Raw genomic sequence first — 56,164 nt, 5'->3', positions numbered from 1 at the left:
GATAATAATCGTATCAATGTTGGTGCTATTGTCGAATTTCGTTCCAATACCAGAGGAGGACGTCAGGCGCTTTCTGTATTTAGCTTAAAAGACACGAATAGTGATAGAAAAGGAATCACGAGTATTGCACCGGCCATTAAAATTCAGCCGTTGAAAAACGTAGCAAACTTCTCTATTCAATCAGCAGTACACATACCTCTTATCGATGAAGAAAGTGATAGCAATGGAGTTTTCTTAGATCAAACAGCATGGATTTTCCAAAATCGTTTTTTCTACGATTATACCTTTAGTGGTGGAAAATGGCAGTTGTTTACTGAGTTGAATACGGAGTACAATTTTGGTGATGAGAAGAGTTTTGCGAACAAGACATTTTTTGTAGTTCCAGGTGCTTTTTTGAGTTACTTCCCTACGGATAAATCAACGGTATTGGTATTTGCACAGCACGCTGAGCGTTTTGGAGAGTTTACTCAAAATTATACGGCACTCGGTTTAGGAGGGAAGTACCAGATTACAAAAGTATTAAACCTCGAAGTGTTGTACAGTAATTTTGTGAGAGGTCAGGATACTGGATTAGGACAGAGTTTTAACATTGGATTACGAGCGTTGTTTTAACAGAATACCGTAACTTGTAGCTATGAAATGCAAAAAAATACTGCTTAGTGCTCTGGTGCTACTAGGCCTGGCTTGTACAAGTCGGGGGCAGAAAATTAATGGCTTGAGTTTTGTAGCGAGCCCCAATAAAATATCAAAAAAACAAATCATCCCCGTTCAAAAGGTATCAGCGAATTACGTTTCGTTGATGCCTTTTGGCTTTATTAGAAGTTTGGATGAACCACTCGTAAAATTCAATGAAAAATGGCAGTGGTTTGGCGAGACGAGTGCGGGAGTTTCTCAATATGCAGACCTGTTTAAGTCAAACGATATCCAGGTGATGCTCAAACCGCAAATTTGGGTACACGGAGGTTTGTACACAGGAAAAATAGCTATGAATGATGAGGAAAGTTGGAAGCGCTTAGAATCGAGTTATCGAGATTTTATCACGACGTTTGCTGCCCTGGCTGAAAAGGAAGGAATTCCAGTGTTGTGTATCGGAACAGAGCTAGAGCAGTTCGTTCAGAACAGACCGGAATATTGGACGGCGTTGATTGTCGATATTCGTAAAATATACAGTGGTAAACTTACCTACGCTGCCAATTGGGATGAGTTTAAACGCGTTCCATTTTGGGGGGAACTGGATTATATTGGCGTAGACGCCTATTTCCCGTTAACTCCAGCTAAGAAAGTGGATAAAGAAGCCTTTAAAGTTGCCTGGAATTCACACAAAGAAGAAATTAAAGCCGTTAGGGAAAAATATCAAAAACCTGTTGTATTTACAGAATACGGATATCGAAGTGTTCACCATACCGGAAGAGAACCGTGGGATGCAAAGCGCATTGAAGGACAGGTAGATTTGCAAGCCCAACAATTGGCTTTAGAAGCACTTTACGAGACTTTTTGGCAAGAACCTTGGTTCGCAGGAGGATTTGTATGGAAATGGTTTGCAGACCACGAAAATGTTGGCGGACCGAATAACAACCGTTTTACCCCCCAAAATAAACCCGCAGAAATAACTATTAAAAATGCATATCAACAGTAAAATTTTAGGCCTACTTTTAGTGAGTATCGGATTTTTGATGTCTTGTTCAAAAAACGACATCGCCACGGATAATTTAAAAAATTATATCAGCACAGCGCCAAGTCATCAAAAAGGTGGAGTGATAGCTTGCGCAGCGAGTAAACCCACGGCAAGTGAAGGTACTTTTATCTTTTTTTATCCGCCTCCAGGAGCGTCAAATATCCAGTATTTTGAAAGTAGTACGGCTCAGATTTCAAAGGACGATTTTGGCCAATATCAGAAGGTAGCATTACCTCAGGAGCCCGTTTTTAATGGTTATTTAAAACGATTTGTAAAGGGCAGTGCTGAAGATGCATGGTGCGTGGTCACCTTTGAAGTACTCGGAGTTGTATACAGCTCCAATCCGATTCGATTAAAAAGACAAACCAAACCAACTGAGTGGACAACGAGCGCTGTGATTGACACGAGTATCCAAGGGAAACCTAAATTTGTTTGGAATGACGGAAGTATCAAAGAAAATACCATCTACTTCCAAGTAGTAAGCAGCGCACAAAATGATCTTATAACCGGAACCTATACCAAGGATAAATGGTTTCAATACTACGATACCTCTAATGTTGTTCTCAATGTAACTCGTACTGCACCACCTGTAGCTTTAGGTAGCGGAAATTATCAGTTTACCCTGATGGGAGTTAGTGAAGACAATTGGGTAAATCTAGTCATTCAAAAAAGCTTTGTAATTAACTAATGAAAAGAATAGGCTTCTTAATCGTACTTCTCGCAATATCCCTTCAATCAATTGCGCAGGAATTAACGGTACGAAAATTGTATTTTGAAGGGCTGAAAAAAACAAAGGAATCCACCTTGCGAAAAATGTTGGATACCGAGGTGAATACACCATTAGACTCCACGCTGCTCAGCACGGATATAATTCGTTTAAAAAGGATGCCAGCGGTAGCACATGCCTATTTTACAGTAACGCCAATTAACGAGAGTGAATGCGAGGTTAAAATAGGAGTTGAAGAGAATTTTACGCTCATTCCGACCCTGAATTTATGGACTACTACCAACAGGCGACTCGCTTATAAAGTGGGGCTTTACGAATACAATTTATTAGGAAGGAACCTCCGTGTAGGTGGCTTTTATCAACACAATGGTTTTGATTCTTATGGGGTGCAGTTTGAAGCTCCTACCTTGTTTTCCAGAAATTTTGGTTTGGCTTTTTACCACCAAAGTTGGAAAAGTGAGGAACCCTTATACTTTGATCAGGCTTCCGCAAATTACAAATACGAAAATATTTCCTACGAGCTCTTAGGGCTTTTTCAAATTAATTTTAGAAATACCATAGCAGCAGGAATTAACTTATTTAAGGAGCGCTATACCTACTTAAGTGGACATACAGCAGCCCAGGTACCACAGCGATTGGATGTCAATAAGAAGTTGTTGAAATTTCGATATACGTACGATGATCTCGACTACTTTTATCACTATGTGTCTGGATTTAAAAGTCAGTTGTATTTACAATACGTAACTACGGTAAATTCCTATCAAAAAGACTTTCTCATCGCTTGGAACGACTTGTTTTATTTTAAGCGATTCGGAACGAGAGGAAATTGGGCGAATCGCCTGCGTGTTGGGTTGTCGTCAAATATAAAAAGCCCTTTTGCACCGTTTGCCCTTGATAATAATGTAAATTTGAGAGGAGTGGGAATCTTGGTGGATAGAGGTACCGGAAGTATCGTATGGAATACGGAATACCGTCATACGCTGATTGATAAAAAATGGTTTGCCTTACAAACAAATGTCTTTACTGACATCGGTTCTTGGAGACATCCAGGAGGATCTTTGAGCGACTTTGTGCAAGCAAAGAACATTCATGTCTATTCGGGAGTAGGACTCCGTTTGATCAATAAAAAGATTTTTAATGCGATTTTTAGAATTGATTACGGTTATGGGCTTACAGCCAATGCCTCCAGAGGCTTTGTATTTGGGATAGGGCAGTACTTTTAGTACACCTTTTTCCCTTTTTGCAACCATTGACTCCAGGTTTTATTAAACGTATGAACCTTTTCAGTCGGTTTCGCACGAGCGTCGAAAACGGGGTTGCCTTGGTTTTTCCATTCAAAAATGCCTCCGTATAAATTGAAAACATTGGTGTATCCGGCCTTGTACAGTTGCTCGGCAATGTCTTCTGAACGTATGCCTAAAGAGCAGTAAACAACTATCTTACTGCGTTTGTCTTTAGGAAGCATGTTCAGTGTTTTCGCAAGGTCAAAGCGGTCATAGCCAACGCACACAGCATTTTTTAAGTGGCTTACCTTAAATTCTCGAGGTTCACGACTGTCGAGTAAGATAACGTTGGTGCTGTCACGTACTAGTTCAGTAACCTGTATATAAGGGATTTGTTCCGTGTTGTATTTTTTAAGTAAGGTTTGCAGGCTGTCTTGAGCTTGGAGCTGCAAGCAACAGCAGAGGCTTATAATACATGCGATAGTACGAATCATATGAGTTTTGTTATTAATAAGCCTCAGGGTTCCTAGCTATGCTAGCTAAGCAACAGTTCCCTGACAGCTACTTCCTGCTCCGGCGGTACAGCCGTAACAATGTTGATTTATAATGATATTTCTGTCTTGTAACGCTTGTTCATTGTAGTCGGAAATATGGGTAACTTTACTGGCTACTTTGAGGTTGAGCATTTGATTAAAATCACAATCGTACAAATAGCCGTCCCAGCTTACTGAAAGCGTGTTGGTACACATTACATTGGCTACAGCCATAGGGTTGTAAGCTTCTACCAAGGCGTACATATAATCCTCGTAATTTTCCGAAGCGATTAGGTAGTCTAAAAATCGCGAAATAGGCAGGTTGGTAATCGCAAAAAGACTGTTAAAGACGATTTCAAAGTCTTCGTAGAGTGCTTTTTTAAAGTCTTTTTCCATAGACTGTTGATCTCCCGGTAAAAAAGCTCCTGATGGGTTGTAAACCAAATCTAATTTTAAACCACTTCCTTCAACACCATAGCCCACGGCATTGAGCTCTTGCAACGCTTTGATTGATTTGTCAAAAACACCATCTCCTCGCTGTTTATCAGTTTTGCCTCGTGTCCAGTGAGGCATGGAAGAAACGACGTGCACATTGTGTTTTTTGAAAAATTCAGGAAGGTCGTAGTATTTTTTATTCGCTCTGATAATGGTTAAGTTGGAGCGTACGATAAAGTCTTTAATACCAGCCTTGGCTGCCTCCTCTACAAACCATCTAAAATTGGGATTCATTTCAGGGGCTCCTCCCGTTAAATCTAAGGTATGTGCGCCCGTGGCCTTGATGACCTCCAAACATTGCTGCATGGTTTCTCGTGTCATAATCTCTTTGCGATCAGGACCTGCATCCACATGGCAGTGAGCACATACCTGATTACACATATAGCCAACATTAATTTGAAGAATTTCTAACTTCTTGGGTCGCAGTGGAAATTGATTGGTTTCCTTTATTTTTTGCGCAAATGTTGGAAGTTCATCCTTGAAAATTCCATTCGACAGAATTTCTAGTTGACGTTGTGTGTTGGCTAAATCGTTATTTCTTGCTAAAAGAGATTTTTTCATTATCGTATTTAAGAGTTTGCAAAAACCGAACACGGTGGTTCGGTTTGCGACAATTTAAGGTGTATTGGGAAAACCAATTACATATCTAACTTATTCACTTTGTTCATCATTTGTACCCCGTGAACGAGGGTTGCTCCACTTTTAATGGCAGCTCCAACGTGGATGGCCTCCATCATTTCTTCTTTTGTCACGCCTCGTTGTAAACCGTCTTTAGTATAAGCATCAATGCAATAAGGGCATTGTTCAGTATGTGCTACTGCTAAGGCTATCAAACTTTTCTCTCTCGCGGTTAAAGCTCCTTCTTCAAAAACTTTACCGTAGTATTCGAAAAATTTGTTTCCTAACTCTTCACTCCATTCGGTGATTTTGCCGAATTTTCTGAGGTCGGCAGGGTCGTAATATGTTTTTGACATGGTCGTTTTTTATAGATTTGAAATAAAAATACTACTTTCCATTTAAACTCCAATCGTATTCGAGGTAACGCACTTTCGCTTTTGGGCTAATCGGTGTATTGCTGTACTTGTTTAAAAAGTCAATTAGAGATCCTTTTTTGGTAAAATCACCTTTAAACCACTCGAAAATTTTTGACAGGTATATCTTTTTTTCTCCCAGTTGATTGCGTTTAGGATCGTTGATAAACTTTTTCATCAAAGCGCTGGTTTTCGCTTCGTAGTTGGCTTCAGTATAGGCAAAGTTTCCTAGTTGAGGACAAGAGCCCGAGGCGCAATTTACTCCTACGTGAATTTTAGGATCGTTAAATTGTTTGCGGAGAATTTCGTGTTCTATTTGGTTTAAGGTATAGGTTTTACCACCTACTTTAGCAAAAGGAATATTCCAAGCATCTTTCCCTTTTTTCTTCACAGACATGATGCTTTTTAAAGGGTAGTTGTCCAAAATCAAGGCTATTGTATAAGCGTTGTAGGCATTGACCCAAAAGGCTTTAGTTTTGGCCGCTGACCAACTCTTCTGTGCAGAGGTCTTGGCTAAGTAGTCTAAGTATGATTGCAGTGTTGCTCGATCTTTTTTAAAGGCCTTGTAATTTACATGACCACTGGTGCTTACGTGTTTTTTTAAAAGCGAATCAAAGGTCTTGGTCTGTGCCGTAGTACTTAACACAAAGCTAAAACTTAGTAATAACAATAGGTTTCTCATGGATATATTCTTTTTACAACTGATGGTTTAGACGTGGTGGAATGCAAGTCATTACACGATTCTTTAATTTAATTAAAATATTTGAGAATTCATACCATCCTGAAAAAGTATACAAAGAGGGGGGATTCGTATAAGAACTGGCTAGGCAAGTGACTGTAAATTTGTGGTATAGATTAAAAATAAACATCATGACAGCAAATAAAACAGTATTAATAACAGGAACATCTTCAGGTATCGGTAAGGCGGCTGTAAAGTTATTTCAAGCCAGTGGTTGGAATGTGGTTGCGACCATGCGTACACCAGAAAAAGAAACTGAGCTACAACAACTAGACAGGGTGTTGGTAACGGCACTTGACGTAACGAAGCAAGAGAGTATAGAGGAAGCTATAGCAAAGGGAGTTGCTAAGTTCGGAACTATTGATGTACTGATTAACAATGCAGGCTTTGGAATGATGGGGCTTATTGAAGCTTCCTCAGAAGAGCTGATGCAGCGAATTTTTGATGTGAACGTGTTTGGTGTGGTAAGAACTACCAAGGCGATACTACCACATTTTAGAGCGCGAGGAGAGGGGCTTATCGTTAATGTGTCGTCCATGGTTGGTAGAGCTTGTTTCCCTTTTCAGGCATTGTACCACGCTACTAAACACGCTCTTGAAGGCTTTACCGAAGATAGTCAGTACGAATTAAATCCGCTCGGAATACGAGTTAAATTGGTAGAGCCGGGGGGAGTTGCGACCGATTTTCTTACCAGTTTAGAGCAAACAGGAGATGGAGGTATTGCCGATTATAAAGACAGTTTAGAAAAGTACTTTTTAGCAGTGCAGGCCTATGCGGAGAAATTGAGTACCCCAGAACAGATTGCTCAAGTTGTTTTTGAGGCTGCTACTGATAATTCGGATCAGTTGAGGTACTGGGCAGGAGAAGATGCAAAACAATTACTTGCGGCGCGAAAGGCAATGAATGATCGAGATTTTTATCAGATGATTGCCGAACAATTTGGAGTTCAATAAAGACTTATTCGTTAATTTGAAGCCTATTTGCAGGAAACTGTGGGTGGGCTTTTTTAATAATAATTCAACAAGGGCCCTCTTAATTTCGGATATGGCCCTTTGGTTTTTGAGTATCTTTATACAGTTATGAGTACATTTTTAAAAATAACGTCTATTTCAGAATTGCACAATTTTTTCGGATGTGAAAAACCGTTTCACCCCTTACTTTCAGTAGTAAATTTGGCAGACATTAGCGTGCCCAGAGAAGCTTTAGGGAAAAAATTGACCACCCCGTTTTTTAGCATCTCTTTGAAAACTAAAGTCGGAGAACCTTTTAAGTACGGAAGGAAGTATTTTGATTTTTCAGAAGGGGTTTTATTGGGGATTGCTCCAAATCAAGTACTGGAGATCTCGGAAAGTTCCAAAAGAGGAGACCTAGAAGGTTGGGCCTTGTATTTTCATCCCGATTTGATTCGCGGTTATGGGTTAATGGACAGTATAATGGAGTACGGTTTTTTTTCCTATGAAACCAATGAAGCATTGCATCTCTCGGAAAAAGAAAAGGGTACTTTAAACGAGATCGTTCGGAATATTAGTGAGGAATGTCAAGCTCCTATTGACGATTTTAGTCAGGATGTGTTGGTAACGACTATCGAGTTACTGATTAATTATACCAAGCGTTTTTACGGCAGACAGTTTATCACTAGGAAAAGTGAACACACAGATATCGTAAGTCAATTTCAAGGTCTGTTAAAACGGTATTTTGATGCAGCGTTGGTAGAGGGCTTACCTCAGGTGCGTTATTTTGCGGCACAATTGCATCTATCAGATAGCTACCTCAGTGATGTATTAAAAAAAGAAACCGGGAAAAATGCTCAGGAAACGATTCACTATTTCGTGATTGACAAGGCTAAAACGTTGCTTCTAAACACTGATAAGACCATTGCGGAAATCGCTTTTGAGCTGGGTTTTGAATACCCACAATACTTTAGCCGACTGTTCAAAGGCAAGGCAGGAGTCACTCCAAAAGCGTATCGGTCGGGGTTAGGGTGATTTTAAATTGATGATTTTTAGTTGATTGTGGTTTTGAGAAGCTCAGGTAAGAGCGTGATAAAAACAAAAAAGCCTTAACAAAATTTGTTAAGGCTTTAGTACAGAAGGCGGGACTTGAACCCGCACGGGCATTACGGCCCATTGGATTTTAAGTCCAACGTGTCTACCAATTCCACCACTTCTGCGTATAAGTTGTTGACTACTTTTTAAAATAAGCCTCACCTAGGTGAGGCTTATGAGTACTGAAGGCGGGACTTGAACCCGCACGAGCATTACGGCTCATTGGATTTTAAGTCCAACGTGTCTACCAATTCCACCACTTCAGCATTAACTTTTAAAAGGATCAGAGCGAAAGACGGGATTTGAACCCGCGACCCTCACCTTGGCAAGGTGATGCTCTACCCCTGAGCTACTTTCGCGTAGTCGTTTTATATTTTAAAGAACTTGCATTACTGTGAATGCGGGTGCAAATATAGGACCTTTTTTTGAATTGCCAAGCGTTTTTTTAATTTTTTTTATTTCAGATGTAAAAATTATGGCAAATCCCTTAGAAAGAAATATCTTTGCAAAAATATTTTAGATCTAAGTGAGTACTGTTTCAACGATACAAGAAAAATCATCTTTAAAAACACTTTTTACTGACTTTAAACAACTTACTAAGGTAGGCTTGTCTGTCAGCGTTGTGTTTACTTCGATTACGGGTTATTTATTAGGGGCTACAGAGATAGACTTTACTACAATAGTACTATTGGCCATTGGTGGATATTTTATGGTAGGTGCTTCCAATGCATTTAATCAGGTGATCGAGAAAGATATAGATGCGGTAATGCAACGAACCAAAAACAGACCTTTACCTGCGGGCCGCATGTCTGTGACTACAGCGATGGTGATCGCTTCGTTTTTTACCATTGCAGGGATAGCTATTTTATATGCAATTCATCCGAAATGTGCCTTATTCGGGGCCGTTTCCATCTTTTTATATACGAGTGCCTATACGCCATTAAAAGCGGTTACACCTTTAGCAGTTTTCGTAGGGGCGATTCCAGGAGCCATACCTTTTATGTTAGGATGGGTGGCTGCAACGGGAACTTTCGGTATTGAAGCTGGTTTTTTGTTCATGATTCAGTTCTTTTGGCAGTTTCCTCATTTTTGGGCTATTGGATGGTTGCAATTTGAAGAATACAACAAAGCGGGCTTACACATGTTGCCCATGGACAAGAAAGATCGCGGTGCCATTGTACAAATCATATTTTATACCTGTGTGATGATCCTGATGTCTATCGCACCTGTATTAGAAGTTACGGGAAGTTTTTACATACATCCGATTACCGCTGTGATTATTTTAGCACTGGGAGGATTGATGTTGTACTACGCCTTTGTTCTGTACAAATCACAGCAAAATACTGATGCGAGAAAATTAATGTTGGCTAGCGTATTTTATATTACGGTAGTACCAATTATATATGTAGTAGATAAATTTTTACACTAATGAGTGAACAAACACAAAGCTTACAAGAAGAGTTAAGCGCAGCGAAAAGGAAATCGGCAAAACCGATGTTATGGGTAGCTATGATCAGTATGGTGATGTTCTTTGCAGGTCTTACCAGTGCCTATGTAGTGAGCATGAACAGAGAAGATTGGGTAACCTTTGAATTACCTCAAGCATTTTACATCAGTACTGTACTAATTGTATTTAGTAGTATAACCCTTTGGTTGTCACAAAAATTCTTAAAAAAGAATCAATTAAGCCAATCATTGACCCTATTGGTACTCACATTTATTCTCGGAATGGGATTTGTTTGGTATCAATATGTAGGATTTAATCAACTTAAGGAAGTAGGATTGTATTTTACAGGACCGGAGAGTACGGTATCAACTTCTTTCATTATAGGAATCACTTTTATGCACGTATTGCACTTGTTAGCAGGGGTTATCGTGTTATTAGTCGTTATTTATAATCATTTTAAAAAGAAGTATACAGCTGCTGATATGCTTGGATTTGAACTCGGAGCTATCTTTTGGCATTTTGTAGATGTTTTATGGATTTATCTATTTTTCTTTTTCTATTTTATTAGGTGATGAAAATTGCGTAATTTTGGCGCACTGTTTTAACAAAAATTAACTAAAGAGTATTTATGGAAGCAAATATTGCTGTAAATTCTGACAAAAAAGAAACCTGGGGCGGTGGTGGTGCAAAACCATTTGGCGCTACTTATGGTAAAATGATGATGTGGTTTTTCATATTATCTGACGCATTGACCTTTTCTGGATTCTTAGCGGCGTATGGTTTAACTCGTTTTAAATTTATTGACTCTTGGCCAATTGCCGATGAGGTATTTACGCACATCCCGTTTTTCCACGGAAACTACCCAATGATTTATGTTGCCTTTATGACCTTTATCCTTATTGTGTCGTCGGTAACTATGGTATTGGCTGTTGATGCAGGACATCAAATGAAACAAAAAAAGGTAGCGGCCTATATGTTCGTAACCATCGTATTCGGTATTATTTTCGTTGGTTCTCAGGCTTGGGAATGGAAAACGTTTATCAACGGTTCTTACGGAGCGGTTAAAACTTCAGATAATCATATCTTACAATTTGTAAAGGACGGACATCAAATCGCATTAGCTGATTTTGTGCACGGTGAGCGTATGGATGATAGAACGCAGCACACCAGAAAGAATGGACTTTGGTTCGAAAATGAGAAAACGATTTCTCAGTATTCAGTAGCACAAGTGCAACAAGCTTTCAAAAACGATCCTTCTTTGTTAATCAGGACTGAAAAAATGAATCTTGAAACGAAACAAAAAATTGTATTGTCGAGAGCGGAAAGTGAAGCGCAGTTGGCAAAGGCAATTGGAGTAGTGGAAGGAGCTAACTTAATCGAGAATGAGTACGGTAACCCAATTTTTGCCGATTTCTTCTTCTTTATTACAGGATTCCACGGATTCCACGTATTTTCAGGAATCGTATTGAATATTATCATTTTCTTTAATGTTGTTTTAGGTACTTACGAGCGCAGAGGACATTATGAAATGGTAGAGAAAGTAGGATTATATTGGCACTTTGTAGATTTAGTTTGGGTATTTGTATTTACCTTCTTCTACTTAGTATAATTATAAAATAAAAGCAAACATGGGAAGTCACGGACACGAATCAAATACAAATAGAATCTGGATAGTTTTAGCGATTCTATCAATTATTACAGCAGTGGAAGTTGTTTTTGGGATCTACAAACCTGATAGTCTACATTTAAAAGGATTTTTAGGGACGAGTTTCTTAAACTGGATATTCATTATCTTAACCATCGCAAAAGCTTACTATATCGCATGGGCCTTTATGCACCTAGAAGGTGAAAAAACCTGGTTCAGACGTTCAATAGTATGGACAGGAGTATTCCTTATCTGTTACCTAGTAACACTAGTGTTAATCGAAGGAAGTTATTTACACGATACATTAGCACCATTAGTAAAGTGGTAATCTTATAAAATTAGAAATTAGGTGGTGTTAAACCACCTTTTTTTGTCTTTAATCTTAACTGATATGAGTAAAAAACAAAAGTTTATCGTACTCTTTGCACTCTTTATAGTGCCGTTATTATTTTATATATTTTTGTCTTTAGGGATCAATAATTTTGCAAAATTACCCGTCTTGACCAACGATATCGTCGATATCTCCGCGGTTGATAAGAATTGTAAGTTCGATAGAAATATCTCTATCGTAACCTTTTTAGGAAAGGATGTGGATGCCGTTAAAGGGGAGTTCTTTAACTTGAACCAAAAAATTTACAAGCCCTTTTACGGATTTAAAGATTTTCAACTCGTCGTGGTGGCCGTAAAAGGTACCGAAGAAGAGGTGGCCAAGCTCGAGAAGAAAATTGGTGCCTTTACAAACATGATTAAATGGCGATTCGTTTTTGCAAGTGAAGCGGAAATAGAAGTTTTGTACGACAGTTTTAAAACCAACCAATCACTCGATAGTAATTTACATACTTCAAAAGCATTCATTATCGATAAGGATGTTGCTTTACGTGGTCGTAAGGACGACAAGGACGCCGCTGACGGTATTTTGTACGGATATAATATGACTTCGGTTGCGGAGCTCAATGATAAAATGAAAGACGATGTAAAAGTGGTATTGGCTGAGTACCGTTTGGCGCTCAAAAAGAACAATGCCGATAGAGAAATATAGTGATTATGAAAAAGCAAAATTATTCGTACGTAGGAATTGCCTTTATTATTTTACTCTTTGGGATCTATGCCGTGCCAAAGATTGTGAGCCACTTTAAACAGGCTGATTTGCATAAATTTAATAAAGTACCCAATTTTGAATTTATAGATCAACACGGAAAAACCATCACGCATAAGGATTATGAAGGAAAGGTGTATGTAGTAGAGTTTTTCTTTACTACCTGCCCAACCATCTGCCCGATTATGAATAAGAAGATGGTGACAATTCAAAACGAATTTATGGGAAATCCGAATTTCGGTATAGCTTCGTTTTCAATTACTCCTGAAATTGATACTCCAGAGCAGTTGACAGCTTATGCGAAACGCTATGGTATAAACCACAAAAATTGGCATTTACTGACCGGAAAGTCAGAAGATGAAGTGTATGAATTATCCAACGAAGGATTCAAGTTGTTTGCGGGAAAAGGAGAAGGGTCTCACGGAGGTTTTGAGCACTCAGGGCTTTTTGCCTTGGTGGATAAAGATGGGTATATCCGATCTCGTTACGACGAGCACGGAAATCCAATTTTGTACTACAGAGCCTTGGATGAGCACAAATTTGGAGATCAAATAAAAGAATTAAAACAGGATATTAAATTGTTGTTAAATGAGTAATGTAAAGCAGGAAAAACAATATAAGAAGTTTATTACAGTAGTATCTGTAGTAATTCCTTTGGCTGTAGCAGCCTTATTCGGTATCAAACTCGATGTGGAACCGCTGAGTTTTTTACCACCAATTTACGCGACGATCAACGGGATCACAGCGGTTTTATTAGTGGCTTCAGTGATTGCCATTAAAAAGGGAAATAGAAAGTTACACGAGCAATTAAATACATTAGCCATCGCTTGTTCCGTATTGTTCTTAGTAATGTATGTAGCCTATCACATGACATCTACCTCAACGCCTTACGGAGGAGAAGGAGCTATTCGATATGTGTATTTCTTTATTTTGGCTACGCACATACTACTGTCAATTATTATCATTCCTTTCGTATTATTCACGTTTATGCGTGCAAGGCTTGGGCAATTTCCGGCTCATAAGAAGATTGCGAAAATTACCTTCCCATTGTGGTTGTACGTCGCAGTGACGGGAGTTATTGTTTATCTAATGATCTCTCCGTATTATGTATAGAAAAACTGTATTGACACTGGTAGTTTTTATACTGCTATCCGGAAAAGCTTGGTCGCAATGTGCGATGTGTAAGGCGGTTGTTGAAGGAGGAAATGAAACGATGGCCGAAGGCGTAAATAATGGGATTACCTATTTAATGATCTTCCCTTATATACTTGTAGGAGTGTTGTTTTATTTTATTTACCGCCACCGCAAGAAAAACGCGGCTTAAAAAAAATACATAAAAAAATTGTAACATAATGCAATTTTAGTCGTCCTATTGACGTGAATATGAGTAACTACTGTTCGATATCAAACAGATAAGTGTTCGGTTTTTACCATATAATAAAAATCACAAAACTTAAAATGCTGTATTGCAGTGTTTTAAGTTTTGTTTTTACATTGGAATAGGAATTGGAGATATCCAGCAAACATAAAAATTAACGTCTTGAAAACTAAAATTGTATTACTAGCAGGGCTATTACTCAGCTTGAGTGCTACTGCTCAAAAGAAATGGACCTTAAAAGACTGTGTGGACTACGCAGTAAAGCATAACCTCACCATTAAACAAAATGAAATTAACGTGCAATTGGCAGAAAAGGACGTCGCTATTGCAAAGGGAAATTTCTTGCCTAGTCTGAACGCCTCTGCGTCACAAAATGTAAACTTCGGATCGTTTATTGGTCAAAGTGGTTCCAGAATTTCTAGAAATACTCGTGGAAATGGTTTTGGCTTGAGTTCAAGTACGGTGCTCTACAACGGAAACAGGAATAAAAATACCCTAAAACAATCGAAGTTAGGAGTGGAAGGAAGCAAGTTGGATTTAAAAACCAACATTAACAATATTTCCTTAAATGTGGTTCAGACCTATTTAAATGTACTTTTTGCAAAGGAGAATTTAAATGTGGCTATTGTACAAGCGGAAATTAGTAAAAAACAAATCGAGAGAGCGCAGGCACAATTTTCTGCAGGAGCGATTCCTAAAGGAGATCTGTTAAACGTACAATCTACGGCAGCCAATGATGCTCAGAATGTGGTGCTGCAGGAGAATACCTTAAATTTAGCCTTGTTGCAATTGGCTCAGTTATTGCAAATTTCAGCTGATGATTTCGATATCGAAGCAATTGCTGTCGATTCGCCATCTACAGCGATGCTGTACTCGAGTTCTAAGGAGGTATACCAAAGAGCTTTGTTAGATCGTCCTGAAATTGACAGAGCAAAACTCAATGTAAAGAATGCAGACCTGTCTATTGATTTGGCAAGAGGAGGTTTCTTACCGACCTTGTCATTCTCGGCAAATGCGAGTACTTCGTATCAAACAGTATTGGGAGAAAAAGATGTGATTCCAGTGCGCGATCCAAATACTGGAGTGGTAAGCCTACAGAACAATGGATTTTTTACGCAATTAGACGGAAATCTTGGATACGGAGCTGTTTTGAGCTTAAACATTCCGATTTTTAACGGGTTCCAAACAAAAAATCGCGTAGATCGTTCGGTTATCAACAAGAAAATTTCAGAGATCGCACTAGAGAATCAAAAATTACAACTGCAACAAACCATAGAAAAGGCCTATTTAGATGCAAAAGCTGCACTAAAAACTTACGAAGCGTCCAAAGCTTCTTTAGATGCCCAAAACGAGGCTTTTAAGAATGCACAGGTAAGCTATGACTACGGATCGATGACGCAGTTCGATTTCGATCAGGTTCGCAATCGATTGGTCAATGCGGAAGGAGCGATGATTCGTGCTAAATACGATTATGTTTTCAAAACGAAAGTTTTAAAATTCTATTTTGGAGAATCCATAGTAGATTAGTTTTACAGGGACTAATTTATTGTTGATCTAAAACCTTACCATGCCGTAAGGTTTTTTTTTATGCCGTATCTTTGCGACATTAACTTAAATAAATACCAGTGGCACTTATATTAAACATTGAAACAGCGACGAAAAATTGTTCGGTTAGTTTAGCTCGTGATGGTGAGGTTGTAGCTTTGAGAGAATTGAATGATGGTAACTATTCTCACGCAGAAAAATTACATCCCTTTATTAAAGAGGTGATAGCGGAAGCAGGGGTAGCTTTGAATGATTTAACAGCTGTAGCGGTGAGTAAAGGTCCGGGGTCTTATACCGGATTACGCATTGGTGTATCAGCAGCAAAGGGACTTTGTTTTTCACAAGACATCCCGTTAATTTCTATTGAGACTTTAAGGTCATTAGCGAGTAGTGTCGAGGTAACTGATGGCTTGATTGTACCGATGTTAGATGCGAGACGTATGGAGGTGTATTCAGCGGTATACGACGGTACACTGCAGCAAGTGCGTCCAATTGAAGCAGAAATTATTGATGAAAGCTCCTTCTCGAAGTGGCTGGCCTCAGAGAAATTATACTTTTTAGGCGATGGAGCGGCAAAGTGTAAAGCGCTTATTACACATGAGAACGCGGTGTTTATCGAAGCTAAGTTTCCGTCGTCGAAAGAAATGGCGCGTTTGAGTTATGAGAAGTACAAAAAAAACGACATCGAAGATGTCGCTTATTTTGAGCCTTTTTATCTAAAAGATTTTGTGGCAACGCCTGAGAAAAAGCGTTAACCTTCTTTTTGGATTTCCACAGAGTGTGGGTAAGGTATTTCGATACCAGCTTTGTCTAAAGCGAGTTTTACATTTTCAGTTGTTCCGAAATAAACATCCCAATAATCGGCAGTTTCTACCCAAGGACGTACGGCAAAATTTACAGAGCTGTCTGCCAATTCTGATACGTTTACAGTAGGAGCAGGGTCGCTCAATACTTTCGGGTTAGCCGTAAGGACGTCCATTAAAATCTCTTTGGTTTTTTTAATGTCAGCGTCGTACGATACTCCAAAGGTTAAATCGACACGCAATTGCCCTTCAGCTGTGTAATTGATGATGTTTCCGTTAGAAAGCGATCCGTTGGGTACGATGGCCAACTTATTCCCTGGAGTATTGATGTGGGTGGTGAAAATTTGAATTTCTTTGACCACACCAGTTACGCCTTGTGCCTCTATGAGATCACCTACTTTGAATGGTTTAAAAATCATGATCAAGGTTCCGCCTGCAAAATTAGCCAAAGAGCCTTGTAAAGCTAAACCTACAGCCAATCCGGCAGCACCAATAATTGCTGCAAAAGAGGTTGTAGCGACTCCTAATTTAGAGATTACAGTGACAAAAAGCAGGGCTTTTAAAGTCCAATTCAAAAGGTCTCCTAAAAACTTTTGTAAGGTAATGTCGACCTGTTGTTTCTCCATGATTTTTTTACTCGCCTTGACAAAAATTCGAATGGCAAAAAGACCGACCAACAAAATAGCAATAGCCATGGCTATTTTCGGTGCATAATCGATGACTAGATTTTTAATTTTTTCCGTGTACTGTTCCATTTTTTGATGATTAATTAAATTGATTACTGTGGGTTAGTAGTAGTAGTCATTAAATTAAGTTTACACAAAGAATGAGATTCCTGTTAAAAGTGCAGGGATAGATTGAACGATAAATATTCGAGGCTTTCCCGTAGAATACGCACCGTAGCAACCAGCTACAAATACACAGGCTGTAAAAAACAAAGCAGTTTGGTGGTTTTGGGTAATCAGAGCCCAAATAAATCCAGCTGCTAAAAAGCCGTTGTAAAGTCCTTGATTGGCAGCGAGCACCTTGGTTTCTTCAGCAAATTCCTTGCTTTTTAATCCAAAGGTTTTAATGCCTTTAGGGCGTGTCCATAAAAACATTTCTATAACGAGTATATAAATGTGTAAAACGGCTAATAAGCCGACGAATAGATATTGTGCTATGTTCATAAATCAAATGTATAAAAAATAAAGTTCTCAAGGGGCTAAGGACTAACAATCTCTGTTTTTTCTAGTATTTACAGTAGTTTCTTCAAAGTCAGGAGCTTTGCAAATAAAGGGAAAATCACCCTAATGTTAATTTAATGTTATGTAGAGGTTGTTCAAATGTAAATTTTTTGATATATTTGTAACTATAGTGTTAATGATTAAAATGTTAGATATGAAAAAATTAGTTGTTGCAGCGTGCTTTTTAGCGGTTACTGCTATGAGCGCACAAGTAGCCCCGAAATACGAAAAGGCAGGTGACTTAGTAAAAGTTACTTATTATCATAAAGACGGATCAGTAAAGGAGCAAGGATACTTTAAAAACAAAAAGTTGGAAGGAACTTGGATGACTTTCGATCAAGAAGGAAACAAAACGGCCATCGCTCACTACGAAGCTGGAAAGAAAGTAGGGAAGTGGTTTTTATGGCACAAAGATGGTTTACGCGAAGTGGATTTTAAAAATCACACCGTAGCCAGCGTACAAAACTGGAAGGAAGAAACGAAGATTGCTGTAAAGTAATCGCATAAAAAAAGCCGTATCGTAAGATGCGGCTTTTATTTTCTTCCGAAGTCTGCAGGGATTTCTCCCCAAGCCTTCGTTTCCCATTTCAAAATAGGCGTTTGAAACGAGTTGTTTTTTAACCAGGTTTCTGCGCGCTTTATCAAGTCGAGAATTTCTTTATTACTCGCATCGAATTGAATATTTGTTCTGCACTGTTTTTTTCGAATCCAACTCATCGCAATTTTTGAATCCGAATAGATAGGAATATTTTCCTTGTTTTTATTTTTTAAAAAGGCAATTCCGTGCACCAAAGCCAAAAATTCACCAATGTTATTGGTGCCGTTTTTAAACGGGCCCATTTTAAACAATTCCTGCTTGTTGTGGGTGAGGACTCCACGGTATTCCATAAGTCCCGGATTTCCAGCGCAAGCGGCATCTACAGAGATGCTTTCGAGTATCGGGCTCCCGTATTTTTTCTTTTCCGCTTCACTGAGCACTTTTTTTTGAGTATCGACACCTTTGTAGTCTGCAAAACTTTTTTGCAGGGCTTTTTCAGCTTCGGCCTTATCTGCAAAAGATTTGTACTGGGCACCTTCAAAGCCACTAATCTGTTCTTTGCATTCGGCCCAAGTGGTAAAAACACCTGTTTTTTTACCTTTCCAAACTACGTAGTATTTTTTTTTCTTACCCATTCTTTAGTATTAATGATTCTAGTACACGAGGAAAGTGTTCGTATTCCAATTCGTGTACTTTTTGAGCGATGGATTCAGGAGTATCACTTTCAGTAACGGCTGTGCTAGCCTGGAAAATGATCGCGCCTTCATCATAGTGCTCGTTGACGTAGTGGATCGTAATCCCCGTTTCCTTAGCTCCGGAGGTCTTAACTGCCTTGTGCACATTCATACCGTACATTCCTTTTCCTCCGAATTTAGGAAGCAATGCTGGGTGGATGTTGACAATTTTATTCGGGAATGCCTCGACAATAGCAGCGGGAATTTTCCATAAAAATCCTGCGAGAACTATATAATCGGCTTCTGCCAACAGGAAATTGAGCACGGTATCATCGTCTTTAAACGAAGATTTTTCAAACAAACTCGCCGGAATGTCCAAGCGTTCGCAGCGGTCAAAAACGCCCGCATTTGGGTTGTTACTCAAGACGTGCGTAACCTCGATTTGCTCCGAATTTTGAAAAAATTGGATGATATTTTCGGCATTACTACCCGAGCCAGAGGCAAAAATTACGATTCGATTCATGTTTTTTTAGCTTGTGTTGTACATGCAAAAAAAAGAATAATTATTAACAATGATGGGCTCGGAGGCAAAAGATTCAAGTATTTTTTTTATTTTAGGCGACACATTTTTCAGCAAAAATTAGAATTAAAACTTAAGATTTGTATTTTTGCCCCGATTTTAAATTTTAAAACTTATAAAATTATGTCAGACATTGCATCAAGAGTAAAAGCGATTATCGTAGACAAATTAGGTGTAGACGATAACGAAGTAACTAACGAAGCAAGCTTCACAAACGACTTAGGAGCAGATTCATTAGATACTGTTGAGTTAATTATGGAATTCGAGAAAGAATTTGATATTCAAATTCCAGATGATCAGGCTGAGAACATTGGTACTGTAGGTCAAGCGATTAGCTATATAGAAGACGCAAAAAAATAAGAATTATATGCAATTAAAGCGAGTTGTAGTAACTGGACTTGGCGCATTAACGCCTATAGGAAACAATAAAGAAGAATATTGGAACAGCTTAGTTAACGGAGTTAGCGGAGCAGCACCTATTACGTATTTCGATGCTGCCAAGTTCAAGACTCGTTTCGCATGTGAGCTAAAAAACTTTAACGTGAACGACTTCATCCACAGAAGAGAGTCACGTAGAATGGATAAATTTACGCAGTATGCAATGGTCGCTTCAGATGAGGCAATTGCAGATGCGAAATTAAACCTTGACGAGGTAAACAAATTACGCGTAGGTGTAATTTGGGGAGCAGGAATTGGTGGATTAGAAACTTTCCAAGAGGAGGTTTTGAGTCATGCGAAAGGAGATGGTACTCCTAAGTTTAACCCGTTCTTTATTCCTAAGATGATTGCAGATATTGCTCCAGGAAACATTTCTATCAAGAATGGATTTATGGGGCCTAACTACACGACAGTATCTGCGTGTGCATCATCGGCGAATGCCATGATTGATGCCTTAAATTACATTCGTTTAGGTCATTGTGATGTAGTAGTTACCGGAGGTAGTGAAGCAGCCGTAACTATTGCAGGTATGGGAGGTTTTAATGCAATGCATGCTTTATCAACGAGAAACGAGAGTCCAGAATCAGCATCGAGACCATTTGATGCGGAAAGAGATGGTTTTGTTTTAGGGGAAGGAGCAGGAGCTATTGTATTAGAAGAATACGAACATGCCAAAGCAAGAGGTGCAAAAATTTACGCAGAAGTAGTCGGTGGAGGCCTTTCTTCTGATGCGCACCACATGACGGCGCCACACCCGGAAGGAATTGGTGTAATTGCCGTGATGAAAAACTGTTTAGAAAACGCAGGTTTAAAACCAGAAGACGTGGACCACATCAATACTCACGGAACCTCTACTCCATTAGGGGATGTTGCTGAATTAAAAGCAATATCGGAAGTATTCGGTGACCACGCCAAGAATATTAACATCAACTCTACCAAATCGATGACAGGACACCTACTAGGAGCTGCCGGAGCTATTGAGGCTATCGCTTCAATTATGGCGATGGAGCACGGTGTAGTACCTCCAACGATTAACCACAGTACTGTTGATGAAAATATTAATCCAGACCTTAATTTGACTTTAAACAAAGCTCAAAAGAGAGAGATTAAAGTAGCGATGAGTAATACTTTTGGTTTTGGAGGACACAACGCGTGTGTTGCATTTAAAAAACTAGACTAAAAGGCGTATGAATTTCCTTCGTAGAATAGTTAGACCCCAAAATAAAGAGGATGAAAACTTTTACTACGAATTGAAAGAACTGCTCAATTTTAAACCTATAAAGCTTTCTCATTACAAGAAAGCTTTTACGCATAGGTCACTGAAGTTAGTAGATGCTAAAGGAAATCCTATCAATTACGAACGACTTGAATTCTTAGGCGATGCCATTCTCGGATCGGTCATCGCTTCCTATCTTTATAAAAAAGTCCCTGAAGGAGACGAAGGATATCTTACTCAAATGAGGTCGAAGGTGGTGAGTAGAGACCACCTCAACTCTTTGGGAAAAGACCTCGACCTTATCCGCTTTGTCAAAAGCAATATTACCAACAACCAGATTAGTAATAACATTCACGGAAATATTTTTGAAGCGCTCATCGGAGCCATTTATTTAGACCGCGGATACAATTACTGCCATCAGTTTATTTACGAACAAGTTATCTTACCCTATGTCGATATAGAACGCCTCGAAGGTAAAATTTCGAGCTATAAAGGCTATATTATCGAATGGTGTCAAAAAAATAAGAAGAAATACAGCTTTGACTCTTATGAAGATACCGGAAATCAAAGTAAAAAACACTTTAGCGTACGCGTCAGTATCGATGGTATTATGATCGCTAAAGGAAGGGCCACTTCTAAGAAAAAAGCAGAGGAAATTGCTGCAAAGCGCGTGTATTACGCAATGCAGGATAGAATGAAGAATTCTTAACAAACTGCGCGAAAACCTTTTCGTTAATTTCATATTGTATTTTCACTACATTCATTAACTTAGCAAAAAAACTAAGTGATTAGCAATGCCTGTTTATGAGTTGGATATGAATGAGTTTGGGAACTGTGATTGTGCCCTCATCGGAATTCATACCACCCTCAGTGATTACAAGCTGGCATATTTGCTAAATAGTACACTCGGTTTTTTGTTTACTCAAGCAAAATACTGTCTGGATATTCAATTCAATACAGATACCGTCGCTTCTTTTTCCGTATTTGAGTATTTTAACGCGGAGAGAAACTGTTTCCTGATTAGTAATGTAGATAGAAAGAAGCAGAAAACGGAAGGAATCGAATTGTTTACGGAAAAGACCGTACTGAAGTACCTAGTACCGGAGAAGAGTAAAGTAGATTATTTTGTAAAAATAGAAGGGGATTTTGAAGAGCACTTTATCGAAGAGCTCGCAACGACTATTAAACGTTTGCCTCAAATTATCACTTCTTATCAAATAGATGTCAATACGCTAAAATCAAAAGATTTTTTAATTTTTTAACCTATGCCATATAACAAGAAAACCAAAATTGTAGCCACTTTAGGTCCTGCCACGAACACTAAAGAAATTTTAACTAAGATGGCTGCAGAGGGAGTGAATGTATTTAGAATTAATTTTTCGCACGCCGATTACGATACCGTAAAAAAGCGCATCGAACAAATTAGAGAAATCAACGACGAGAACGGTTATAACGTAGCCATTTTGGCCGATTTGCAAGGCCCAAAGTTACGTGTAGGTATTATGGAAGAAGGTGTTGAAGTAAAGGCAGGAGATTCCTTTGTTTTCACTACTGAAGAGTGTATAGGAACTGCAGAAAAAGCGTTTATGACCTATCAACGTTTCCCAAAAGACGTAAAAGTTGGAGAACAAATTTTGGTAGATGACGGGAAGCTACAATTTGAAGTTATAGCGACCGATAAAGAAACTGCGGTTGAGACGAAAGTTATAGTTGGAGGGCCTTTAAAATCTAAAAAAGGAGTAAATCTCCCGAATACCAATATTTCTTTACCTGCGTTGACAGAAAAGGATAAAAAAGATGTGGTGTTTGCGTTGGAACAAGAAGTAGATTGGGTTGCGCTTTCTTTTGTGAGAACTCCTGAAGATTTGCGCATGCTACGCGATCTTATCAAGCAAAAATCTCGTTACAGAGTACCTGTAATTGCAAAAATAGAAAAGCCAGAGGCGGTAGAGAATATCGATGCGTTGATTCCTTATTGCGATGGATTAATGGTGGCACGTGGAGACCTCGGAGTGGAAGTTCCGATGCAAGACGTACCCCTAATTCAGAAGAGTTTGGTGCGCAGAGCAAAACAAGCTAGAATTCCAGTGATTATCGCCACGCAAATGATGGAAACTATGATCGATAATTCAGTGCCAACGCGTGCTGAAGTTAACGATGTGGCAAACTCTATCATGGATGGTGCGGATGCCGTAATGTTATCAGGAGAAACTTCGGTAGGGAAGCACCCAGTGCGCGTAATTAAAAAAATGTCGGAAATTATCAGTAGTGTGGAGTATTCTGATTTGATTAAAGTACCACAAGAACCACCACATATTCGCACGAATCGCTTTATTACAAAGTCGGTTTGTCATCACGCAGCCTTGATGGCTGATGATATCGGAGCCTCAGCCATTTCTACTTTGACAAATAGTGGTTATACAGCGTTCCAAATTTCTGCTTGGCGTCCAAAAGCACACGTATTGGCTTTTTCGTCTGAAAAGCGAATTTTAGGAAAATTGAATTTGTTGTGGGGAGTACGTGCCTATCACTACGACAGAGAATTGAGTACTGATGATACCATTGAAGATATCAACGAAATAGCCAAGGAAAAAGGCTATGTAAAATCAGGTGATTTTATGATCAACCTCTCATCAATGCCGGTGCAAGAAAAGGGGATGGTAAACACCTTACGCGTATCTCAAATTAAGTAGGTAATACAAATACAAGAATAAAAAAAGCTCATCGTTTTCGATGAGCTTTTTTGGGTTTATAAGGGGAGTAACTGCGTTGTAATTATGGCGTCGTTGATAACAAACGGCATGGGCATCATCTGCTCGTCACGAGGCTTTATATTAAATTTTGGATGCTGTAGCAAATCGTAGGAAATTTCGTTGATAAGGATTTCTGGTTTACGAGTACCGGCTACCTCCATTGATAGGGTGAGCTCTTTGTCACTGTTGGCCATTTGATATATTAATAATGATCCTTTACCGGCCTCAAAGGCAGCTCCCTCTTTGTAAGAGGCTCCATTGACACAAAGTTTGCTAAGAGTAAGCGGTACCTTGTTGTAAAATTCAAATTTAGCCACCTTTCTACGCGGCTGTATACTGAATTGTAAATGTCGTTTCCCGTCGATAATAGTATCGTTCAAAACCTCGATTTTAGCGGTTTTTATCCCTCTGTTTACTGTCTTTTTAACAGCGGAGTATTTTGTGTTGTACTTACTCATTCCCTCTGATCCTTCAAGAGTACCTGTTTGTAAGCCCTCGTCGAAAATTTGCGAGGTATAGGCATCGAGCGTATGGTTGTAAGTAGCCCAATGAGCGGTGCTGTCAATACCGTTTTGAACATACACCAAACTGTTCGGTTTTTTGGCATCCACTGAGAATCCACTGTTGATGCTCGTTTGGATAAAAAAGAAGATTGCTGCCATCCCCACTAGCCATTGCAAGGTGCTCTTTTTCTTACTCGGGAGCACTACAGGGAGTAGCCAGCCAAACAGTAAACTACTCAAAATTCCAGCGATAGCTAGCATTTTTAAGCCCAGTCCAACAGGAAACAATTTGATCATTGGAGCTAACATGTATACGGTGGGTATTCCCAAGACAGCTATCAGTACTTCGCGCTGGTTACGTGCATCGACACAAAATAAGCGAATAGCTAAGATCGCCATGGCCATCAGTACGGGAATAATTAAAAAAGCAGCACCAGGTAAATATTCCGCGATGGCTATATTTAAAAGTAAGCCAATAAAGATAGGGGCGATGTATAAATCATCGGTGGGTTGAAATCTGAAATAGCGATAGGTTTTTAAAAGTATCCAAAAGCTCATTAAGGTAAATGCGGTAATATATTGATAACCGTTATAAGTGAATCCGTGTAACATATCGCGGTACTGTGGAAAAATAACCAAGAGAAGCTGCCACAGACCAAAACAGAGTGCTCCAGTGGCTAGCAAAGAGATTACAAAGGGAGCGAACCCTGTGATACTGCCCTTTAGCGTGATTTTTTCACTTCGAAAACCAAAAAACAATAAAACGACAAAGCTAATCCATGCAAATAGGAGCATGGGATATATCCAAGAAAATGGATAGCTGAGCATTTTGATAATTGGGAAGTTGACAAATACCAAATCCTTATCACTGTCCAATAGTGCCAAGTCGATTTTAGAAAAGTGATCCAAACAAGACATGAGGTACTCTGCTTGGTGGAGCAGTGAACTCCTATCCATGCGGTCGTATGAATCCTGAGCGGTGTGGTAATCAAAATGATCACCGATAAAAGCAAAATTAAATCCGTTGATATTTCCCTTCTCTCTAAAAACAGTTAAGTCGGTATCGTTTGGCAGTATCTTATAAACGCTGTACATGAGTGAATTCGCTGCTGGATGGTTGGGGTTGGCACGTAAAAATTCCTCCAATAAACGCTTGTTCTTACCATTGGTTTCCATGAGCATATAACTGCTGCCCCCGCTACCTCTAGCTTCAAAATTGAGTACTAAACCGATATCCTTGGCCCAAGGATGATGGTCGACAAATGCTTGGGCTCCTAATAACCCGAGCTCTTCGGCATCTGAAAATACGAGGATGATATCGTTGAGAGGAGCTTCATTTCGTTCCATAAAGGCACGTACCCCTTCTAAAATAGTGACCACTCCAGATCCAGCGTCACTGGCCCCGAGCGAAGAGTGGGGATTTGAATCGTAATGCGATAACAATAGCAAGGCTTTTCCGGCTGTTTTTCCTTTGATTTTAGCAATGATATTCTCGGTGGTAGTACTGGCCTTCCATTTGTTGTTAATCGTTGTTTTAACCTGTATTTCTGGACGAAGTCCGAGCTTTTTTAATTCGGTAACTAAATATTCCTGAACGATTTTGTGCTCTTGGCTTCCTGTAAAGTGGGCCTTTTTAGAAATGTTCTTTAGGTGATAAAGGGCGTGGGGCATCGAAAATCCAGTTGCCTTCTCCAAATCTTTACTTGAAGTTTCACTGGGAATACTGTCGTTAATACTCCAAACGACGGTAAGTACTAGAATGATGAGGCCTAGTAGCTGGTTAGTTCTTTTCATGGGTTGGTTTTTTAGTGTTCTAAAGATACCCAAATATTCCAGTATTTTGCCTTGTTGTGTTAACTGATTAAAAATCAGTATATTTAGTGGCTAATATTCAAAAATATGGGAATAATAAACTTTCAAGGAAAGCGTTCGGGAACAACACCGAAGGAGCATACTCCAATTCTGGTTTCCGATTACATGAGTACTAAGATCATTTCATTTAAAGCCTCTCAAACCATTGAAGAAGTAATTGAGACCTTAATTCAGAACAAAATTTCAGGAGGACCTGTCGTCAATGAACAGAACGAACTTATAGGGATTATCTCGGAGGGTGACTGCATTAAACAAATTTCCGAAAGTAGGTACTACAACCTGCCAATAGACAAGAATAATACCGTCGAGAAAGCCATGAATACCGAGGTGGAAACCATTGATGCTAACATGAATATATTTGATGCGGCTAACAAGTTTCTCGATTCTAGGAGAAGGCGATTTCCCATTCTGGAAAACGGTAAACTCATTGGGCTTATCAGTCAAAAAGACGTGCTAAAAGCAGCCGTTAAGCTCAAGGGAAATACTTGGAAATAATTTATTCTTGCTTGACGAGTAAGTACACTTCATTTTCCAATTCTAAATAGCCCTGATCATACACATAAAAGTAGGTGTTGCCTGCTTTTGTGGTATAGATCGATGTCATAAATTTAAAATCAAAGCCGCGGTCAAACAATTTTCTTCTCGATACTTTAGTCTTTCCGTGACTGTTGAGTTCACAGAGAATTTTATAATTCTTCCGCAAGCGGTTGTTCGTATTTCGAATGAGATTTTTACTTTCCTTATTGACTTTGTTGTTAAAAGAATTTCGACAGTAGTCTGAGCAGAATTTTTTGTCAATCCTACCAATTACTTTTTCACGGCATTCCAAGCATTGTTTTTCTTCCATAGTGTTCAAATATAAGAATTCTACCATTGACTCCGGTATCAAAAGCAGGGCAGTACTGCGAAGGTAGTAAATACTTAGTTAATCAAAAACGATTACATTCAATTACAAACGAAAACAAACAGTTAACAACCGCTTTGGGTTTGGTCACTGCCCGATATTTGCAGTGTCCTTGAGAATAAGGGCAAAGTCTTAACTGTTAAACGATAAAAATTTATATTATGAACGCACTAAAAAACAGAGTACAGTTGATTGGAAACCTAGGAAATGATCCAGAAATAATCACATTAGACAGCGGTAAAAAGTTGGCGAAATTTTCATTGGCAACGAATGAAACTTACAAGAACGCACACGGACAAAAGGTAACGGATACCCAATGGCATTCCATTGTTGCCTGGAACCAAACTGCTACCATTATAGAACAGTACGCCCAAAAAGGAAAAGAAGTGATGATTGAGGGCAAGTTGACCTCGCGTTCCTATGAGGATAGCGATGGTGTAAAGCGCTATATCACTGAAGTCGTATGTCAAGAAATATTGTTATTAGGAAGTAAGTAGAGGGGAATTTTGCTAAGAAAAAAAGAAGCTCGGCTTCTGTCGAAAAAGAAAATTGAAAAAGGAAAAAGGAATGAGCTCAATAGTTTGGCTATTGAGCTCATTCTAATAGTGTATACCTTGTGTAAGTATTTGCTATGGGGAATTTGCTACTTGTATTTTGCGCTCTGGAAAGAACTCATTTTTATAGGATGTGCCTATTGTTTAAAACCTTTTCGTTAGCTATATAGGGCTGCCGCTTGTTTAAGTTGCTCGGCAATGCGTTGTCTAAAACGCTCAGGTTTTAAAATCTCAAGGTGATTAGCATATCCTAAAAATAGCCGTTCCAATTCAAAATTAGGAATGACGAAAATATTGAAGATACTGCCGGTCTCATCCGTATGAAGCAAACGCTGTGTACTGTGAAAAGGTTTGGTGGCTATATAAGGACTCATCTTTGCATCTGCCTTGAATTGAATTCTTATGGGTCTTCTATTGTGTACAGTGGCTCCGACAACATTTTTGAAGTAACGGTCTGGATCCAGTGCCGCATCCCGATAGGGTTCGGAGGTACAGAGTTGTATTTCTTGAATTCTGTCTAAGGCTAGCGTGATCAATCGATGCTTTTCCAAAGCAAATAAAAACCATCGATTGTTGTATTCTTTTAAAAATTGTGGATGGAGTATTCTACTGTAGGCCTCTGAGGCTTTAAATGATTGATAAACGATGGTCAATACCCGTTCTTCTTTTATGGCTTGATAACAGGTATTGATGTGGGCTAGGCCTTTTAGATGTTCGTTTTTGTCAAAGTGGATAATGGTTTTTCCCGCGTCTTCGGCACCTAGAACAGAGCCTTCAATACGGTGAATCATTCCTTGAATATCACTAAATAATGAAAAATCTTTGAATTGTTTAAGTACCGCAACCGCTTCCTTAATTAAGTGAACATCGTCTTTTTTTAAAGGGAGTTTGGTAATGCTGTAATCAGGGTCAGCGTAGCGATAGTATTTACGCTCGTATACTTCAATGGGAGCATTGTACCCCAATTTATCACTTCGCATGAGTTGTAAGTCGAGTTGAAGCGTGCGCTTGCTGACATCACTGTGTTTTCCTTCAAATTCATACAAGGCATCCGAACAAGCGACTAACAGGTCGTTGAGCGTCCACTTTTTTAGCGTGTTACGCAGGCATTGATCTATGGTTTTGTATCTTATTAAAGCATTTTTATTGACGGCCATAGGTAGTAGTTAAAAAAGGGGAGCAGGCTCCCCTTTTGGATTAGTTATTGCTTTGGCGATTCAAGGCGAGTTTAACCGCTTCGAATGCGTTTACGATTCTTCCGGTTTTACATAAATTTTTAAAAGGAACTTTCTCCGTAGTTCCAGGCCTGTTGACTTTTGATTGGATGCGTATTCCCGATCGCTTGATAATCAGAATCAGTTCTTCAGGAGTCAATTCTGGAAAGTGCGTTAAGAGCAAAGCCGCGACACCTGTTGCTACCGGAGCAGCCATACTCGTTCCGCTACGCGTGTCATAAGTACTTCCAGGAATGCACGCGTAAATATCAACCCCAGGAGCAAAAATATCGACTCCGTGATTTCCGTAGTTCGAAAATTCAGCTGCGAGATTGTCCTTGTCATGTGAGCTAGCACCAATTTCTAACCAGTTACTGGCCAAGGTTGAATCGTTGAACAGAGCTGTCGGAAAATTCGGAAAGTAATCGGTATTTTTATGATCATTACCCGCGGCGTGGATTAAAAGTACGCCTTTTTGCTGCGCGTATTGCACGGCATCGTCAATGAGTTGTTTGTTAGGGGAGTGATTTTTCCCAAAACTCATATTGATAATTTTAGCGCCGTTGTCAACGGCATAGCGAATTCCATTTGCGATGTCTTTATCTTTTTCATCGCCCATAGGAACCGATCTGATGGCCATGATTTGAACCCCTTCTGCGATGCCTTGAATCCCAAGTTGATTGTCGCGTTTGGCAGCGATAATACCAGCAACGTGGGTACCGTGTTCTGATCGTACACTCAAGTCATTGTTCCCGTAGTGCCTTTCGTGTAGGTCGTTGGGAGTATCGCCGATGAGTTTTCGACCGTCAAAGGTCAAGCTGTAGTTGTAGTCCAAACGTCGTTGCATAGCTTCCATACGCGAAGTTAAATCTTCGTAGTGTTTGATAAGTTTTTCAGAAGTTAATTGTTTAGCACTGTTCCTCGCCAAAATCTTTAAAAATCGATCCCTTTTTTCGCGTAACCCAGCTCCTTTTAGTCGAGTTCGTTTTAGTTGCTTCTCAGAAAAGATTTTTCGTCCTACAGCCTTTTGTAAAGGAGGGATTAGTTTGTGGAAGAAATCGTATTCATCCTGATTGCGACTTATGTTTTTTTGGAGTTGCTCTTTGCCTTCTTCATAAGCCTTTTTGTAGGTTAAAAAGGTAGCAAAGTCCGCGCGTTCCTCGGGAGTAATGTTGAATTTGTTCTTATTTTTGAATTGCGCCGAATACTGTTTGTAGTAACGAGTGAGCTCTAAGGTTTCGGCTTCCACACTACTGCCGTCTTTACCGCCTATAAAGTTCCATCCGTGAATATCGTCGATGTATCCGTTGCCGTCATCATCAATTCCGTTACCGGCTATCTCTTTTGTGTTGGTCCACAGTACTGGTTGTAAATCTTCATGAGTGACATCAATTCCAGAGTCGAGCACGGCTACGATAATGGGAGTAGGCTTCAGTTTGTTTTTTTCTAAGAGTTTATAAGCCTGCTGTAAGCTTATTCCGGGGTACTGATCCGTGTGCTGATCTAAAAGATGCCAGTTTTTAGGGGGTTCTTGGGCCAACGTAACGTGAGCCGCCAATAATGCAATTGCCGCTAACCGTTTAGCAGCCATGGTAACATGTGTCATAGTCAAATTTTAAGTAATTACAATTTTTGTGCTTTTCAGCAGGGTAAAGATACGTTTAGAACTTGATAAACAGTAAAACCGATTGTTTTTTTTACTGCGTAAAATCAATGCGTATAAGCATCGTAATTTTGCGCTATAAAAAAAAGGTTATGAAGATAGCAGGGAAAATGAATAGCTTATTGGTGAGGAGTGTGGCCGGTTTTGAATCGTCGAACACCTTGGAAGAAAAATTATATGAGGTGATAGCCTAGAGCTCGAGTCCTTTAGATTCAAAAAGTATGGAGTTCGCATTGCTCTCTTTAAACTTTAGGGAAGAGCAGGTACATAGTGCGTTAAAAACGATCGCAGTGAAATTTTTGAGAACTCATAAGTTTATGGGGATGTTATTGGTGGAAACGAGTAAAGAAGTGTTGAAAAGTGCCTCCCGATCAGAAATTGACTCGCTTTTGAGGCAACTGAATGGTTTTGTCAATGAGTTTTTGGAGTTGTACGGGTATGAAGAGTGCTATTCCGATAGTAGGTTTTTAGCCTATTACCGTTTAGTACAGGAGTTGGAAGCTAGCAGTTGTACAAAGATTCCAGCTCCTCTGGTAGATTCCTTTGTCAATGCCAGTAAAGCACAAGCGCGTTGGGTTTTGGAGGATCAGGACAACCTAAATGAGGGGGTTTTTATTGCAAGTGGTGAGGACTGCCAACCATCACTACTTTGGGACGAATCTGTCATCTCGTATATTTATGCGCAACGATTGGATTTTTTTACAGAACAACAAATAAAAAATAACTTGAAAAGGGAGGGAATTGTTATCGAAGAGGTAGCAGAGCATTTTGACATTGCTAATGATCGATTTATAGCTGAAGCTTCACGCCGAGTTCAATATTTTGCTGTAGTAGGAGTATTAGGGGTGTTCATCGCGGTATTGCTCTTCTGGAAACACGGAAGCACGCTCCGTACATGGTTCCTCGCTTCTGTTGGAGTAGGCTTCTTGTACTCCGCAATACTATTACATCATCGCATAAAATCAAGAAGCGATTAGCAGGCCTTTTTGGAAAGCTATGGGGAGCCAGATTGCCAATCGCGCTTGGAACTCGCCGAAACTCATGGGCTGCACTGGTTGTATGCTTTGGTGTATTTTGGCAAGTGATTTTCCTTGTTGAGAACCGAGTAAAAAGTAGTACTGCCAAGGAGTGAGGGGGGTATGTTGAATGCGATACTGAACTCTTGAAATGGCTAGGTAAGCATCCTTTTTATCCGGATAAGAAAGCGATTGGTCTTTTTCTAAAGCTTCGAGTAACTCGAGTATCGGATAGGGCTGTTTTAGAATTGCTGCGCTGTCGGGACACGAAAAATGTGTTGTGGCTAGTAAGGGGGTAAAGTAGAGTGCTTGTAATGACGGAAGCAGCATGTTCTCAGTGCCCTTTGCTAATAAAACGGTACTTTTTGTACGTTCAATAGCGGCAATTAGGGCAGGAAGTTCTAGAAAGATGGCTGGTAAACTATCGGTTGCGGGTCGTGTTTTTTGCAAGTAGGCTGCAAAGTCCTCTCCATACTCGTAAAGGCTCCAAGAAGTAGAAGGAAGTTGTATGATGTAAGCTTTGGCAAAAAGATTGAAGAGTTCGGGACCTGTGAATTTTTTGAGTAAGGGAAAGTCGGCTTCCATACATTCTAGCAATCGGAGTACGTATCCTGAGCTATATACTTCAATACGCCGCTGTGGGTCGATGTTGTTCGAGGTTTTGACAAGGGTGTCGATAGGAGCGCTTAGTGCCAATTCGAAGGCCTCTATTTTTTGTTGTAAACTACCTCTATGGATCAGTAGGTTCTTAAAGTGTTCTTGCAGTTGAGCTAATGAAGGTGCTTTCATGAAAGTGTCGATTCGTTGAATTGTAGTTGATGATTGATAGGCGTAGAAACAATTTGTGTATTGTGAGCAGGGAGGACCCTAGTGGGCAAGACGCCTTTGATAACTTCTTTGGCTTTGAAAAGTTCCTGCACCAGAACTGGGTATTCAGGAATGTTGGCATCCCATTCTAGTAAGGTAGCGACGCCTCCGGTGAGTTGCTGTGCTAGTTGATACAATTTCCAAACCTCTTCGGGTACAGGTTGGTCATGGGTGTCAATGAGTAAATCGCCTGTTGCTGTAGGGCCAGCAAGATGTATTTGTACTATGGCAGTAGCAGGTAAAGAACGGATGTATTCGTAAGGATCATAACCGTGATTATGAGCGGAAACATAGACGTTGTTGACATCTAGTAGAATACCGCATTGAGTTGCTTTTACGAGTTCAGTGAAAAATGCGGCTTCGTTGAGTGTTGACTGTTGGAACTCTAAATAGGTTGAAGGATTTTCAAGAACGAGTGGGCGTTGTAGGTAATCTTGTACCTGCAGCACGCGTTGGATTACGTGTTGTAAGCTCTCTTCTGTTAAAGGCAAAGGGAGTAAGTCGTGTGAATTATGGGTAGCTATTCCTGTCCAGCACAGGTGATCCGAGACCCATTGAGGGGGGATAAGGCTCGTTAGTGATTTTAGCTTTGCTAAGTAATCGTAATTTAGCGGATCAGTACTGCCGATGTTTAACGAAACTCCGTGCATAACAAGTGGAACTTTCTCAGCAATCTGTAAAAGTGCGTGTCGTGCATATCCGTAATTGTTCATATAGTTTTCACTGATAATTTCAAACCAGTCTACAGTGACATCATCGTGCTGTAAGAGATAGGGGAAATGTTGAGAACGAAGTCCTAAACCAAATCCGAGGTTGGGTACATTCATAATAATTAGTTTTGATCGTAAAAAGGGAGATATAGTATCTCCCTTGGTTTAGCATTTCTTAGGTTGAAGGTGGCATTGCCAATCGGATATCACTGTCATTAGGACGTGTATTCGATACAGGAGTTCCGCGTTGTTCCATGACTTTTGCATAGGCTTTCCAGGCAATTTCGTAAACAGGGTCTCCTGTTTTGTAGTGAATTTCACCAATGGGCGCTGAGCTAAACTGAGGCTCTGGACCGTAATTGTAGACTTGCATAATTTGACGGTCTCCTGCACTCGGTTCTGGGTAGAGTTGAGAGGCAGAAATAGGTACGGCACAACCACCGAGTCCCCCACATTTGTTATTGGCTGGAGCGCTCATAAGTGTTGTACTCGAATCTGTGTTGTTGGCGGGTGTACTTTGACTGCAACTACCTCCGCCTTTTGTGCTTTGTACAAACCCACAACCTCCTTGCGTTTTACAGCCATTTGATCCTTTGCAACTGTGAAAGATTCCAACATCAGCTGCTGCTTCGGGATTGTGAGGCCCCATTAGGTTCATTCCTTGGCAAGCGTGGTATAAGTGATCATTAGCAAGCGGTTTCATATTGAGTGAAAGTTGAGGTACTTTACCGGTAATTGCCCAGCATATGGCCACGCGATCACCGGAACCGAACATAGCGGGATTTGGGAACTCAGTAGTGTTCCCTTTTATTTTCCAGTATTCATTGAGTTGGGTGGTGATCCCTTTAAGCGTTCCTACTGCGGCTAGGCTCAGTGTTTCATAGGTTTCCGCTGCATTGCTATTTTTTAAATTATTCAGGGCATCGGCCACTTGCTGCGCCGTAGGAATATCGTAGGGAGAACGTTTTCCAGAGGGATTGAGCATAGCCGCTGTCCAAGCATTGAGATTGTTTTCATTTTCTTTGTGCCACTGATCCCAAGTTTGGTAGCCTGGTTTTTCAAGCAGTTCACGAACCTGCGCAAATACCTCGTAATGATCGATAGCTCTGGCTTTAGAACGGGCATAGGCCTGTCCGGAAATAGCGGTCTGTTTACCCGCGCTATTGTACCCGGGATAGTCCTTTTTAAGCGCTTCGGAATCGGGCTGGAATCGTTTTGAAACGGCATCGTAGGGGGCAAAAATTTGCCAACGATCATTGATGCTTTGCACAACGCCATTTCCTTCTCCTTGATCTGTAATAGCGTTGATCATGTTTTTAAACTGGTAGCGAATATCACTGAGTTCTTCTAATTGTGCATCGATACCAGGGTATTCTTTTTTAGGGTGGTTATCGGTTTCACGATTAAATTGATCTCGTTGTTGTGCCTGCTTTTTTTCGTTCATCAAGATTCCCAGAAGCGAACTACCATCGTCATAGGTGATTTCTAAGTAACTCCAATAACAGAGGTACATATGACCTATTGACCCAAATAGAGGAAGGTCTTTTTCGGAGTATGCTGGTTGCCACCAGTCAAAGGGAGCTTCTTCGAAATACTTTGCTTCGGCACCTCCTGGGAGGTATTTTGGGTCGATGTGCTTTGCTGCTTCCGTTTCCGTTTCTTCAATCGCTAAAAACAATTCTATTTGTTCCCGATTCATGGCGGCGAGTTGCACGCTAAGCTTACTGTAAGCACCGTTACAGTCTTTAAAATCTAAGATGTGAGGTATTTGTGTGCCTTGGTAGCAGGTCCAGCCATAATGGTCACTTTGTAATGCAGGACTGGTGAAATTGGGAGTAAAACTCAGCATTGCTGACATATTAGCGGCCAATTGTAGGTGTAGCATTTCTTCGATGAAAACACTAAAAATTAAATTAAAAGCGCGAGCGTTGTAATCGCTGTCATCGGGGTTTGCCACCGGAGCAGCACCAGGCCAATAGCGGCCTTCATAAAAGTTACTGTCTTTGGAGGTAATTTGATGCATGCCCTGAATGGAATACATAGAGCACATGTACAAAGGGATGGTAAATAATTCGACGTTTAGAGCAGCCTGAGCAATGGCTCGTATACAAGAGAGATCTGCAGCTTTATAGGCCGAAGCTCTCTTTTTTATACGTTCTTTTTGAAACTGGAAGGAACGTAGTGATGTATGCAGTTTTTTTTCAGTAATCATAAGGAATTTGTTAGGTTTTTGTTCATTGTAGTGTTGAGGTATGGCTGTGAAACTGCCGGACTTTTTCCAGTTTTTTATGTAAAATAGTACTGAATAGAGATGGGGAATGTGGATAATGAAAGAAGGGTTTCATATTCTGGGGGGATTTTAATTGCGGTAAAATTTATTGTATTCGTACCCTAAAGGAAGTGGTGTGAGCAGTGGATTTTTTGTAAATCCATAAGGGGTCTTTCGTACTTCTGGGGAGGGCCTCTATGCAATTTACTGGAATTCCACGCACGGCGCAATAAGGAAAAACCCTTGATTCTGAAAAGGGGGTTTGCCTGAGAAACTTCGTTCTGTACTCCCTCGAATAAACAAAAGTTTTCAGTATTAGGAACTTATTAGAATTTTGTGCATCTTTGCCCCATTCATTAACCAAAGAAAGAATTTATACCAATGATCATACTAAAATATACATATCAGGACGCCATCATGCGATTTGATGAAGCATATTTTAGGTAGAATTTCATCATATAAAAGTCTTAAAGCGTCCAAATTTTTAATTTGGACGCTTTTTTTTTAAGAAATTTTTGAAACCTAATTGAAGGCTTACATCAGTTATAAAAGAAGAGAGTTGCCCTTAGGTCAACACTTTAGAGTTTCTGCAGTTTGCGGGGTGGGAGCGTATATGCTATTTTTAAAGTATAACTATTTGTAAATCAATAAAATAAGTGAATTAAAATTTGCGAATTATAAAAAAACAGGTCATCTTTGCACCGCAATCATGCAACAAAACAATTTAAAAACGAAGTACCTATGTTTCAAATGAATACAACTATTGGCATCTGTAGAAAAGATCTAGGATCGATAGCTCAGATACTTCGCGATTACTTTACTCATCAATAAGATAGCTACTATGCAAAGTAATCCGAAGAACTAAGGTTTCGGATTTTTGTATAGACACTACTGAGGTATCTTACCATTTTTCGAAACAATTTTTTGTTAATGTACGAGCAGTATATACCTGCAAAGGACAAGGCATGGCTAGTAGTTTAGCAGGGTCGCATACGTCGGGGACTAGTCTAACTCGTACAGTATTGTAATATATAACAGCAGCGCTATGAACTGCTGTGGAAAAACACGCCTATACCATGGGAAAAAGATTAAAAGGGAGAGACCTCATTCAGTTGGGGTTTCCACAAAACAACACGATTAATATAGCCTTAGGGCAACTAAACAGATATAAGAAAAAGGAAAAGAAAGCGCGCATTTTGGAAGAAGCGAAGGAAGTGCTTCTTGAGCCCGAACGATTTATGGGCGATGCGATATGGGGGAAAATTGCGGAAGGTTTGATAAAGCCTATCGAATTGCAGATGCACAAGTTAAACAGTACGAGAGCGCCGTTTAGCATCTACGGAGAGAATGAAATTGATGAACAGGCGAAGTTCCAGTTGTACGATGCCTTAAAACTGCCGATAGCAAAAGCAGGAGCGCTTATGCCCGATGCCCACGTCGGATACGGATTGCCTATTGGTGGTGTGTTGGCCACAGAGAATGCAGTAATTCCGTATGGTGTTGGCTTGGATATTGGCTGTCGCATGAGCTTGAGTGTTTTTCCGATGAAGGCGAGCTATTTGAAAGGGAAACAAGGACAATTTGAACACATTTTAAAAGAGCATACCAAATTTGGGATGTACGAGACCCATCGAAAAAAAATGGATCACGAATTGTTCGATCGCCCTGAGTTTCGAGAGGTTCCCTTATTGAAAAAGTTAAAGATGAAGGCCTATAACCAATTGGGAACTTCTGGAGGTGGTAATCACTTTGTAGAGTTCGGTGTAGTGACCATTAACGATTACGATGAACGCTTTGCTTTAGAACCGGGAGAATACGTCGGTTTGCTGAGTCACAGTGGTAGTAGAGGACTCGGGGCTAATATTGCTAAGCACTATAGCTATTTGGCAACGAAACAATGTCCATTGCCCAAACATGTACAGCATTTGGCGTGGTTAGACTTGGATTCGCACGACGGACAAGAGTATTGGATGGCTATGAATTTAGCAGGAGACTACGCAACCGCTTGCCATGAAAATATCCACACCAGAATTGAGAAATTACTGGGTTGCAGAGCCGTATCACGCATTGAAAACCATCACAATTTTGCGTGGAAAGAAATGCATAAGGGGTCGGAATTGATTGTGCACAGAAAGGGAGCAACACCAGCAGGGAAAGGCGTGCTGGGGATTATTCCCGGCTCTATGACTAGCCCTGGGTATATCGTACGCGGTTTGGGAAACAGCGAAAGTTTGTACTCGGCTTCTCACGGAGCTGGCCGTAAACACTCGCGTAGGAAGTGTAAAGAAACGTTTACAAAGAGCAGTGTAAAACAGCAGGTGACGCAACACGGAGTATCGGTAATCGGTGGAAGTGTTGAAGAAGCTCCGATGGCCTATAAAAACATTAAAAAAGTAATGAACAATCAGCGGGAATTAGTGGAGGTTCTCGGAACGTTTACACCAAAGATTGTTCGAATGGATGGCTAGTTGGGCGTTCCCTTTGGGGCGGGCTATTGGTAGTCGCTCTCGCTGAGGAGCTCCACAAAACCGCTATCCCTAACGCATAAAAAAGTAAAAATTATGGAAGAAATACAGATAAATACGAGACAAAGAGCTCTTTGGCCTGCTCACTTTACACAAAAAGGCCTCGAAATTTTAAACGTTTTACAACAATGGGTCATAGTATCAGGTGGTTGGGCCTGGCATTTTATGTCAGCCGAAGATCACCCAGAATACAAACAGGCTCACGATCATAAAGACATCGACATTTTTGTCACTCCTGACAACCGAGCACTCGTTACCCAGCTTTTGTGTGCTGCAGATTTTGAAAAGGTAATGACACCCTATGACCGCCTGGTGACAGACAGTAAATACAGGCGTTATGAAAAACGAGATTGGTTGGCAGACGGTACCCAGTATACTTTGGTCATTGACTTTATTGAAATCGATGCAATACCAACGGTTCAAGTTGGTAATTGGACCTTGGTACACCCTAAAACGCTGCTAAACCTGTACCAAAGCGTACAGAGTAGCCATCAATGTTGGGCAGTGAGAAATGCGAGAGCGTTACAGGAAAATGATGAAATGATCGTTGGAAACCCGTTGTTAACACAATTGCCATAGTAATAATGGAATCAACAATAATTCAATTGACAGCCGCCCGTGGCCCTGTAGAGTGCATGTGGGTAGTTGCAAAAGTGTTAAAAGAACTCCTAAAAGAGTTAGGGACAAATGCTATCCGCTATGAGATCGTACAAAAACAAAATGGTATAGAGAACGGTACTGTGCAGTCAGTAATCCTTCGTTTAGAGGGAAATCAAGTCAAAAAAGTGGTTGCCCAATGGAAGGGAACTATTTGTTGGATTGGAAAGTCGACCTATAGAAAACACCATAAGAGGAAAAACTGGTACATCGCTTGTTTGGAACTCGAAACAACTCGTGTAGTTGCATGGAATGAACGGGAAGTGACGTTTCAAGCAACGCGTAGTTCGGGTCCTGGAGGACAACACGTAAACAAGGTAAGCTCGGCCGTTAGAGCTACCCATGGACCTACGGGAATCCAAGTGCTGGCCAGCGATAGCCGTTCCCAACACCAGAATAAGAAAATTGCACTGGAACGCCTTCGAAATAAGGTACAGTGTTACCTCAGTGAGCAACTGGAAAGTAGTTTGCAAACACAGTGGAAAAATCAAATTGATCTCCAACGAGGAAATCCGGTAAAGACCTTTACAGGAGGTGATTTTAAGTGCAAAAAAACAAACAAGTCTTTCAAACAACAGCGCGCTAAGCTGAAGAGAGATTTAAGAAATGAATTTTAATTAAAAAAGTACTCGTTGTGGTACATAAAGAGTAGTAGTATGTCAACCTTAGTAAATAATTATATCTATAAAGCATTAGATGCCTATCCTTACGATCTAGAAGCAGCAATGGAGGCCTTGGAGTACGCACTGGCGTATGACGACAAAAACTGGATGGCGCTCTTGCTAATGGGGCGCATTCAATTTGAGGTATTTCAGGATGCTGAGAAAGCCATCTCTTATTATCGAGAAGCCTTGGCAGTAAATATACATGCCGTACAGGTATATCCCTACTTTTTTAAGGTTTTGTTGCGACAGGAAGATTTCCAAGCCCTGGCTAGCTTGATCGATTTTGCCATGGGTATCAAAGGAATCGATAAGGCTGAAGTGTATAAGACAAAAGCCTTGGCATTTGAACGCCAACAGCGTTTTAAAAAGGCTTTAGCCGAATTAAAGCAGGCAAAGCTCCATTGTTATGACGAAGATAGTACCGAAGCAATAGCTCGTGAAATTTCGAGAGTAAAGGGGAAGCTGCCCAAGAAAAAGAAGAAGAAAAGTTTGGAAAAGAAAAAAAATACCAAGAAAAAGTAAACTATTTTCTACTGCGCATAATGATTGCGCAGTAGGGTGTGAAGTTTGCATAGAATTTGAAAAAGAAATAGCGTCGTAAGGGGAGAATTGCTAGAAAAAGAACCGTGACCCGTAAGTCACAAAATTATTAAAAAGAAAAACAGTTATTGAAAACTGTGAAAAATACTAAGGAAGTCCTGTTGAGTGTTTCTGTAAGGCACCATTGCATACTCGCATGCCGAGAGGTATTTGCGTTGTGTGTTCAGCTTGACTTAGAGGTTTGTTGTTTTCCAAAAAACAAACTCCACCAATTACGTAGGTTCAAATCCTACCCTCGAGCAATCGAGGTGGCAGAGCGGCTATGCAACGAATAGGAGATTCGTGATAACGGTGCAGGTTCGAGTCCTGCCTAGGCAAGGCCTAGTAACTCAATTGGAAGAGTCCTACTTTTTTATAGTAGTAGTGGAAAAAGGGCATCAACTTTTAAAACTGATGATTTCAAAAGGAAGGCGTGTTTCGTGAGTTTTTCGAAACACTAAACAAGAAGCCTTGAATATTGTAGCTAACGGTATGACAGGCAAAGAAGGAAAGCAAGTCAATGGCAGGAGCCTTAGGGAGCGTTGTTCACTTGCCAGAAAACGGAGTCCCTCGTATGGTTACCGCACTGTTCCGCTTGTTGTTTAGCACGAATGCGCATTTCTTTAGTAAAAGTAGAGAAGAAAAGAAAAAATAGAAGTATGAAAAGAATTAGGGTAAACAAAGGGTTTGTAGGTTTGGTATTTAAAAATGATGATTACCAACGCATAGTAACTGCAGGAAAACATTGGCTTAATTTTGGAGAAGAGGTGCGCTACTGTAACAAAGCTAAGCTTTTTGGGAGCGAAGTGGCCTTAGAGGTGTTTTTGGAAGATGAACACTTTCGAGCTCAAATAGAGTTGATAGAAGTTCCTGATGGATGTTTGACTTTAGTCTTCCAAAATGGAAACTACTGGTTAGCCTTGGATGCCGGGCGTCATGTGTTTTGGAAGGGCTTGGTACATAGAACCTATGTTACCTACGATATGAATAGCACCGCTAAGATTACCGAGGTAACAGGGAGTTTGTTAAAAACTATAGATATACAATACAGAATGCGAGTGTTTGAAGTTGCGAGTTACGAAAGGGGATTGTTGTTTATCAATGATGAATTCTGTGAGGAATTGGAGCCTGGAATACATCGGTTTTGGCAAAATGAAGCGGGAATTCGCGTACTGAAAACCGATGTGAGAACCCAGCAAATGGAAGTCTCAGGTCAGGAGTTGTTAACCAAAGACAAGGCGATGATTCGCGTAAACTTTTTTGTGAACTACCAAGTAGTCGCGCTCAAAACAGCCTTGTTGAAAAACAAAGAATTTGAACGTCAGTTATACGTGGCAGCCCAGTTGAAATTGAGAAGTTTTTTAGGGGGTATACACTTGATGAGGTGCTCGAAAAGAAAGAAGAGTTGGGAGCCGAAGTTTTTGAAGCCCTTCGCGAAGTTGGCGATGCCTTAGGCGTGGAAATCATAGATACGGGTATCAGAGACGTTATTTTAACGGGTGAAATGAAAGAAATCATGAATCAAGTGTTGGTGGCACAGAAAGCCGCTCAGGCTAACAGTATTACCCGACGTGAAGAAACGGCGGCTACGAGGAGCTTGTTAAATACTGCCAAGCTTATGGAGGAGAATAGTATGTTGTTTGCCTTAAAAGAAATGGAGTACGTAGAAAAAATTGCCAGTAAGATTGGAGCTATTTCTGTAGCCGGAAACAGCAATGTACTCGCTCAATTAAAAGACGTGTTCACCGTAACGAAATAGCTCAGAAATGGGCTGTTTTTTTACTGTTTAGGAAGGGTGAAATAGAAGGTCGTTCCTTGTTGTGGTGTGGAGTCGAGCCAAATTTTTCCCTGATAACGGTCGATGATTTTTTTTACGATAGAGAGTCCTACACCGGTAGAGTCTTTGTGGTTTTCCAGCTGTTGGAAAATCTCAAAGATTTTCTTGTGGTATTTCGGAGCGATACCAATTCCGTTATCGGCAATACTAAACTGCCAATGCGCACCCATGTCTTGACAGTCTATTTCAACTTTTCCTTCTTGTTTATCACAGTATTTTATGGCATTGCTCAACAAATTTTGAAAGAGCTGATGCAGTCTAAAGCGATCTAGTTTTACTTGTGGTAGTTGGCTTTTGATTTCAATGTTTATATGGTCAGGAACATAGGCTGTTTTGATCACTTCGCGGACGAGTTTATCGAGATGGATATTTCTCGACTGTGTGTTGATTTGGTCGATACTGGCATATTGTAAGATTCCGCTAATGAGTTGATCCATTTTATCGGCCTGAGCAACGAGTAAAGCACTGTGTTCGCTAATTTGTTCGTTAGGATTACCTTCGTTTTCTTCCTGAATCCAGTGTGCGAGTGCATTGATGCTTCTCAAGGGCGATTTCAAATCGTGTGAAACAATATGGGCAAAATCTTTAAGTTCTTTATTACTCTTGGTTAAATCTTCCAACAACGCTCTGTTCTTTTCATCAGCCTCCTTGCGAAGAGCGATGTTTAAGGCACTTTTTAACTGGGTAGCAGCTAAACTGGCAATTGTTTCGAGCGTTTTTAAATGGTAGGCATTAAAATAATCTTTAGCGGGGTGTTCCGAATCGATGATTCCGATAACGGTACCATCGGCAATAATAGGAACAGCGATTTCCGAATAACGAATTTTATCGTCTACGATATACCGCGAATCTAATGTGGTGTCTGCGATGATTTCAGGAGTTCCTGATTTGGCAACTGATCCTACAATTCCATTGCCTATAGGTATTTCAAGTTCATTAGCAATTGTACGTACATCGCTTAACTTTTCACCATAGGCGGCAATTTGTTTGAGCGTTCCTTTTTCTTGGTCTACCAAATAGATTACAAAATCTTCAAAACCTAAGAGTTCGGTGGTATTGGTGGTAATTTCCCAAGCTATTTCGTATATGTTGGTCTTACCTAAAATTGAGCGCATTAAGGTGTTTAGCGCTTTGAGGAGGTTTTGGTTTTGTAATTCCTCAGTAATATCTTCAATGACAGATACCTGAAAATGTTCTTTTTGGTAATTGTTTTTTACTATCGAACGGTTTGTTTTGGTCCAAAGTGATTTTCCTGAGGAGGTTCTATAACGCTGTAATTGCGTTGATTGGTCAATGGCACCTAAATTCAGTAATTGTGTTTGATAGTGGTTGGAGGCATCTTCTTCAATAACTAGTTCACTTAACGTAAGCTCAGAAAGTACAGCTTTAGAATATCCTAACAACTTTTCAAAGGCCTTGTTGGTTTGAATAATGCGATCGTCCTGGGTAAGTACTATTCCTAAGGAGCTGTTCTCAACGATGGCGTTGAGGTGGTCTCGTTGTTCTTGTATCAAGTATTGCTGTTTCATAGAAGGAGTGATATCCCTTATGATTCCTTGTGCAAGTGTGGCCTGTCCGTCGTCATCGTAGAGGATGTTGCTGTTGAGGTCAATCCAGCGCAGTTCTTTTTTGTAGTTGTATACGCGAGCACGGAAGTTTTTGAGTTTACCTTTTCGTTTAAACTTCTCAAAGGTCTTGATAGCAAAGGGAACATCATCAGGATGGATAGATCGCAAAACGTTAAATGAGGCTTGTAGGGTGGGTTGACCAAAAAAATGCTGGGCAGCCTCGTTCATTCGAATGACATTTCCTCTGAGATCTATGAGAACGTAGGGATCGATAATCGTTTCAAACAGGGTATCTAACTGCAGGTGCTGTTGCTGCACAATAGTGTTGAGTTTGTGCTTGGCCCTGTTGAGTTGCTTTTGTTTAGTATCGAGCTCTGTGGCTTGTTGCTGTAATAAGAGCAAAGCCTCTTCACGCGAAAGGTGTTCAAACCCGTTTGATGATTTTAATTCTACATATTCCATAATCCCCCGATTTAGTACAATTTGTAGTAGCTAATAGACGTTAAAAGTACGACAATTTAATACAGTTCTCCGATACGTTAGCTTGGTTGCTTTTCAGTATCGTCGAACTGTAAATAAGTGTCGTTTATTGGAAATTCATACTCAGTTGGATGCGTTTACGTCCCAAATCAACTTCCAAAACTTTCACTTGAACGGTTTGATGTAGCTGGACGTGTTCGTTGATGTCTTGTACAAAGGTGTTGGCCAAATTGGATACGTGTACCAAACCACTTTCTTTAATTCCGATATCCACAAAACAACCAAAGTTGGTGATGTTGTTTACGATTCCGGGCAATACCATGCCCGCTTTAAGATCTTCTATGGTTTTGATGTCATCGCTAAAACTAAAGGCTTTGGCTTTCTCTCGCGGATCCAGTCCTGGTTTTTCTAATTCCTTGACAATATCTTGTAGTGTAGGCAAGCCGTAACTCTCAGTTACGTACGATGATAATTTTAACTGCTTTAACAAGCTGCTGTTGCCGATTAGGTTTTTAACGTCTGTACCTAAATCTTTAGCCATTTGTTTGACTAAGGCGTAGCGTTCTGGATGGACAGCCGAATTGTCAAGCGGGTTAGTACCGTTTTTAATTCGTAAAAACCCAGCTGATTGTTCGAAGGCTTTACCTCCTAATCGAGGAACTTTTTTAATGGCTGTTCGGTTTAAAAAGGCCCCGTTTTCCGTTCGGTAGTTGACGATGTTTTCTGCGAGTTTAGGACCAATACCCGATACGTAACTCAAGAGTGAGGCACTGGCTGTATTGATATTCACCCCAACCTTGTTTACGCAATGTGCAACGACACTGTCCAGTGATTTTTGCAGGTTAGACTGATCGACGTCGTGCTGGTATTGCCCAACGCCAATAGACTTTGCTTCAATTTTTACCAACTCAGCTAAAGGATCTGCCAAACGCCTTCCAATAGAAACGGCACCGCGAACGGTAACGTCGTGGTCTGGAAATTCGTCGCGGGCAATTTTTGAGGCTGAATAAATTGAGGCTCCAGCTTCGCTCACGACAAAAATTTCGACTTCTTTAGGCAATTTGAGCCCTCTAACTAAGCGCTCGGTTTCTCTAGAGGCCGTACCATTTCCAATGGCGATGGCTGCAATCTCGAATTTTTTAACGAGGTGTTCTATGGTGTAGCCCGCTTCCGCGCTATTTTTTTGTGGTGGATGTGGAAATATGGTGGTGTTGTAGAGCAGGGCACCTTGCTCATTTAAGCAAACAACTTTACATCCCGTGCGAAATCCTGGATCAATAGCTAAAATGCGCTTTTCTCCGAGGGGAGCTCCTAGGAGCAGTTGTTTTAAGTTTTTTGCAAAGACTAAAATGGCTGCTTCATCGGCCTTTTCTTTGGCTAATTTTATGGCTTCCGTACTCAGTGAAGGAAGTAGCAATCGCTTGTAGGCATCATCGATAGCGAGTTGCACCTCGGCACCTGCTTCATTGTTTCCACGAATTATTTTTCGATCTAGTTTTTCCAATAAACGATCATCGTCAAGTGCTATCTTCACGCGAAGATATCCTTCTTTTTCGGCGCGCATTAAGGCGAGCATGCGATGCGAAGGAATGCGCTTTAAAGGTTCTGACCAATCGAAGTAATCTTTGTATTTCTGAGCGTTTTCATCGTCCTTTTGTTTCGCGATCACTTTTGTTGCAATTCCTGAAAACCTAGACAATTCAGTTCTTACCACTTCACGGACGTCACTGCGTTCATTGATCCACTCTGCAATAATATGTCTAGCTCCTTCTAGAGCTTGCTCAGTGCTGCTAATCGCACCTTTTACAAACCCTCCTGCAAGACTTTCAACATGGTTGTTTCGCTGTGCCATGAGTTGTTTTGCCAAGGGTTCTAAACCGTTGTTTCTCGCAGTTTCTGCTTTGGTTTTACGTTTTTTCTTAAATGGTAAATACAGGTCTTCCAAAGAACTTAAGCTGGTGGTTTCCGTGATCTTTTTCAGAAGTTCAGGACTGAGCTTTTCTTGTTCTTCAATGGCCTTTAAAATGGTTTGTTTTCGTTTTTCGAGCGCTTCAAATTGCTCTTTTAGTTGTACGATTAAACCAATTTCCACTTCGTCGAGATTTCCGGTGCGTTCTTTTCGATAACGGGCGATAAAAGGAACCGTACAATCTTCCTGTAGCAGTTCAACGGTATTTGCTATTGCTGTTTTCGCAATAGAACATTGTGAGCTTATATAACTGATAAGTTGCATACGTATGATAGGTATTTAGCCAAAAAAACTCACCTGATAGGAGGTGAGTTTGCTAAGATACTAAAACCGAAGTTTAGTAAGTGAACTTTTTAAGCATGTAGGTTTTTCGAGAGCTACGGTAGTCGCCTTTGATATAAAAATCTTGATATTTGAATATTGTTTTGGCTTTACTCGTGTACGTTGGCTGTTTTTTGATTTTTTCAAAAACGTTTTCCATGGGCTTGTCTTGGGCCAAATGCTCAAAGTTTTGATCAAATACACATTCTATACGTGTTGATTTAGTTTGTGTATAACGGTGGTAGGCCATAATGGTTGGGTTAAAGATAACCGTAGTAGCTCCGAATTGTCCTATCGGCATTCCAAAACCTGCCATCGGTACCCCAAAACCGCCACCTCTTTGTATCTTTTGAGCGCCTCCGATAGTAAACTGATAATTTCCTCTGATTTTAATTATGGAAACACCGATTTTTTCAGCCGTAATTTTACGCAAAAACTTTTTAGTTTTCTCAAACTCACGGTGACTGGCATAGGTTCCTCCTTTCTGGATAATTGGGCCATTTTTGAAAGGGATCTTATCTTTTTTAGTAAAGGAGTAGGTTTTGATGATGTCTTTTGTTTTTACATCTCTCAATTGCAACGTGAAAACTTCTTTATCAGCAGCTATCTGAGCGAGTAGATTGTCGTATAAAAACGAGTTGGTTTTTTTACGATTGGTTTTTATATTTTGGAGTGGAAGGTCAAAGCTCGTTTTACTCAGTTTCTTTGTAAGTAGGTCGAGTGTTATCATTTGTGTCTCCTTTTTATAGGTGTCAAAAGTGATGATGAGCTTGTCTCCTTGTACATACATTTTTACGGGTTCTGAGGCTGTTTCTATAGCATTCGGGGTATCCTTTTCAAATTTCGAAATAAATATGGACCCTTTATGTGAAATTGTATACAGTGTTTTAGCGATAGAAGTGGGTCTGCCCTTGTAGTTTAAAATGGACGTTCCTTGAAGGTTAATTTCTTTTTTTGATGGAATTCCTTGGTTGTTGAACTCCGTTAAATAGAGTGCTCCAGTAGTTTTATTTCCAGTTAAGAAATAGAGCTTTTCGTTGTGGTTAAACGTTTGGAACAAGAGCTCTTTTTTAGCGAGCTCAAATTCATTCGCACTCGTTTTTTGGGTGTCGAAAGAGAACAAGATACTGCTAAATTCATCTCGATCCTTGTTGGATAAAAATATACGGTAATTATTGCCTTCGATTTGCGAGCCAATAAGCACCTTATACTTTCGTTGCTTGGTATTCGATTTTAATTGATCGATGCATTTAAAATTTTTGTCTAGCTTGTAGGCATAGGCATTTTTTGCATCCGCAATGATCATTCCTAGTGCACCGGTTTTTTTGTGGACAATAGGCATGACGTCTTTGATGTTTGTACCGTTGGTTTTTAAAGAGTTTTTGAATTCTGCTAAGGTTGCTTGAGCAAAAAGTTGTGAGCAGCACAATAAGCCCAGTAGGCTGAGGAAAATAGTTTTTTTCATATTCAATTATTAATGTTTTTCTTTTTGTAATTACGAAAATACAATTTTTTTAACCGTTAGAAAAATAGCTCTTGGGCTACACGGTAGGTGTTGGCATGTGCATTGACGATGGTGTTGATGTTTTCTGAATACCCACCCCCCATGCTACACACCACGGGAATTTGGTGTTGTCGGCACAGTTCCAGTACAAAGTGATCTCGCTCTTTACATCCTTCTATGCTGAGGTTGAGCTTTCCAAGTTTGTCACTAGCGAGTACATCTACTCCTGACTGGTAGAAGATGAAATCGGGTTGCTGCTCTTGGAGTAAGCGGGGCAGTGTATTTTTTAAGGTAGTGAGATAGCTGTGGTCTTCCGTACCCGTAGCTAAGGCAATATCTAAATCCGATTGTTCTTTATGGAAGGGATAGTTGCTTTTGCCGTGCATGGAAAAGGTGAAGACACTGGGATCGTCTTGAAAAATTTCAGCAGTTCCATTACCTTGATGGACGTCTAAATCCACGATGAGTATCTTTTTTGCTTGGCCTTGAGCTTGTAAATAACGAGCTCCTATGGCTTGGTCGTTGAGCATGCAAAAGCCTTCTCCGCGATCGCTAAAGGCATGATGAGTTCCGCCTGCGATGTTCATGGCAATTCCGTATTCCAGGGCGTATTGCGTGGCTTTCATGGTACCATCTGCAATGACCATTTCACGCGCTACCAATTGTTCCGTCAAAGGAAAACCAATTTTGCGTTCTTCTTTTTTAGAGAGGGTAATGTTTAGTAGGTCATAAAAATATTCCGGTGTATGTACACTAAAAAAGTGTTTGGTATTCGGTATTTCGGGAACAAAGAAATTATCAGGGGCACAGGTACCTTCAAAAAGCAATTGCTGTGGCAGCAAATCGTACTTGTCCATCGGAAATCGATGTTTGGGAGGTAAGGGGTGTTTGTAAATTTCGTGATAGGCTATTTTTAACATGTGCTCGGTAGGGATAAAATTAAAAAAAGCCTCCATAATAGAGGCTTTTGCTAATGTGTTTAGGATACGATAGATCCGTTAATGACTTTGCCTTTTGGCTCCATAAAGGCGAGTTTTCCTTCAGGAGTATCCGTCATTAAAATCATACCCTGGCTTTCTACGCCTCGTAATTTTCTCGGCGCCAAGTTGCACAATACTGTTACTTGTTGGCCAATAATGTCTTCGGGTTTAAAGCTTTCGGCAATTCCCGAAACTATGGTGCGGGTGTCTATGCCAACATCTACTGTTAATTTGAGTAGTTTTTTTGTCTTTGCTACTTTTTCGGCTTCAATAATGGTTCCAACACGGAGGTCCATTTTGGTGAAGTCGTCAAACTCAATAGTATCCTTTTGGGGTTCTACTTGTTTGTTTGCCGCCTCATTGGCCTTTTTAGTGGCTTCTAGCTTATCTAACTGTGCTTGAATAGCGTTGTCTTCTATTTTTGAGAAAAGCAATTCTGATTTGTTAATTTGATGACCAGCAGCCAATAGTACTGATTTGTCAGCAACGTCGTTCCACGTCAAGCTCGGATCAAGAGCCAACATGTTTTTGAGCTTCGTTGAAGTAAATGGTAAAAACGGTTCTGATAACACAGCAAGTCCAGCTGCGATCTGCGAGGCTACATACATAATGGTTTGTACGCGTGCTTCATCAGTTTTAATGACCTTCCACGGCTCTTCGTCTGCAAGGTATTTGTTACCCAAACGGGCTAAGTTCATCATTTCTTGCGAAGCTTCTCTGAAGCGATAGCGCTGAATAGATTTAGCGATGCTGTGTGGGAATTCTTTGAGTTGTGCTAATACGTCTTCGTCCAATTCAGTGAATTCATTCGGTGTCGGAATTACCCCTTTGTAGTATTTGTTTGACAATACCACGATGCGGTTGATAAAGTTACCGAAAACAGCTACTAGCTCATTGTTGTTCTTCGCTTGGAAATCTTTCCAAGTAAAATCGTTGTCCTTGCTTTCTGGTGCATTTGCCGTTAAGGTATAACGCAAAACATCTTGTTGATTCGGGAAGTCTTGTAGGTATTCGTGTAACCATACAGCCCAATTTTTAGAAGTTGAAAGCTTGTTTCCTTCGAGGTTTAAAAACTCATTGGCAGGAACGTTTTCTGGTAATATATATTCTCCATGAGCTTTGAGCATGGCAGGGAAAATGATACAGTGGAATACGATATTGTCTTTACCGATAAAGTGTACCAGCTGGGTATCTTCACTTTTCCAGTAATCTTCCCAGTTTTTACCTTCACGTGCTGCCCATTCTTTGGTTGCAGAAATATAGCCGATAGGAGCGTCAAACCATACGTATAATACTTTTCCGTCAGCACCCTCAACAGGCACAGGAATTCCCCAGTCCAAATCACGAGTTACGGCGCGCGGGCGCAATCCGTCATCTATCCATGATTTTACCTGACCGAGTACATTGGGTTTCCAGTCATTTTTATGACCTTCTAAAATCCACTCCTTTAAAAAAGCTTCGTGCTTGTCTAAGGGTAAGAACCAGTGTTTGGTTTCTTTGAGTGTTGGTACGTTGCCGGTAATTGCAGATTTTGGATTAATCAAATCAGTGGCATTGTGGCTCGTTCCACATTTCTCACACTGATCACCGTAACTTTCTTCGTTCCCACATTTAGGACAGGTACCGATAACAAAACGATCTGCCAAATATTGATTGGCTTCTTCGTCGTATAATTGTGCTGTTACCTCTTCGATAAATTCACCGTCCTCGTAAAGTTTTTTAAAGAAATCAGAGGCAGTATCATGGTGAATTGGTGCAGAAGTTCTAGAATAATTGTCAAATGAAATTCCGAAGTCTTGAAAAGAATCTTTGATAATAGCGTGGTATTTATCAATGATGTCCTGCGGACTTACACCTTCTTTTTTAGCGCGCATGGGAATAGCAACTCCGTGCTCGTCAGAGCCACAAATATAAGCTACGTCATTTCCAGTGGCTCTTAAAAAACGAGCATAGATGTCACCAGGAACGTAAACTCCGGCTAAATGACCAATATGTATAGGACCGTTGGTGTACGGTAAAGCTGCTGTTATTGTATATCTTTTAGGTGTGTTCATGTATTTTACGCTAAAAATTAAAGCGCAAAAGTACGAAAAACCAATTTTTTATACTCAGAGTTTTTAGATACATTTACTTTGGTGCACTGAACACCTTTCGAGACGTGTAGTCGAAAAGGGGAGCTGTTCGTATATTTGGTGTACAAACCCGTTATTAACATAATTTGAAGACTCCCATGAAATACTTGTTGTTTTTTTCACTTTTAGGATTTATTTTTTCTGCCCCCAATCAACAAAAACAAGTGGAGTTTGAAGCCGATCAACTGTCCGCGAGCAGTGGGACTTCAATGGAGACGCTCGTAATGACGAAACACAAAAAACAAAAAATGGGAATATTGACAGATACTACTGCGGTTATACCACCGTATTTAAAACAAGGAGATACCATAGCTTTAGTAGCACCTGCTGGAATTTTGAAAAATAGGAAAGCTGTCATTGACAAAGCTGTAAAGCTCGCGAATTCATGGGGCTTGGAAGTGCAGTTGGGAAAACACCTATTTGATCAAGGAAATCATTTTGCGGGGACCGACGAGGCGAGAGCTCAGGATTTCCAAGCCGCTTTAGACAATCCGAATATCAAAGCCATATGGTGTGCAAGAGGAGGGTATGGTTCCGTGCGAATTTTGGACCTACTCGATTATTCGACCTTTAAAAAACATCCGAAATGGATTATTGGATATTCCGACATTACAGCGTTCCACAATCATATTCACAACATGGATATTGCTAGTTTACACGCAATGATGGGAACCAGTTTGCAGGATGCTCCAGAAACTATTCAAGAAACCATTCAAAGTTGTAAAGACGCCCTGTTCGGAAACTCGATATCGTATCAAATTCCATCGTCTCCCTATAACAGAACAGGAACCGCCCAAGGAGTACTCGTGGGGGGAAACATCGCTATTTTAGCTTCGATGCTCGGTTCGTCAAGTCAACTTGATACAGAGGGCAAAATTCTCTTTATAGAAGAGATTGGCGAGTACAAGTACGCCATAGATCGCATGTTGCAAAGTTTAAAACGAGCTGGATATTTTAAAGGATTGAAAGCAGTTGTCGTAGGAGGAATGACGAAAATCAAGAAGAATTCTACACCCTGGGGGAGCCGTATTGAACGGTTGATTTTGGAGGTAGTTCCTGCTGATGTTCCAGTACTCTTCGATTTTCCAGCAGGTCATGATAAGGATAACCGAGCTTTGTATTTTGGAAAGCGCATGTCACTAACGGTAGCAGCATCAGGGGAATTATCAACACTTAAATTTGAGTAAGGGATGTATACTGCAAATATTCTAGGTAAAGAAGGAGAAGATTTTGCCTTGCAGTATTTGCTAGCTAAAGGATTTACACTACGCGTAAAAAATTATCGATTTCGAAAAGCAGAAGTTGACTTATTGATGATGGACGGAGAGGAACTGGTGGCTGTTGAAGTGAAAACGAGGTCGTCTGAACTTTTTGGGGCTCCACAAAATTTTTTATCCGCACAGCAGCAACGACGAATTGGACAAGCAGTGAATGCTTATATCGAGGAGCACGACTTGTGCTATGAGGTGCGTTTCGATATCGTAGCACTGTGTAAAGAAGCTACGGACTGGACCGTTGAACACATTAGGAATGCCTTTTACTATATAGACTAAAAGAAAAAAAGCCGGTACTGATGTACCGGCTTTTTAGTGAGTTATTATTTTTCCTCTTCTTTACCGAGGTTTTCAATAAACTTTTTCAAGTCTTCGATTTTGTTTGGAACACCGATGATTTTTTTGTCTTTATCTAAAACGAAATAAGTTGGTGTCGCATCGATTTTGTAGGTTTTGATTACCGGGTGCTCTAAGGGACCATCTGCGTGAGTTCCCATAATATTGTGCCATCCGTCTAATCGCTTTGCAAAGGCAGGGAAGTTTTTATCGTTTTCTTCCATGGCAAAAGAGATTACCGATAGTTTGTCAATTCCTTTAGAGAAGCTGTGTACTTCTGGAACTTCCTTAACACAGTGAGGACAGGTAGTACTCCAAAAGATCATTAAATAGTAGTCACCGTCATTTAATCCGGACAAGCTGTATTCTTGGTCTCCTTCCTTCCAATTGAAATCAGGAGCAACACGCCCAACTGAAACCAATAACTCGTCTAATTTCTTCTTCTTGAATTCAGCATCAGCATTTGACAAATCATCGTAGTACTCGCTAAACAACCAATCGACGATTTCAGAATTTCTCTTATCGGTAAATGTGATGATTAAAAATTCTAGAATTTCCTTTTTAACTTTTTTATTAGAAATAACATCCATCACTTTGTCAATTGACTTCTTGTGCAATCCTTGTTGTGTTACTTGGTCATCTGAAAAGTTCAAATAGAATACAAAGTCATTAACGCGATCTACTAGAAAAGAAGAATTGTACAATACCTCGTCGTCAAAATCTACGTATTTGAAGAAATTGTCAACAGTTGCTTCTAGGTATTCTGGCATTTCGTCAATTACTCCTGAAGAGTTGTAGCGCTGCGAGGCCTTGATGAAATTGTAGGCCAACATTCCTTCCGACTTATTTTCGTACGATTCTTGTAGGTCTTCTTGTTGACTTACTAATTTCTTGTACGCTTTTTTAACGTCTTTCGAAGGGTTCTTCAAATATTCCAATTGTTGAGCGTCGATCTGCTTTTGCAAATTTTCATAGGCTTCGTTGTATTCGTTAAAAACCTTGTTTTCGCGCGAGCTGGTATAAACGATAGATTCTTCTGGATATTTTGGATTGAAGATAAACTCGATGTTTTCCTTATTGAAAATAAAATCTACAAATCCAGCTCCTTTATTTCTGTAGGTAACTCTGTAGGCTCCTGGCTCTGCATTGTTCGGCAATTCAAAAGAGAATTTACCTAATATCTGTTTGTCAGCACCAACGCTGATTGTATCGAATTTAATAGTTGTGTTTGTGATGTACTTTGGTTTTACACCTTGTAACTTGTGAAGCATTACCCAATCACTCTTCTCAGGAGGAGTCATGGTTCCTTTAATCGAATACTGTGCTTGTACCACTGAAGTAGCAAGAACGAGTAAGCATACTAATTTTTTCATCATAATGTGTTGATAAAGTTAATTTTAAGGGTTTTGTTTTGCTGTTTTGTTTACCTACTTTCAAGAAGTGTACCAAAATTATAATTTCTTTATTTTCTGCTAATTCAAACAACAAAAAATCACTCAGTAAATATATAACAGTTTGTTAGAATAACAAGGGTATTTGCTTTATAATTGCAACAATGCCCTCGAGAGATTTTTAATTTTCGAAGAATCCTAACTCCGTAAAATAATGTACGATAGCTTCTTTCATAAGCACCGTTTGTTCACCAGGTTTTAAATTGGGAAGTTCGTTTAAAGTTTTGTAATGCGGCCATCCGTCGGGGTCAAAATAGTCAAATTCGTAGTAACCATAAGGTTCTAGTAACTTGCATATGGCGATGTGCATCAGGTTTATTTTTTCGTCTTTTTTGAATTTTTGAGCGCCTTTTCCCAGCTCCTGAACGCCTACTAGGTAGATAACGCTATCGATATCGAGGGTGTCACCGTCTGCAAATTGTTCCGAAAGTTTGTGAACGACGGTTTCCCACTTTTGTTTTATGTCTGTTTTTTGATCCATGTCTGTGTAAAATGGCAAAGATACAAATGAGTTAACTATATTTGTCCTTATCGGTCAAAGTAACCGTTTAATTCAAAAATTATGCACACATTTGATATTATTATTGCGGCATTGCTCTTGTTTGGCTTTGTCAGAGGTTTGATGAAGGGGCTCTTTGTGGAAGTGGCCTCGTTGGTGGCATTGATCGCAGGAGTATACGGGGCCATTCACTTCTCGTATTTTATGGGCGATTGGCTAAAGACAAGTGTGAGCTGGGATGAGAAATACATTTCGCTAGCGGCTTTTGCCGGAACTTTTATCATCATCATCATCGCGGTGGCTCTGCTGGGTAAACTGCTGACAAAAATTGCCGATTGGAGTGCCTTAGGCCTGCTCAATAAAATTTTAGGAGGTGTTTTTGGCCTGCTGAAAATTGGCCTGATTTTGAGTGTACTCTTTATCTTTTTTAGTAAGATGAACAATACGATTCCCTTTGTGACGAAGGAGCACTTGGAAGAGTCAATTTTATACGGCCCGGTAAAAGAGATAGCGCCGACTATTTTTCCGTCGATCATCAAAGGAGATCGAATAGAACTGCCAGATACCGATCTTACAGAATAAAAAAAAGAAGTGCCTAGCACTTCTTTTTTATTGTAAGGGAACTACGATAGCTCCGTCAAATTTTTCGCGTATCTCATTGAGTGCTCTGTCGGCGTCCAAGCGCGTTTTGTAATGACCGACTTGAATTTTCCACTCTGGAGCATCGTATGCTAAATAGGTTGCCGTTCCCGGAAATTCAACTTGAAAACGGTAACGCGTGCTCTTGGCACGTTTTTCCAATCCATTGTATAATTGGATGCGGAATCCCTCTTTATGGGTTTTGTTATAGCTGCGTTTTTTCTCGATGAGTTTCGCTATTGCTTGCGTGTTTTTATAGCTTGCCTGACTTTGGGCAAAGAGCGCACTCGTACCCAAGAAAACGAGTAAAAATACGAGGTAATGCTTTAATTTCATGGTTTCTTAAACTTTTTACAAAAGTAACGACTTACACAGGAATAGATTGTTGGTGACAGTTATTTAGAATTAGTATAAATTACCAATTAGGAAAGTCTTAACATTTCACAATTTAGAGAGAAGTAGTACTTTTGTGCAACTTTCTGTAGCCTGTTTTTTTGGCTGGTTTGCAGAAGGAATTGTACCAAAATAGATACAAATTTATATTTTAAAGTATGAAAAGTGTGAAACATCACAGTAAATTAACTCGAACACTCTTACAGAGTTTAGCTTTCTTTTTAGTCTTTTTAGTGAGTTCTTCTGTCTATTCACAAGATGTGGATATGGCACGTCAAAAGGAAGGAAAAAAATTATTTAAATCGCTTTGTTCTTCTTGTCACAAGCTCAATAAGAGGGTAGTAGGACCTGCTTTGGGAGGTGTAGAAGAGAGAAGAGACAACGACTGGTTAAAAGCATGGATTAGAGATAACAATGCGTTAAGAGCTAGTGGAGATAAAGATGCGATTGCCATCTACGAGGAGTACAAACAGTCAAACATGACGGCGTTTCCTACGTTGACGGACAAGAATATCGATGATATTTTATACTATACCACCGTAGGTGAGATTAAACCTAAGGGTGAAAAATCTAATGGTGGTGTTTCAGTAGCTCCTGTGAAGGATGCTGCTCCTAAGTGGTTGATTTACATTTTGGCAGCGGCAATTGTTGTAGCGTTCTTGATTATTGGTAGTTTGTTAAAGACCATCAGTGAGTTGAAAGGTGCGCCAAAAACGCCAGGCTTGTTAGGGCAAGCAGCAGAGTTGTGGAAAGGGATTAAGCAAAATACGTTTTTACACGTGTTGTTCGCTATTTTCGGTGCTTTGGTAGCGGCGTATTTCTTATTCGGAACCTTGTTTAAGGTTGGTGTAGATGAGGGGTATCAGCCAATTCAGCCAATAGCATTCTCACATAAAATTCACGCTGGAGATAACAAGATTGACTGTCAGTACTGTCACTCTGCAGCGAAGCACAGCAAGCACTCAGGAATTCCTTC

General features: G+C 40.1%; 57 protein-coding genes, 3 tRNA genes and 1 pseudogene (2 of these 61 only partly in view). 35 read left to right on the top strand and 26 right to left on the bottom strand.

Annotated elements, in window-relative coordinates:
- The 4 genes in view from ACKTS5_RS19040 to ACKTS5_RS19025 are tightly spaced (at most 22 nt apart) and all read left to right on the top strand, a layout consistent with a single transcriptional unit that may run on beyond the window.
- Positions 1-612: the 3' portion of a hypothetical protein gene (locus tag ACKTS5_RS19040; RefSeq protein ID WP_408045474.1), read on the top strand. The gene continues 255 nt to the left of window position 1, outside the view; the window shows 612 of its 867 coding nt (coding positions 256-867); its start codon lies off the left edge, out of view; it ends in the stop codon at positions 610-612.
- A gap of 22 nt (positions 613-634) precedes the next feature.
- Positions 635-1,636, top strand: a complete 1,002-nt coding sequence (locus ACKTS5_RS19035) for a glycoside hydrolase family 113 (RefSeq protein WP_408045473.1) — start codon at positions 635-637, stop codon at positions 1,634-1,636.
- A complete protein-coding gene (locus tag ACKTS5_RS19030; protein WP_408045472.1) occupies positions 1,620-2,363 on the top strand; it encodes a hypothetical protein in 744 nt (247 codons plus the stop codon). Before ACKTS5_RS19035 ends, ACKTS5_RS19030 begins: the two co-directional genes overlap by 17 nt.
- Positions 2,363-3,625 (top strand): BamA/TamA family outer membrane protein, encoded by a 1,263-nt coding sequence (locus ACKTS5_RS19025; protein WP_408045471.1) that lies wholly within the window; start codon positions 2,363-2,365, stop codon positions 3,623-3,625. The genes ACKTS5_RS19030 and ACKTS5_RS19025 overlap by 1 nt, the downstream gene beginning before the upstream one ends.
- Here ACKTS5_RS19025 and ACKTS5_RS19020 read toward each other — a convergent pair.
- The 4 genes from ACKTS5_RS19020 to ACKTS5_RS19005 form a co-directional block, all read right to left on the bottom strand.
- Entirely contained in the window at positions 3,622-4,119 is a 498-nt protein-coding gene (locus tag ACKTS5_RS19020; protein ID WP_408045470.1) for a rhodanese-like domain-containing protein, read from the bottom strand. The two genes, ACKTS5_RS19025 and ACKTS5_RS19020, sit on opposite strands and share 4 nt — an antisense overlap.
- 45 nt (positions 4,120-4,164) lie before the next feature.
- Positions 4,165-5,217, bottom strand: a complete 1,053-nt coding sequence (gene arsS, locus ACKTS5_RS19015; RefSeq protein ID WP_408045696.1) for an arsenosugar biosynthesis radical SAM (seleno)protein ArsS — start codon at positions 5,215-5,217, stop codon at positions 4,165-4,167.
- 74 nt (positions 5,218-5,291) lie between these two features.
- Positions 5,292-5,627, bottom strand: a complete 336-nt coding sequence (locus tag ACKTS5_RS19010) for an arsenosugar biosynthesis-associated peroxidase-like protein (RefSeq protein ID WP_408045469.1) — start codon at positions 5,625-5,627, stop codon at positions 5,292-5,294.
- A 31-nt stretch (positions 5,628-5,658) separates the two neighbouring features.
- Positions 5,659-6,366 (bottom strand): DUF547 domain-containing protein, encoded by a 708-nt coding sequence (locus ACKTS5_RS19005; RefSeq protein WP_408045468.1) that lies wholly within the window; start codon positions 6,364-6,366, stop codon positions 5,659-5,661.
- A gap of 188 nt (positions 6,367-6,554) precedes the next feature.
- Between ACKTS5_RS19005 and ACKTS5_RS19000 the strand changes: the two genes are divergently transcribed.
- Both ACKTS5_RS19000 and ACKTS5_RS18995 read left to right on the top strand, forming a co-directional pair.
- Positions 6,555-7,376 carry an SDR family oxidoreductase gene (locus ACKTS5_RS19000; RefSeq protein WP_408045467.1) on the top strand — a complete coding sequence of 274 codons (822 nt, stop codon included), beginning with the start codon at positions 6,555-6,557 and terminating at the stop codon, positions 7,374-7,376.
- Positions 7,377-7,502: 126 nt separating this feature from the next.
- Positions 7,503-8,408: a helix-turn-helix domain-containing protein gene (locus tag ACKTS5_RS18995; protein ID WP_408045466.1), complete on the top strand. Its 906-nt coding sequence runs from the start codon at positions 7,503-7,505 to the stop codon at positions 8,406-8,408.
- A 99-nt stretch (positions 8,409-8,507) separates the two neighbouring features.
- Here the strand turns inward: ACKTS5_RS18995 and ACKTS5_RS18990 are convergent.
- The 3 genes from ACKTS5_RS18990 to ACKTS5_RS18980 all read right to left on the bottom strand — a co-directional run bounded on the left by ACKTS5_RS18990 (position 8,508) and on the right by ACKTS5_RS18980 (position 8,827).
- Positions 8,508-8,593 (bottom strand) — tRNA-Leu (locus ACKTS5_RS18990).
- A gap of 55 nt (positions 8,594-8,648) precedes the next feature.
- Positions 8,649-8,734 (bottom strand) — tRNA-Leu (locus tag ACKTS5_RS18985).
- 21 nt (positions 8,735-8,755) lie between these two features.
- Positions 8,756-8,827, bottom strand: a tRNA-Gly gene (locus ACKTS5_RS18980).
- Positions 8,828-8,994: 167 nt separating this feature from the next.
- On the opposite strand from ACKTS5_RS18980, the gene cyoE reads away from it, so the two are divergent.
- The 10 genes from cyoE (at position 8,995) to tsaB (ending at position 16,334) form a co-directional block, all read left to right on the top strand.
- Complete coding sequence (gene cyoE, locus ACKTS5_RS18975; RefSeq protein WP_408045465.1) at positions 8,995-9,897, top strand: heme o synthase; 903 nt, start codon at positions 8,995-8,997, stop codon at positions 9,895-9,897.
- A complete protein-coding gene (locus tag ACKTS5_RS18970) occupies positions 9,897-10,487 on the top strand; it encodes a cytochrome c oxidase subunit 3 (protein WP_408045464.1) in 591 nt (196 codons plus the stop codon). The genes cyoE and ACKTS5_RS18970 overlap by 1 nt, the downstream gene beginning before the upstream one ends.
- Before the next feature lie 56 nt (positions 10,488-10,543).
- Positions 10,544-11,524, top strand: a complete 981-nt coding sequence (locus ACKTS5_RS18965) for a cytochrome c oxidase subunit 3 (protein ID WP_408045463.1) — start codon at positions 10,544-10,546, stop codon at positions 11,522-11,524.
- Positions 11,525-11,543: 19 nt separating this feature from the next.
- Complete coding sequence (locus ACKTS5_RS18960) at positions 11,544-11,888, top strand: cytochrome C oxidase subunit IV family protein (protein ID WP_408045462.1); 345 nt, start codon at positions 11,544-11,546, stop codon at positions 11,886-11,888.
- Positions 11,889-11,951: 63 nt separating this feature from the next.
- A complete protein-coding gene (locus ACKTS5_RS18955; protein WP_408045461.1) occupies positions 11,952-12,599 on the top strand; it encodes a hypothetical protein in 648 nt (215 codons plus the stop codon).
- 5 nt (positions 12,600-12,604) lie between these two features.
- The gene (locus tag ACKTS5_RS18950) at positions 12,605-13,252 is read left to right on the top strand and encodes an SCO family protein (protein ID WP_408045460.1); all 648 of its coding nucleotides are present in this window, start codon (positions 12,605-12,607) and stop codon (positions 13,250-13,252) included.
- On the top strand, positions 13,245-13,769 hold the full coding sequence (locus tag ACKTS5_RS18945; protein ID WP_408045459.1) for a DUF420 domain-containing protein: 525 nt from the start codon (positions 13,245-13,247) through the stop codon (positions 13,767-13,769). Before ACKTS5_RS18950 ends, ACKTS5_RS18945 begins: the two co-directional genes overlap by 8 nt.
- A complete protein-coding gene (locus tag ACKTS5_RS18940) occupies positions 13,762-13,980 on the top strand; it encodes a cytochrome c oxidase subunit II (protein WP_408045458.1) in 219 nt (72 codons plus the stop codon). Before ACKTS5_RS18945 ends, ACKTS5_RS18940 begins: the two co-directional genes overlap by 8 nt.
- 216 nt (positions 13,981-14,196) lie before the next feature.
- Positions 14,197-15,561, top strand: a complete 1,365-nt coding sequence (locus ACKTS5_RS18935) for a TolC family protein (RefSeq protein WP_408045457.1) — start codon at positions 14,197-14,199, stop codon at positions 15,559-15,561.
- A 98-nt stretch (positions 15,562-15,659) separates the two neighbouring features.
- A complete protein-coding gene (tsaB, locus tag ACKTS5_RS18930; RefSeq protein WP_408045456.1) occupies positions 15,660-16,334 on the top strand; it encodes a tRNA (adenosine(37)-N6)-threonylcarbamoyltransferase complex dimerization subunit type 1 TsaB in 675 nt (224 codons plus the stop codon).
- Here the strand turns inward: tsaB and ACKTS5_RS18925 are convergent.
- Both ACKTS5_RS18925 and ACKTS5_RS18920 read right to left on the bottom strand, forming a co-directional pair.
- Complete coding sequence (locus tag ACKTS5_RS18925) at positions 16,331-17,137, bottom strand: mechanosensitive ion channel family protein (RefSeq protein ID WP_408045455.1); 807 nt, start codon at positions 17,135-17,137, stop codon at positions 16,331-16,333. The genes tsaB and ACKTS5_RS18925 overlap by 4 nt on opposite strands.
- 60 nt (positions 17,138-17,197) lie before the next feature.
- Positions 17,198-17,551 (bottom strand): DUF1304 domain-containing protein, encoded by a 354-nt coding sequence (locus ACKTS5_RS18920; protein WP_408045454.1) that lies wholly within the window; start codon positions 17,549-17,551, stop codon positions 17,198-17,200.
- A 211-nt stretch (positions 17,552-17,762) separates the two neighbouring features.
- On the opposite strand from ACKTS5_RS18920, the gene ACKTS5_RS18915 reads away from it, so the two are divergent.
- Positions 17,763-18,107 carry a toxin-antitoxin system YwqK family antitoxin gene (locus tag ACKTS5_RS18915; RefSeq protein WP_408045453.1) on the top strand — a complete coding sequence of 115 codons (345 nt, stop codon included), beginning with the start codon at positions 17,763-17,765 and terminating at the stop codon, positions 18,105-18,107.
- Between the two features lie 35 nt (positions 18,108-18,142).
- Here the strand turns inward: ACKTS5_RS18915 and ACKTS5_RS18910 are convergent, their stop codons facing one another.
- Complete coding sequence (locus ACKTS5_RS18910; RefSeq protein WP_408045452.1) at positions 18,143-18,781, bottom strand: ribonuclease H1 domain-containing protein; 639 nt, start codon at positions 18,779-18,781, stop codon at positions 18,143-18,145.
- Positions 18,774-19,343, bottom strand: a complete 570-nt coding sequence (gene purN / locus ACKTS5_RS18905; protein WP_408045451.1) for a phosphoribosylglycinamide formyltransferase — start codon at positions 19,341-19,343, stop codon at positions 18,774-18,776. Before purN ends, ACKTS5_RS18910 begins: the two co-directional genes overlap by 8 nt.
- A gap of 180 nt (positions 19,344-19,523) precedes the next feature.
- Between purN and ACKTS5_RS18900 the strand changes: the two genes are divergently transcribed.
- The 5 genes from ACKTS5_RS18900 to pyk all read left to right on the top strand — a co-directional run bounded on the left by ACKTS5_RS18900 (position 19,524) and on the right by pyk (position 23,747).
- Complete coding sequence (locus ACKTS5_RS18900; RefSeq protein WP_028891431.1) at positions 19,524-19,760, top strand: acyl carrier protein; 237 nt, start codon at positions 19,524-19,526, stop codon at positions 19,758-19,760.
- A 7-nt stretch (positions 19,761-19,767) separates the two neighbouring features.
- Positions 19,768-21,018, top strand: coding sequence for a beta-ketoacyl-ACP synthase II (gene fabF, locus ACKTS5_RS18895; RefSeq protein WP_408045450.1), 1,251 nt, complete (start codon positions 19,768-19,770; stop codon positions 21,016-21,018).
- Positions 21,019-21,025: 7 nt separating this feature from the next.
- Positions 21,026-21,763 carry a ribonuclease III gene (rnc, locus tag ACKTS5_RS18890; protein WP_408045449.1) on the top strand — a complete coding sequence of 246 codons (738 nt, stop codon included), beginning with the start codon at positions 21,026-21,028 and terminating at the stop codon, positions 21,761-21,763.
- An 85-nt stretch (positions 21,764-21,848) separates the two neighbouring features.
- Positions 21,849-22,316, top strand: a complete 468-nt coding sequence (locus tag ACKTS5_RS18885) for an IPExxxVDY family protein (RefSeq protein WP_408045448.1) — start codon at positions 21,849-21,851, stop codon at positions 22,314-22,316.
- 3 nt (positions 22,317-22,319) lie between these two features.
- Positions 22,320-23,747 (top strand): pyruvate kinase, encoded by a 1,428-nt coding sequence (gene pyk, locus ACKTS5_RS18880; protein ID WP_408045447.1) that lies wholly within the window; start codon positions 22,320-22,322, stop codon positions 23,745-23,747.
- A 56-nt stretch (positions 23,748-23,803) separates the two neighbouring features.
- On the opposite strand, the gene ACKTS5_RS18875 is transcribed toward pyk, so the two are convergent.
- On the bottom strand, positions 23,804-26,104 hold the full coding sequence (locus ACKTS5_RS18875; RefSeq protein ID WP_408045446.1) for a M28 family peptidase: 2,301 nt from the start codon (positions 26,102-26,104) through the stop codon (positions 23,804-23,806).
- 105 nt (positions 26,105-26,209) lie between these two features.
- Here ACKTS5_RS18875 and ACKTS5_RS18870 point away from each other — a divergent pair, with 105 nt between their 5' ends.
- Entirely contained in the window at positions 26,210-26,677 is a 468-nt protein-coding gene (locus ACKTS5_RS18870) for a CBS domain-containing protein (protein WP_408045445.1), read from the top strand.
- Position 26,678: 1 nt separating this feature from the next.
- On the opposite strand, the gene ACKTS5_RS18865 is transcribed toward ACKTS5_RS18870, so the two are convergent.
- Entirely contained in the window at positions 26,679-27,029 is a 351-nt protein-coding gene (locus ACKTS5_RS18865) for a hypothetical protein (RefSeq protein WP_408045444.1), read from the bottom strand.
- Positions 27,030-27,247: 218 nt separating this feature from the next.
- Here ACKTS5_RS18865 and ACKTS5_RS18860 point away from each other — a divergent pair, with 218 nt between their 5' ends.
- Positions 27,248-27,583, top strand: coding sequence for a single-stranded DNA-binding protein (locus ACKTS5_RS18860; RefSeq protein ID WP_408045443.1), 336 nt, complete (start codon positions 27,248-27,250; stop codon positions 27,581-27,583).
- 215 nt (positions 27,584-27,798) lie between these two features.
- Here ACKTS5_RS18860 and ACKTS5_RS18855 read toward each other — a convergent pair whose 3' ends face one another.
- Entirely contained in the window at positions 27,799-28,797 is a 999-nt protein-coding gene (locus tag ACKTS5_RS18855) for a helix-turn-helix transcriptional regulator (RefSeq protein WP_408045442.1), read from the bottom strand.
- A gap of 40 nt (positions 28,798-28,837) precedes the next feature.
- Positions 28,838-30,460, bottom strand: a complete 1,623-nt coding sequence (locus ACKTS5_RS18850) for a S8 family peptidase (protein WP_408045441.1) — start codon at positions 30,458-30,460, stop codon at positions 28,838-28,840.
- Between the two features lie 278 nt (positions 30,461-30,738).
- Here ACKTS5_RS18850 and ACKTS5_RS18845 point away from each other — a divergent pair, with 278 nt between their 5' ends.
- Positions 30,739-31,494 (top strand): hypothetical protein, encoded by a 756-nt coding sequence (locus ACKTS5_RS18845; protein WP_408045440.1) that lies wholly within the window; start codon positions 30,739-30,741, stop codon positions 31,492-31,494.
- Here ACKTS5_RS18845 and ACKTS5_RS18840 read toward each other — a convergent pair.
- The 3 genes from ACKTS5_RS18840 to ACKTS5_RS18830 are packed head-to-tail and all read right to left on the bottom strand — an operon-like array spanning position 31,480 to position 35,322.
- Positions 31,480-32,322, bottom strand: a complete 843-nt coding sequence (locus ACKTS5_RS18840) for an HvfC/BufC family peptide modification chaperone (protein WP_408045439.1) — start codon at positions 32,320-32,322, stop codon at positions 31,480-31,482. The genes ACKTS5_RS18845 and ACKTS5_RS18840 overlap by 15 nt on opposite strands.
- A complete protein-coding gene (bufB, locus tag ACKTS5_RS18835; RefSeq protein ID WP_408045438.1) occupies positions 32,319-33,227 on the bottom strand; it encodes an MNIO family bufferin maturase in 909 nt (302 codons plus the stop codon). The genes ACKTS5_RS18840 and bufB overlap by 4 nt, the downstream gene beginning before the upstream one ends.
- Positions 33,228-33,285: 58 nt before the next feature.
- Positions 33,286-35,322, bottom strand: coding sequence for a ferritin-like domain-containing protein (locus tag ACKTS5_RS18830; RefSeq protein WP_408045437.1), 2,037 nt, complete (start codon positions 35,320-35,322; stop codon positions 33,286-33,288).
- A gap of 1,133 nt (positions 35,323-36,455) precedes the next feature.
- On the opposite strand from ACKTS5_RS18830, the gene ACKTS5_RS18825 reads away from it, so the two are divergent.
- The 6 genes and pseudogenes from ACKTS5_RS18825 (at position 36,456) to ACKTS5_RS18800 (ending at position 41,564) form a co-directional block, all read left to right on the top strand.
- Positions 36,456-37,847: an RtcB family protein gene (locus ACKTS5_RS18825; RefSeq protein ID WP_408045436.1), complete on the top strand. Its 1,392-nt coding sequence runs from the start codon at positions 36,456-36,458 to the stop codon at positions 37,845-37,847.
- Between the two features lie 93 nt (positions 37,848-37,940).
- On the top strand, positions 37,941-38,483 hold the full coding sequence (locus tag ACKTS5_RS18820) for a hypothetical protein (RefSeq protein ID WP_408045435.1): 543 nt from the start codon (positions 37,941-37,943) through the stop codon (positions 38,481-38,483).
- A 5-nt stretch (positions 38,484-38,488) separates the two neighbouring features.
- Complete coding sequence (prfH, locus tag ACKTS5_RS18815) at positions 38,489-39,178, top strand: peptide chain release factor H (protein ID WP_408045434.1); 690 nt, start codon at positions 38,489-38,491, stop codon at positions 39,176-39,178.
- Positions 39,179-39,217: 39 nt separating this feature from the next.
- Positions 39,218-39,748: a tetratricopeptide repeat protein gene (locus ACKTS5_RS18810; protein WP_408045433.1), complete on the top strand. Its 531-nt coding sequence runs from the start codon at positions 39,218-39,220 to the stop codon at positions 39,746-39,748.
- 577 nt (positions 39,749-40,325) lie between these two features.
- On the top strand, positions 40,326-40,460 hold the full coding sequence (locus ACKTS5_RS18805; RefSeq protein ID WP_408045432.1) for a hypothetical protein: 135 nt from the start codon (positions 40,326-40,328) through the stop codon (positions 40,458-40,460).
- Positions 40,417-41,564: pseudogene (locus ACKTS5_RS18800) on the top strand (slipin family protein). Before ACKTS5_RS18805 ends, ACKTS5_RS18800 begins: the two are co-directional and overlap by 44 nt.
- A 20-nt stretch (positions 41,565-41,584) precedes the next feature.
- Here the strand turns inward: ACKTS5_RS18800 and ACKTS5_RS18795 are convergent.
- From ACKTS5_RS18795 to metG, 5 genes are all read right to left on the bottom strand, one after another.
- Positions 41,585-43,672 (bottom strand): PAS domain-containing sensor histidine kinase, encoded by a 2,088-nt coding sequence (locus tag ACKTS5_RS18795; RefSeq protein ID WP_408045431.1) that lies wholly within the window; start codon positions 43,670-43,672, stop codon positions 41,585-41,587.
- 124 nt (positions 43,673-43,796) lie between these two features.
- Positions 43,797-45,923, bottom strand: a complete 2,127-nt coding sequence (locus ACKTS5_RS18790) for a Tex family protein (protein WP_408045430.1) — start codon at positions 45,921-45,923, stop codon at positions 43,797-43,799.
- Between the two features lie 73 nt (positions 45,924-45,996).
- Positions 45,997-47,445 carry a hypothetical protein gene (locus ACKTS5_RS18785; RefSeq protein ID WP_408045429.1) on the bottom strand — a complete coding sequence of 483 codons (1,449 nt, stop codon included), beginning with the start codon at positions 47,443-47,445 and terminating at the stop codon, positions 45,997-45,999.
- Positions 47,446-47,501: 56 nt separating this feature from the next.
- Positions 47,502-48,404 (bottom strand): histone deacetylase family protein, encoded by a 903-nt coding sequence (locus ACKTS5_RS18780; RefSeq protein ID WP_408045695.1) that lies wholly within the window; start codon positions 48,402-48,404, stop codon positions 47,502-47,504.
- Between the two features lie 59 nt (positions 48,405-48,463).
- Positions 48,464-50,518, bottom strand: a complete 2,055-nt coding sequence (gene metG / locus ACKTS5_RS18775; RefSeq protein WP_408045428.1) for a methionine--tRNA ligase — start codon at positions 50,516-50,518, stop codon at positions 48,464-48,466.
- Between the two features lie 176 nt (positions 50,519-50,694).
- Between metG and ACKTS5_RS18770 the strand changes: the two genes are divergently transcribed.
- Positions 50,695-51,783, top strand: coding sequence for a S66 peptidase family protein (locus ACKTS5_RS18770; RefSeq protein ID WP_408045427.1), 1,089 nt, complete (start codon positions 50,695-50,697; stop codon positions 51,781-51,783).
- A 3-nt stretch (positions 51,784-51,786) separates the two neighbouring features.
- Entirely contained in the window at positions 51,787-52,149 is a 363-nt protein-coding gene (locus ACKTS5_RS18765) for a YraN family protein (protein ID WP_408045426.1), read from the top strand.
- A gap of 44 nt (positions 52,150-52,193) precedes the next feature.
- On the opposite strand, the gene ACKTS5_RS18760 is transcribed toward ACKTS5_RS18765, so the two are convergent.
- Together ACKTS5_RS18760 and ACKTS5_RS18755 are read right to left on the bottom strand one after the other, a co-directional pair.
- Complete coding sequence (locus ACKTS5_RS18760; RefSeq protein ID WP_408045425.1) at positions 52,194-53,582, bottom strand: TlpA family protein disulfide reductase; 1,389 nt, start codon at positions 53,580-53,582, stop codon at positions 52,194-52,196.
- A gap of 196 nt (positions 53,583-53,778) precedes the next feature.
- Positions 53,779-54,138, bottom strand: a complete 360-nt coding sequence (locus tag ACKTS5_RS18755; protein WP_408045424.1) for a hypothetical protein — start codon at positions 54,136-54,138, stop codon at positions 53,779-53,781.
- Positions 54,139-54,219: 81 nt separating this feature from the next.
- Between ACKTS5_RS18755 and ACKTS5_RS18750 the strand changes: the two genes are divergently transcribed.
- Positions 54,220-54,738 carry a CvpA family protein gene (locus ACKTS5_RS18750; protein ID WP_408045423.1) on the top strand — a complete coding sequence of 173 codons (519 nt, stop codon included), beginning with the start codon at positions 54,220-54,222 and terminating at the stop codon, positions 54,736-54,738.
- A 27-nt stretch (positions 54,739-54,765) separates the two neighbouring features.
- On the opposite strand, the gene ACKTS5_RS18745 is transcribed toward ACKTS5_RS18750, so the two are convergent.
- A complete protein-coding gene (locus tag ACKTS5_RS18745) occupies positions 54,766-55,131 on the bottom strand; it encodes an SPOR domain-containing protein (RefSeq protein ID WP_408045422.1) in 366 nt (121 codons plus the stop codon).
- 215 nt (positions 55,132-55,346) lie between these two features.
- On the opposite strand from ACKTS5_RS18745, the gene ACKTS5_RS18740 reads away from it, so the two are divergent.
- Positions 55,347-56,164, top strand: the 5' portion of a protein-coding gene (locus ACKTS5_RS18740) for a c-type cytochrome (RefSeq protein WP_408045421.1). It continues 478 nt past the right edge of the window; the window shows 818 of its 1,296 coding nt (coding positions 1-818); it begins with the start codon at positions 55,347-55,349; its stop codon lies beyond the right edge, outside the window.

This window comes from Tenacibaculum litopenaei (assembly GCF_964514025.1).
Lineage (GTDB): Bacteria > Bacteroidota > Bacteroidia > Flavobacteriales > Flavobacteriaceae > Polaribacter > Polaribacter litopenaei.
The sequence above is the reverse complement of the archived record's forward strand: the minus strand, read 5'-3'. Positions and strand labels throughout refer to the sequence as shown.

Bases quoted from the DNA above. Each gene is read 5' to 3' on its own strand.
- ACKTS5_RS19035 (WP_408045473.1), top strand. From the start codon at position 635: ATGAAATGCAAAAAAATACTGCTTAGTGCTCTGGTGCTACTAGGCCTG.
- ACKTS5_RS19030 (WP_408045472.1), top strand. From the start codon at position 1,620: ATGCATATCAACAGTAAAATTTTAGGCCTACTTTTAGTGAGTATCGGA.
- ACKTS5_RS19025 (WP_408045471.1), top strand. From the start codon at position 2,363: ATGAAAAGAATAGGCTTCTTAATCGTACTTCTCGCAATATCCCTTCAA.
- ACKTS5_RS19020 (WP_408045470.1), bottom strand. From the start codon at position 4,119: ATGATTCGTACTATCGCATGTATTATAAGCCTCTGCTGTTGCTTGCAG.
- ACKTS5_RS19010 (WP_408045469.1), bottom strand. From the start codon at position 5,627: ATGTCAAAAACATATTACGACCCTGCCGACCTCAGAAAATTCGGCAAA.
- ACKTS5_RS19005 (WP_408045468.1), bottom strand. From the start codon at position 6,366: ATGAGAAACCTATTGTTATTACTAAGTTTTAGCTTTGTGTTAAGTACT.
- ACKTS5_RS19000 (WP_408045467.1), top strand. From the start codon at position 6,555: ATGACAGCAAATAAAACAGTATTAATAACAGGAACATCTTCAGGTATC.
- ACKTS5_RS18995 (WP_408045466.1), top strand. From the start codon at position 7,503: ATGAGTACATTTTTAAAAATAACGTCTATTTCAGAATTGCACAATTTT.
- ACKTS5_RS18970 (WP_408045464.1), top strand. From the start codon at position 9,897: ATGAGTGAACAAACACAAAGCTTACAAGAAGAGTTAAGCGCAGCGAAA.
- ACKTS5_RS18965 (WP_408045463.1), top strand. From the start codon at position 10,544: ATGGAAGCAAATATTGCTGTAAATTCTGACAAAAAAGAAACCTGGGGC.
- ACKTS5_RS18960 (WP_408045462.1), top strand. From the start codon at position 11,544: ATGGGAAGTCACGGACACGAATCAAATACAAATAGAATCTGGATAGTT.
- ACKTS5_RS18955 (WP_408045461.1), top strand. From the start codon at position 11,952: ATGAGTAAAAAACAAAAGTTTATCGTACTCTTTGCACTCTTTATAGTG.
- ACKTS5_RS18950 (WP_408045460.1), top strand. From the start codon at position 12,605: ATGAAAAAGCAAAATTATTCGTACGTAGGAATTGCCTTTATTATTTTA.
- ACKTS5_RS18945 (WP_408045459.1), top strand. From the start codon at position 13,245: ATGAGTAATGTAAAGCAGGAAAAACAATATAAGAAGTTTATTACAGTA.
- ACKTS5_RS18940 (WP_408045458.1), top strand. From the start codon at position 13,762: ATGTATAGAAAAACTGTATTGACACTGGTAGTTTTTATACTGCTATCC.
- ACKTS5_RS18925 (WP_408045455.1), bottom strand. From the start codon at position 17,137: ATGGAACAGTACACGGAAAAAATTAAAAATCTAGTCATCGATTATGCA.
- ACKTS5_RS18920 (WP_408045454.1), bottom strand. From the start codon at position 17,551: ATGAACATAGCACAATATCTATTCGTCGGCTTATTAGCCGTTTTACAC.
- ACKTS5_RS18915 (WP_408045453.1), top strand. From the start codon at position 17,763: ATGAAAAAATTAGTTGTTGCAGCGTGCTTTTTAGCGGTTACTGCTATG.
- ACKTS5_RS18910 (WP_408045452.1), bottom strand. From the start codon at position 18,781: ATGGGTAAGAAAAAAAAATACTACGTAGTTTGGAAAGGTAAAAAAACA.
- purN (WP_408045451.1), bottom strand. From the start codon at position 19,343: ATGAATCGAATCGTAATTTTTGCCTCTGGCTCGGGTAGTAATGCCGAA.
- ACKTS5_RS18900 (WP_028891431.1), top strand. From the start codon at position 19,524: ATGTCAGACATTGCATCAAGAGTAAAAGCGATTATCGTAGACAAATTA.
- fabF (WP_408045450.1), top strand. From the start codon at position 19,768: ATGCAATTAAAGCGAGTTGTAGTAACTGGACTTGGCGCATTAACGCCT.
- rnc (WP_408045449.1), top strand. From the start codon at position 21,026: ATGAATTTCCTTCGTAGAATAGTTAGACCCCAAAATAAAGAGGATGAA.
- ACKTS5_RS18885 (WP_408045448.1), top strand. From the start codon at position 21,849: ATGCCTGTTTATGAGTTGGATATGAATGAGTTTGGGAACTGTGATTGT.
- pyk (WP_408045447.1), top strand. From the start codon at position 22,320: ATGCCATATAACAAGAAAACCAAAATTGTAGCCACTTTAGGTCCTGCC.
- ACKTS5_RS18875 (WP_408045446.1), bottom strand. From the start codon at position 26,104: ATGAAAAGAACTAACCAGCTACTAGGCCTCATCATTCTAGTACTTACC.
- ACKTS5_RS18870 (WP_408045445.1), top strand. From the start codon at position 26,210: ATGGGAATAATAAACTTTCAAGGAAAGCGTTCGGGAACAACACCGAAG.
- ACKTS5_RS18865 (WP_408045444.1), bottom strand. From the start codon at position 27,029: ATGGAAGAAAAACAATGCTTGGAATGCCGTGAAAAAGTAATTGGTAGG.
- ACKTS5_RS18860 (WP_408045443.1), top strand. From the start codon at position 27,248: ATGAACGCACTAAAAAACAGAGTACAGTTGATTGGAAACCTAGGAAAT.
- ACKTS5_RS18855 (WP_408045442.1), bottom strand. From the start codon at position 28,797: ATGGCCGTCAATAAAAATGCTTTAATAAGATACAAAACCATAGATCAA.
- ACKTS5_RS18850 (WP_408045441.1), bottom strand. From the start codon at position 30,460: ATGACACATGTTACCATGGCTGCTAAACGGTTAGCGGCAATTGCATTA.
- ACKTS5_RS18845 (WP_408045440.1), top strand. From the start codon at position 30,739: ATGGAGTTCGCATTGCTCTCTTTAAACTTTAGGGAAGAGCAGGTACAT.
- ACKTS5_RS18840 (WP_408045439.1), bottom strand. From the start codon at position 32,322: ATGAAAGCACCTTCATTAGCTCAACTGCAAGAACACTTTAAGAACCTA.
- bufB (WP_408045438.1), bottom strand. From the start codon at position 33,227: ATGAATGTACCCAACCTCGGATTTGGTTTAGGACTTCGTTCTCAACAT.
- ACKTS5_RS18830 (WP_408045437.1), bottom strand. From the start codon at position 35,322: ATGATTACTGAAAAAAAACTGCATACATCACTACGTTCCTTCCAGTTT.
- ACKTS5_RS18825 (WP_408045436.1), top strand. From the start codon at position 36,456: ATGGGAAAAAGATTAAAAGGGAGAGACCTCATTCAGTTGGGGTTTCCA.
- ACKTS5_RS18820 (WP_408045435.1), top strand. From the start codon at position 37,941: ATGGAAGAAATACAGATAAATACGAGACAAAGAGCTCTTTGGCCTGCT.
- prfH (WP_408045434.1), top strand. From the start codon at position 38,489: ATGGAATCAACAATAATTCAATTGACAGCCGCCCGTGGCCCTGTAGAG.
- ACKTS5_RS18810 (WP_408045433.1), top strand. From the start codon at position 39,218: ATGTCAACCTTAGTAAATAATTATATCTATAAAGCATTAGATGCCTAT.
- ACKTS5_RS18805 (WP_408045432.1), top strand. From the start codon at position 40,326: ATGGCAGGAGCCTTAGGGAGCGTTGTTCACTTGCCAGAAAACGGAGTC.
- ACKTS5_RS18795 (WP_408045431.1), bottom strand. From the start codon at position 43,672: ATGGAATATGTAGAATTAAAATCATCAAACGGGTTTGAACACCTTTCG.
- ACKTS5_RS18790 (WP_408045430.1), bottom strand. From the start codon at position 45,923: ATGCAACTTATCAGTTATATAAGCTCACAATGTTCTATTGCGAAAACA.
- ACKTS5_RS18785 (WP_408045429.1), bottom strand. From the start codon at position 47,445: ATGAAAAAAACTATTTTCCTCAGCCTACTGGGCTTATTGTGCTGCTCA.
- ACKTS5_RS18780 (WP_408045695.1), bottom strand. From the start codon at position 48,404: ATGTTAAAAATAGCCTATCACGAAATTTACAAACACCCCTTACCTCCC.
- metG (WP_408045428.1), bottom strand. From the start codon at position 50,518: ATGAACACACCTAAAAGATATACAATAACAGCAGCTTTACCGTACACC.
- ACKTS5_RS18770 (WP_408045427.1), top strand. From the start codon at position 50,695: ATGAAATACTTGTTGTTTTTTTCACTTTTAGGATTTATTTTTTCTGCC.
- ACKTS5_RS18765 (WP_408045426.1), top strand. From the start codon at position 51,787: ATGTATACTGCAAATATTCTAGGTAAAGAAGGAGAAGATTTTGCCTTG.
- ACKTS5_RS18760 (WP_408045425.1), bottom strand. From the start codon at position 53,582: ATGATGAAAAAATTAGTATGCTTACTCGTTCTTGCTACTTCAGTGGTA.
- ACKTS5_RS18755 (WP_408045424.1), bottom strand. From the start codon at position 54,138: ATGGATCAAAAAACAGACATAAAACAAAAGTGGGAAACCGTCGTTCAC.
- ACKTS5_RS18750 (WP_408045423.1), top strand. From the start codon at position 54,220: ATGCACACATTTGATATTATTATTGCGGCATTGCTCTTGTTTGGCTTT.
- ACKTS5_RS18745 (WP_408045422.1), bottom strand. From the start codon at position 55,131: ATGAAATTAAAGCATTACCTCGTATTTTTACTCGTTTTCTTGGGTACG.